Here is a 56,728-nt window from a genome sequence, read left to right as displayed (position 1 = left end):
CCACGGCGATCGTCATCACCGGCGCGGTGGCGACGCTCTACGTCGGCATCGGCGGCATGCGCTCCGTGATCACCACCAATGTGCTGCACGCCGTCGTCAAGTACGTCGGCATCCTGGTCGCAGCGGCCTTCGCCGTCTCGCAAATCGGCGGCCTCGGGTCCTTGCAGGCACAGGTTCCGGCCCGGATGTTTGCCGTCGACACCGTCGGCTGGTCCCAGATCCTGGCTTGGCTCGTGGCCGGGATCGGCGCGGTCTTCTCGACACAATACGTGATCCAGGCGATCAACACCGTGGAGGACGGTCGCACCGCCCAGGCCGCGAGCTTCTGGTGCGCAATCCTTCTCGTTCCGTTCGGCCTGCTGGCTGCCCTCGTCGGCGTGTGCGCGGGCGCCTTGATGCCGAACGTGCCGCCGATCGGGGTGCTGCCGGCGCTGATCGGCCGGATGGACGACGTCCTTGCCGCGGTCGTGGTCGCGGGCCTCGCCGGTTCGCTGTTCGGCACGATCTCGGCGCTCAGCATCGGTGCGGCGACGCTCCTCTACAAGGATTTCTACATACCCCTTCGCGGCGATGTGGAAGGACGCGGCTCGCTCGCCTTCGTGCGTGCGGCGACGATCGCGGTGGGGCTGCTGCCGATTCCGCTCGCGATCTACGCGCCGGATATCCTGAAGGTTACCTTCCTCGCCAAGTCCCTGCGCACCACTCTCGCGGTCCTGGTCCTGTTCGCCTTCTACGCGCCACACGTGGCGCGGCCGCGGGCCGCATTCGTCAGCATCGTCGCGTCCCTCGTGCTGACGATCGGCTGGTTCCTGGCGGGCGACCCATTCGGGATCGACAATGCCTACGTGGCTCTGGTCATCCCACTGGTCGTGATGGGGACGGATCACCTGCTGAAGCGGTCAGGCGCGGACATCCCGGCCTCTGTTCCGGTATCCCTGCGACAGAAGTAGCAGCGAGGCTGGGCATGGCGACGGCTGGCTGCGTTCGGCACCGGGTGCTAGGCTGTTCTCATGTCTGATGCTCTCGAAATCACGTACGGAGATTTCGGCCGCGTTGCCCTGCTCGACATGGATCGCGGGTTGGTTCGCCACGCCCATCCGCACTGCCACGTGCTGCTGAAGGTCGAGGGTGACGACACGCAGTTCCTGGTCGGCGACCGGGTGGTCAACCTGACCGACAGCCAGGCGGTCCTCGTCAACGCGTGGGAGACCCACGCCTACGTCCACGATCCGCGCCGCGAGCCGTCGATGATCCTCGCGCTGTACATCGAGCCGGCATGGCTCGGCGCCTTCCGGCACAATTGGTCGGCGAGCGCCGCACCGGGCTTCTTCGACGAGCCCGCCGGGCTGATCACCGCGGTGATCCGCGGTCTCGTGCGGGATCTCGCCGCCGAGATGGTCTACACCCCCGGTTCACCGCGCATCCGGGGCGAGCTGCTGCCGGGACTGATGATCGCCCTGATCGAGCGGTTCACGAAGTGGCGCGAGATCGGAACCTCCCTGCGCGAAGCAGGGCGGCGCCCGCGGGGAGACTGGCGTGTGCAGCGGGCCATGGCCCGGATGCGCGGCGAGGACGGGCTCGGCCTCAGCGCCGAAGCCCTGGCCCGCGAAGCCGGCCTGTCGCGCGCCCATTTCTACCGCCTGTTCGAGCAGACGACCGGCGCCTCGCCGCACGTCTTCCTCAACTCGATCCGGATCGAGCGCGCCGTCGAGGCGATCGTCGCGGGCGACGAGAGCCTTTCGGATCTCGGCACGAAGCTCGGCTTCGCGGCACCCGCGCATTTCTCGCGCTTCTTCCGCGACCACGTCAGCGTGCCCCCGAGCGTCTTCCGCGGCATCGTCCGCCGCTCGGCCGGCTTCGCGGCCTGATCCCACCCGCCGCAACTCACGCGCTGCTCCCTGCCTGCACGACCGCCGCCCATTGCCGGACGGGGTGCGACGCTCGCCTGTCCCGTGCGCCGGAGAAGCAAGGGTCGCACCCCTGCACCAGCAAGCCCGCCCGGACGTCACGATGCCGGTCCGCGGATATTGAGACGTTTCGGTAAGTTGTGAGACGGGGGCGTCTCACGTCCCGCGGCGGGGTCGATGCAGTTTGCACTCACGAGGCCTCCCTAGAGCCTCGAACGAGGAAGCGAGCATTGGGCATCGAGCACAGCCGTTTCGTCGGGCAGTCGGTCGAGCGCGTCGAGGACGCCGCTCTGCTGTCCGGACGCGGACGCTACATCGACGATCTCGGGCACAAGCCCGGTACGCTGCACGCGGCGATCCTGCGCTCCCCTCACGCGCACGCCGACATCCTCGGCCTCGACGCCGACGCGGCCCGCGCGCTCCCGGGCGTGGTCGCGGTGCTCACCGGACACGATCTCGCCGACGTCGCCGGTCCCCTCGTCCCGGCGCTCCGCGCCGCCGTGGACGCACGAGCGATCGCTGTCGACCGGGTGCGCTACGTCGGCGAGCCGGTCGCCGTGGTCGTGGCGCAGGATCGTTACGTCGCCGAGGACGGCTGCGACCTGATCGAGGTCGAGTACCGCGCCCGCCCGGCGATGGTCGATCCGCTGGCAGCGCTGGCCGAGGACGCGCCCGTCCTGCACGAGGGCGTCGGGCAGAACCTCGTCAGCGACCGCGCCTTCCGGTACGGCGACCCGGACGCCGCCTTCGCGCAGGCCCGCCACACCCTCTCGGTGACGGTCCGCTATCCCCGGAACACCGGTTCGCCGATGGAGACCTACGGGGTCGTCGCCGAGTACGACCCGAGCGACGATTCCTACGATCTCCTCGCGAACTTCCAGGGCCCCTTCAGCATCCATGCCGTGGTGGCCCGCGCCCTCAAGGTGCCGGGCAACCGCCTGCGGCTGCGCACGCCGCCGGATTCCGGCGGCAGCTTCGGCGTGAAGCAGGGCGTCGCCCCCTACGCGGTCTTGATCTGCGCCGCCGCCCGCAAGGTCGGGCGCCCGGTCAAGTGGATCGAGGACCGGATGGAGCACCTCGCCGCCTCGGTCTCGGCGACGAACCGCGTCACCACCCTGACGGCCGCCTTCGACGGCGAGGGCCGCATCGCTGCCCTCGACTGGGACCAGGTCGAGGATTGCGGCGCCACCCTGCGCGCACCGGAGCCGGCGACCCTGTACCGGATGCACGGCAACATGACCGGCGCCTACGCGATCCGGCACGTGCGCATCCGCAACCGGGTGGTGGTCACCAACAAGACGCCGACCGGCCTCGTGCGCGGCTTCGGCGGCCCGCAGGTCTACTACCCTCTCGAGCGCCTCGTGCAGCGCATCGCCGCGACGCTCGGGCTCGACCCGCTCGACGTGATCCGCCGGAACCTGATCCCGGCGGACGCCTTCCCGTACCGCACCGCGACCGGGGCACTGTACGACTCGGGCGACTACCAGCGCGCCCTCGACGAGGCCGTTCGCGATGGCGGTCTCGACGCTCTGCGCCGCCGTCGCGAGGCGGCGCGGGCGGAGGGCCGGCTCTACGGCATCGGCTTCACGGCCGCGGTCGAGCCCAGCGTCTCGAACATGGGCTACATCACCACGGTGCTGACGGCCGCCGAGCGCGCCAAGGCCGGCCCGAAGAACGGCGCGCAGGCCACTGCCACCGTCACTCTCGATCCGGTCGGCTCGGTGACCGTGCAGGTCGCCTCGGTGCCGCAGGGCCAGGGCCATCGCACCGTTCTCGCCCAGGTCGTGGCCGACGTCTTCGGCATCCCGCTCGATCAGGTCCGGGTGACCACGGATCTCGACACCGCCAAGGACGCGTGGTCGATCGCCTCGGGCAATTATTCGAGCCGCTTCGCCGCCGCGGTCGCCGGGGTGGCCTACCAGGCCGCCACGCGCCTGCGCGACCGGCTCGCCCAGGTGGCGGCGGCCCAGCTCAACGTGCGGGCCGACGACCTCGTCTTCGCGGGCGGCCGCGTAGCGTCGCGGACGAACCCGGACGCCGCGCTGCCCTTCGCGCGCGTCGCCGCGACGAGCCACTGGTCGCCGGGCCTCGTGCCCGACGAGGTCGGCTCCGTCATCCGCGAGACGGCGTTCTGGACGCCGCCGGAGCTGGCAGCACCCGACGAGGGCGATGCCGTCAACTCCTCGCTGTGTCACGGCTTCATCTTCGATTTCTGCGGCGTGGAGGTGGATCGGGCGACGGGCAAGCTCGTCATCGACCGCTACGTCTCGATGCACGATTGCGGCCGGATCCTCCACCCCGGCATGGTCGAGGGCCAGGTGCGCGGCGGCTTCGCCCAGGCGCTCGGCGCCGCCGTGTACGAGGAGCTCGCCTACGGCGAGGACGGCGCCTTCCTGTCAGGCACCTTCGCCGATTACCTCTTGCCGACCGCAACCGAGATCCCCGACCTCGTCGTCCTGCATCTCGAGAGTCCCTCTCCTTTCACACCCCTCGGAGCGAAGGGCGTGGGCGAGGGCAACTGCATGTCGACGCCGGTCTGCCTCGCCAATGCGGTGGCGGACGCGCTCGGGATCGACGCCATCGACCTGCCGCTGACGCCCGCCAAGCTCGCCGCGCTCAGCGAGCGCAGCGACGAGCCGGCTCCCCCGCAGGGCCGCACCGTGCAGGCGCAGGCCCGCCCGGGCGACCGGACCATGCGCGGCGAGGGTGAAGCCCGGGTGGCGGCGGCCCCGGAGGCGGTCTGGGCGATGCTGCTCGACCCCGCCGTGCTGACCTCGGTGATCCCGGGCGCGCATGGCGTGCGCAAGCTGTCGGAGACGCATTTCCGAGCCGACGTGACCCTCGGCGTCGGCCCCGTGAAGGGCCGCTACAAGGCCGACATCACGCTCTCGGATCTCGATCCGCCCCGGGCCGCGACGTTGTCGGGCACCGTGACGGGGGCGCTCGGCAACGGCGGCGGCAGCGGGCGGATTACCCTGGCGCCGGACGCCCGGGGCGGGACGTGCATCGGCTACGCCTACGAGGCCTCCGTCGGCGGCAAGGTCGCGGCGGTGGGTGGCCGTCTCCTCGACGGGGCGGCCCGGGTGATCATCGGCGGCTTCTTCTCCGCCCTCGCGCGCCGTGCCGGCGGCGAGTCCCGGCCCGGCCTGCTGCGCCGGCTCCTCGCGCGCCTGGGGGTCTCCGCATGAAGCCCGCCCGCTTCGACTACCTGCGCGCCGCGAGCCTCGACGAGGTTCTGGAGGCGCTGACCCGCCATCGCGACGAGGCCCGCATCGTCGCGGGCGGCCAGTCGCTCGTGCCGATGCTGAACATGCGGCTAACGAAGCCCGCGCTGATCGTCGACCTCATGCGGATCGAGACGCTGCGGTCGCCCCGCCGCGAGAACGGCGCCCTCGTCATCCCGGCGGGCGTGCGGCAGACGCTCCTGCTCGACCGGCCGGGCCTCGCTGACGAGGTGCCGCTCCTGGCCGCAGCCCTCCCCTTCGTCGGCCACGTCCAGACCCGGGCCCGGGGCACCCTGTGCGGCTCCGTCGCCCATGCCGACCCCAGCGCCGAGATCCCGCTCTGCCTCGTCGCCCTCGAGGGCGAGGTGCATCTGCGCTCCGCCAAGCGGGCGCGGCGGGTGCGGGCCGACGACTTCTTCGTCGGGATGATGGTGACCGACCGGGCCGACGACGAGCTCGTCGAGGCGATCGCCCTGCCGGTGCGCAGGCCGGGCTCCGGCTACGCCTTCGCGGAGATGGCCCGGCGCCACGGCGATTTCGCCATCGTGGCCTGCGCGGCCGTGGTCGACGGGCAGCGGATGCGCCTCGCGGTGGGCGGCGTCGCCGACCGGCCGACCGCCCGCGACTGGCCGCTCCTAGACGGCGCCGCCCTCGACGACGCCCTCAACGCCCTCGCCTGGGACCTCGGCGCAGGGGACGACGTCCACGCCACTGCCCGATACCGCCGCAACCTCGTGCGCCGCCTCGGCCGCCAGGTCCTCGAACAGGCCGCAGAGGAGGCCCGCCGATGCCACGGCTAGACGCGACGCGACGCCACGAGGTCGCCTTCACGCTGAACGGCGCCCCCGCCCGGGTCGAGGTCGAACCGCGGACGCTGCTCACCGACGCGCTCCGCCACGGCCTCGGAATGACCGGCACCCATGTCGGCTGCGAGCACGGTGTCTGCGGCGCCTGCACGATCACCATCGACGGGTTGCCCGCCCGCGCCTGCTTGACGCTCGCCGTCGCCGTGGAGGGCAGCGACGTGCGCACCGTCGAAGGGCTGGCGCCGGAACCCGGCCGGCTCGGCGTGCTCCAGGCGGCCTTCCGGCGCCACCACGCCCTGCAATGCGGCTTCTGCACCGCCGGCATCCTGATGTCGCTCGACGCCTACCTGCGGCACCGCCCGCACGCGACGCAGGGAGAGCTCACCGAGGTGATCGGCGGGCATCTCTGCCGCTGCACCGGCTACGCCCCGATCATCGCGGCCGCCGTCGAGGCCGCCGCCCTGCTGCGCGGCGAACCGACCGAGGAGACCCCATCCGATGCTTGACCTTGGCACTAGCTTCCTGGCGAGCGTGTCCCGCGACCCGCGGGGCATCGCCATCGTCGACGGGGAGATCCGCCTCACCTACGCGGAGTGGTATGGGCTGATCTCCTCCGTGGTCGCGGGCCTCGACGCGCTCGGCCTTAAGCCCGGCGACCACCTCGTCACGGTGCTGCAGAACCGCCTGGAAGCGGCGACGCTCCACTGGGCCTGCCAGTTCGCCGGCCTCGTGCTCACGCCGGTCAACTGGCGGGCGAATCCCGACGAGATCGACTTCGTGGTCGAGAACGCGGAGGCGAAGGCGGTCGCCTACGAGGGCGTCTCGGCCGCGAGCGTGCGGGCGAGTGCCGCCGCCCGCCTCTGCCCGCGCATCGTCGTCGGTGTGGAGCCCGAGCCCAGCGAGACGCGCTTTGCCGACCTCGCCGCCGTGCCGGCCGAGCCGGTCGCGCCACGGGCCGATGCCGAGGCGGTCTCGCTGATGCTCTACACGTCGGGCACCACGGCGAAACCCAAGGGCGTGCCGCGCCGCCACCGCACGGAGCGCGCCGCCGCCCTCGCCCACGTGGCCCAGAACCTCTATGGCCGCGGCGAGCGGACCCTCGGCGTCATGCCGCTCTACCACACGATGGGGGTGCGCTCGCTGCTCGCCATGTCGCTCATCGGTGGCACCTTCGTGTGCCTGCCGCGCTTCGACGTGGCGGGCGCGCTGCGTCTGATCGCGGCCGAGCGGGTGACGAACCTCTACCTCGTGCCGACGCTCTACCACGACCTCGTCCACCATCCGGACTTCGCCGCGACCGACACGTCGTCGGTGCGCAAGCTCGGCTTCGCGGGCGCGCCGATGACGGACGGCCTCCTCGGCCGGCTGACCGAGGCGTTCCGGCCGGACCTCTTCGTCAACCATTACGGCTCGTCGGAGGTCTACACCTTCACGATCAACCAGGACGCCGCGGTGAAGCCCGGCTCGGCGGGGCGGGCCGGCCTCAACACCCTGGTGCGGATCGTCCCGCTCGCGGCCACCGATCCGCACGCGGCCGCCGCCCCAGGCGAGGAGGGCGAGATCGCCGTGATCGCGCGCGGCGACGAGGCCTTCGAGGGCTACTGGCGCCGCCCGGAGGCCGACGCGAAGGCGTTCCGCGACGGCTGGTACTTCACGGGCGACACCGGCTTCATGGACGGCGATGGCGACGTGTTCGTGACCGGCCGGGTCGACGACATGATCATCACGGGCGGGGAGAACGTCTCTCCGGTCGAGATCGAGAGCTGCCTGTCGCTGCACCCGGCCGTCTCGGAGATCGCCGTGGTCGGCCTGCCCGACGAGCGCTGGGGGAAGGTGGTCACCGCCTTCGTCAAGCGCCGTGCGTCCGTCGACGAAGCCGCTCTCGACGCGCATTGCCGCGCGGCCGGGCTGCCGAGCCACAAGCTCCCACGCGCCTACGTGTTCGTCGCCGCGATCCCGAAATCCCCGGTCGGCAAGCTCCTGCGCCGCCAGCTCGTCGCGGGCGCGTACGAGGCAGAGGCGGCGAGCGACCCCTCCGCCGCCGCCTGAGGCAATTCCCTCCCCCCCAAAGGCCTTGTCTCCAAGGTCAACGAGAGAGTGACCCTATGACCAGCGACCCCCGGCTTTCCAACCTCGACGGCTTCCGCGTCGAAATCGACCCCGCCCGCGAGCGCGCCGACGTCATCCTGGCCCGCCCGCCCATGAACGTGATCGAGATGCCCCAACGTGACCAGATCCGGAAGGTGTTCGAGGCCCTCGACGAAGACGACCGCGTCCGCGTGATCGTGCTGCGCGCCGAGGGCGAACACTTCTCCTCCGGCGGCTACATCAAGGGCTTCCTCGACGCCTCGCCTGAGCATGTCTCCAAGCTCGCCTGGAACATGGCGGCGCCGGCCCGCTGTGCCAAGCCCGTGATCGCGGCCAACCGCGGCTATACGTTCGGCGTTGGCTTCGAGATCTCGCTCGCCTGCGACTTCCGCATCGTCTCGGAGACCTGCCGGTACGCGTTGCCCGAGCAGAAGCTCGGCCAGATCCCAGGCTCCGGGGGCTCAGCCCGCCTGCAGAAGATCGTCGGCATCACCCGCACCAAGGATATCGTGATGCGCTCGAAGCGCATTCCCGGCCGGCAGGCGCTGGAATGGGGGATCGCCACCGAGTGCGTGCCGGACGGCGAACTCGAAGCCGCCGTCGACGCGCTGGTGGAGGAGCTGCGCGGCTTCTCGCCCATCGCCCAGCGCACGGCCAAGAAGCTCCTCAACGACACCGAGGACTCGACCCTCTCGATCGCCATCGAACTCGAGGGCCACTGCTACAGCCGCCTGCGCCAGTCCGACGACTTCCGCGAGGGCGTCGAGGCCTTCCACGCCAAGCGCAAGCCGAGCTTCCGCGGCTCGTAGCGCTGCCCCGCCCGAGCCGGCGCCAAGAACCAGCGCCAAGAACCAGCGCCAAGAGCCGGCCGGGCGGCCCCGAAATCGACCCTCATGACCATCGGAAGGCCCGGCCGCACCGGCCGGGCCAACGATGCCGCGTGCCCAAAGGAGGAAACCCGATGTCCGCCGCCACCACGATTCCCGTGTCCGAGGCCTTGCCCAAGCCGACGACCCGCCAGACCGCCACCGCCGCCATGGCCTCGCTGTTCGGATGGGGCCTCGACCTGTTCGACCTTTTCATCCTGCTCTACGTTGCTCCCGTCATCGGGACGCTGTTCTTCCCCGCCGACAAGCCGATGCTGTCGCTTGCGGGCGCCTACGCATCCTTCGCCGTCACGCTGCTGATCCGTCCCCTTGGCTCGGCCCTGTTCGGGTCCTACGCCGATCGCCTCGGCCGGCGGCGCGCGCTGATGATCGCCGTGGTCGGGGTCGGCGTCTCGACCGCGGCCTTCGGGCTCCTGCCCACGGTCGGCCAGATCGGCTGGGCCGCTACGGCGATCTTCCTCGCATTCCGCCTGATCCAAGGCATCTTCGTCGGCGGCGTGGTCGCGGCCTCGCACACGATCGGCACCGAATCCGTCCCCGAGCGGTGGCGCGGCCTGATGTCGGGCGCAGTCGGCGGCGGCGGCGCGGCGATCGGCGGGTTACTGGCCTCGCTGGTCTTCTACGTGATCTCCCTGCTGGCACCCGGCGAGGCCTTCGCCTCCTGGGGCTGGCGGGCGATGTTCTTCTCGGGGCTCCTGACCTCGGCCGTCGGCCTGGTCCTGTTCCGCAACCTTGAGGAATCGCCGATCTTCCGACAGCTCCAGGCGGAGAAGTCGGCGCGTCGCGCCGGGGCACCCGTGGTCGCCTCGCCGGTGCGTGCCCTGTTCTCGGCCGAGTACATCAGGGCCTTCCTGGTCTCGACCCTGATCTCGTTCGGCGGTGGCGCAGCCTACTATCTCACCTCCGGCTACCTGCCGACCTACCTCAAGCTCGTGAATGGCGTTCCGAATGCGACCGCGTCGATGATGCTCATCGCCGCCAACGTCGCCGCCGCATTCGGCGCCTGCGCGCTCGGCGAACTAAGCCAGCGCATCGGACGCCGATCGAGCTTCCTGCTCATGGGCGCAGTGCGACTGGTGGCCTTCCCGGCGCTCTTCCTCGCCATGGCCCAGACCACCGACACTGTGCTCCTCACAGTCTACGTCATGCTCCTGTCCCTCATCGCCAACGCGAGCTACGGCCCGCTGCTGATCTTTCTCAACGAGAAGTTCCCGACCGCTTTGCGCGCCACCGGCACCGGCCTGACCTGGAACGTCGGTTTCGCGCTGGGCGGCATGCTGCCGACGCTGGTGTCGCTGGCGGTCGACGGTCCCGGCCAGATCCCGATGATGCTCGCGATCTTCACGACCGCCGTCACCGCTGTCTACCTCGTTGGCGCCTTCATGACGGAGGAGACGCGGGGCAACCTCGAGCGCATCTGAGCGCTCCCTTCTCTGCAGACTTGTACCTGCCGCTGATTCCGGGACCGGCCAGGGCATACCTGGCCGGTCACTCCCGTTCCCGAAGGTATGTGCGATGGACGCCCACGCGCTCTGGGCCTTTGCCCTTGCTCTCTATGGCCGTCCGGGGGCCGCGCCGGCCTGCCTCGCCCTCCAGGACGAAGCGGCGGCGGACGTGACACTCGTGCTCTACCTGATCTGGTGCGCGGAGACTGGCCGGCCTCTCAATGCAGAAGCGGTCCGGTCGGCCGACGCCGCCGTCGCGCCGTGGCGCGCAGCCGTGGTCGCACCGCTCAGAGCCGTGCGCAGGGCCATGAAGGCGCCCCTCCTGCCCGGCCTCGCGACAGAGTCGCTACGGGACAGGATCAAGGCCTCGGAAATCGAGGCGGAGCGCCTCGCCCTGGTAATACTCGCGGGGGGCGCACCCGCTCCGGAGCCGTCCGCTCCCGAGCCCCTCGCAGCGGCAAACCGATACCTCGACCTTTACGCCGTTCATCTCGGCCGGCCCCTGCCGCGAGTCCCCCGCGAGGCGCTGCTCCGGGCTTTGGCAGAAGCATGACCTCAAGAACTGGCGTCGCGCCAGCGCCGGACCCGCCCGGATTCGATCTCGAAGAGGTCGAGTACCCGGCCGAGCGTGTGGTCGATCATCTCGGCGAGGCTCTCGGGCCGCGCGTAGAAGGCAGGGACCGGAGGCGCGATGATCGCCCCCATCTCCGACAGGGCCGTCATGGTGCGCAGGTGGCCAGTATGCAGGGGGGTCTCTCGCACCATGAGGACGAGACGGCGCCGCTCCTTCAGCACCACGTCCGCGGCCCGGGTCAGCAGGCCAGAGGTCACGCCGGTGGCGATCTCAGCCATACTGCGCATCGAGCATGGCGCCACGACCATGCCGCGGGTGCGGAAGGAACCGGAGGAGATCGCCGCGCCAATATCGGCCTGCGCGTACGTCCGGGCGGCCAGTACGCGCACCTCTGAGACCTTGAGGTCGGTCTCGTGGGCGAGCGTCACCTCGGCCGAGCGCGACATCACGAGATGTGCCGGAATGTCGAGGTCGCGCAGGATCTCCAGCAGGCGGATCCCATAGATCACGCCCGAGGCCCCTGAGATGCCGACCACCAGGGGCAGGTTCGTCACGGCACTGTACCCTCGACGAGGCCCGGCGCCTGATAGATGTGTTTCAGTTCCGTGAAGTCATGGACTGCGTCGTAGCCGTGCAAGCGCCCCAGGCCGCTCTGCCGGTAACCGCCGGTTTCGGCTTCGGCGAACAGCTTGTTGTGGTCGTTGATCCAGACCGTGCCGTTGCGCAGCGCCCGGGCCACTCGCAGCGCCCGCGCCCCGTCGCGGGTCCAGACGCTGGCGGAGAGACCGAACACGGTATCGTTCGCCCGCGCCACCGCCTCGGCCTCGGTGTCGAAGGCTTCGAGCACTACGAAGGGCCCGAAGATCTCCTCCTGCACGAAGTCCGCATGCGGATCGTCGTGGGCGACGAGGGCCGGCGTGAGGAAGGCGCCACGCGCCCGCGCCCCGTCGGGAATCGTGGCCCGCAGCAGCACCCGGTCGGCCGCTGCGCAGGCTGCCTCCATCCGGGCCGCGACCGCGTCGCGGCTCGCCCGGTCGATCAGCGGGCCCATCTGCGTGCCAGCCTCGAGGCCCGGTCCGACCCGCAGGTCGGCCAGGGCAGCGGTCAGAGCGTCGCGCATCGCGGGCAGCCCCGCACGGTGGACGAGGACGCGCCGCGCAGCGGTACATTGCTGGCCCGAGATGACCGTCGCGGCGGCGGCAAGCTTGTGCGCGACGTCGCCGATCTCCGCGTCGGGGAAAACGAGGCAGGCGGATTTTCCCCCGAGTTCCAGCGAGAGCTTCTTCATGCTGTCGGCGGCGGCCCGCATGATCGCCTTGCCGGTCGCCGTCGAACCGGTGAAGCTCAGGACGTCGACGTCGTGCGACACCGACAGGTGCTGGGCACCTGCGTGCCCGGTCTCGACCACAACGTTGACGACGCCCGGCGGCAGCCCGGGGGCGGTCAAGAGCGGCGCCATCAGGGCCGCGTTGAACACTGCCGTCTGCGCGGCGGGCTTGACGACGGTGGTGCAGCCCGCGGCCAGCGCCGGAGCGAGCGAGCGGACGAGCAGCACCGCGGGCGCGTTCCACGGCACGATGATGCCGGCGACGCCGGCCGGCTCGCGCTGTATGGTCGAGAGCACGCCGGGCTCGGGTTCCAGCACGTGGCCCGGTATGTGGCGGGCGAGGCCCGCGTAGTAGAGGATCTCGGAAATCGCGCCCGCGAGTTCCCCGCGCGCCTGCGCGAGCGGCTTGCCGTTGTCGCGGGTCAGGAGTTCGGCGAGGGGCTCCTTGCCGGTTTCGAGCGCGGCCGCCCAGTGCAGCAGCACCGTTTGCCGCAACCGAGGCGACGACGCCCAGATGCCCCGGTCGAAGGCCCGTCGCGCGGCGGCGACGGCTGCCTCGGCCTCCCGGGCGCCACCCTGCGCGAGGTAGCCGACCCGCTCGCCGCTCGCCGGATCAAGGCTGTCCGCCTCCGGCCGGCCGTAGGCCTCCCCGTCGATCCAGTGGCGTGCCACCGCGTCCATGCCTGCTTCCCCGCTCTCTGATGTGCGTCCCAGGCCTGGGCACCGGGTTGGGGCGGAATGGTAGGGTTGAGGGTGTTTTCCTGTCGAATAAGGATGGATGATGCGGGCGATCAGCGGGACGTCGGTTCGCCGGTCAGGGACCCGTGACGATATGGGCCTGGAGCGCGGCCGCTGCTGCCGACAGCTCCTCGCCAAGGATCTCGACGAAGCGCATCGCCGCGGGGGTGAGCGGGTATTTTGGGTGATGGATGATGACGAGCTGGCGGGTGATCCGCGGCGCCACGATGCGGTAGGCCTTGAGCGAGCCCTCAACGAGCTGCCGGCTCACCGCGATGCTGGGAAGGACCGTGAAGCGGTTCGAGCGCGCGACGAAATCCGCGATCGCGGAGGGCAGGTCGAGTTCGATCTGGGGGCTCAAGGTGATGTCCTCCGCGCCGACCCGCCGGTCGAGTTCCAGGCGTAGACCGTGGCGGGCCGAGGGCAGGACGAGGTCGAGTCCGACGAGATCGCGCGTGCGCACCGGCATGGGGATCGGCAGCGGCGTCGCGCTCCCGCCCACCACCACCATCTCTTCATCGAGAAGTGGCTCCATCATCAGGCCGAGGCGGCGGTTGGGCTTGTTGATTACCGCCAGGTCGAGGCTGCCGTCGCCAACGCCGTCGATGAAGGTCGAGGAATAGCCGTCCGCCAGAGACAGTTCCACCTGCGGGTAGGTGGCGGCGAAGCGCGCCAGCACGCTCGGCACCACGCTCATCGAGAGCGACGACAGGATGCCTGCGGTCACCCGCCCCGACACGCTCTGGGAGAGCTGCGCCATCGTGGCCCGGGCCTCGGCAACGTCGCGTAGGATCGGCTGCACGAGCCGGTGCAGCAGCCGGCCTGCGGCGGTCGGCACCATTGCCTTAGGTTGCCGCTCGAAGAGCCGCTGATCCAGTTCGCGCTCGAGCTTGGCGATCTGCATGCTGAGTGCTGGCTGCACCACGTTCATCCGCTGCGCCGCGCGCGTCACGCTGCCTTCCTCGAACAGAGCGACGAAGTAGGAGATCTGGCGCAAATCCACGTGCGGATTCCTGGCTTCCGGCGGTGCTCCAGTACGGCGGTCGGCCGTCGAAAACACGCCGTATCACAGGAGCATAAGCCTGCTGCCACGGCAATTCAGACCGCCTGATCGGCCCCATCAGCAATCCTTATTTCAGTCCGTCGCCGCAGCAGCCTAACGAGACGGGACGACGGCGCCCCGCGCGGGCCGCGACCGGGAGGACAACATGAGCGTGCCGGCCCCAACCCGATCCCTGCGCGACTGGCTCGCTCGCCTCGGGCAGAGCGGGCGCCTCAGCGTGACACGGCCGGGCATCGGGCTTCGCCACGAGGCCGCGGCGGTGGCGAACCGGCTTGACGGGCGCAGCGCCACTCTGTTTCCCCGCCCCGACGGTCAGGACGGCACCATCGTCTCGGGCCTCGTCTCCAGCCGGGCCTGGATGGCCGAAGCGCTCGGGACGACGGAGGACCGCCTCGTCGCGCATGTCCAGCAGGCCTGTGCGGCGCCGCTGCCCTGGCGCGAGCGTGAGACCGGGCCCGCCCAGAGCATCGTCCACCGCACCGACATCGATCTCCTGCGGCTGTTGCCCGTGCCGACGCTCAACGAGCACGATGGAGGTCCCTACATCTCGGCGGGGCTGATGATCTCGCGCGATCCCGAGACCGGCGCGCAGAACGTCGCCATCCTGCGCTGCCAGATCAACGGGCCCGACCGCATCGGCGTTCTCGTGCTGCCGCGCCACACCGATCATTTCTACCGCCGCGCCGAAGCCGCCGGCCGCGGCCTGGAGGTCGCGCTCGTCGTGGGCGTCGATCCCGCCTGCCTGCTCGCCTCCCAGGCGATCGTGCCGCTCGGCCAGGACGAACTTGAGATCGCCGGTGCGCTCACGGGCGTTCCCCTCGACGTGGTGAAGTGCCTCACGAACGACGTGCGCGTGCCGGCAGAAGCCGAGATCGTGATCGAGGGGAGAATCCTGCCGGAGCTGCGCGAGCCGGAGGGGCCGTTCGGCGAGTTCCCGCAATATTACGGCGAGCGGGCCGAGCGCCACGTCATGCAGGTCGACGCCGTTACCCACCGCGAGCGGCCGCTCTTCCACATGATCGTCGGAGGCGGACTCGAGCACCTGCTGCTTGGGGCAATCCCCCGCGAAGCCACGATCCTGGCAACCCTCAAGCGTAGTTTCCCAGGGGTCGAGGACGTCCATCTCTCCCTCGGCGGGGTTGGCCGCTACCATCTCTACGTGAAACTGCGCAAGACGCAGGAGGGCGAGGCCAAGAACGTCCTGCTTGGCGCCTTCGCGGCCCATTACGACATCAAGCACGCGGTCGTCGTCGATATGGACGTGGACATCCACGATCCGAAGGAGGTCGAGTGGGCGGTCGCTACCCGCTTCCAGGCCGACCGCGACCTCGTGGTGGTCGCGCATTCGCAGGGCTCGAAGCTCGACCCATCCGCGCGCGAGGGCGTGGGCGCCAAGATGGGCCTCGACGCCACCGCAACGCTGGACGCGCCGCCGATGAAGTTCACCCGCATCTGCGTGCCAGGCCAGGCCGAGATCGACCTCGCGGCCGTGGTCGTGCCGGATGCGGACTGGCGCGCGGTACTCGGGGGCTGATGCGCATGAGCGAACTGCCCCATGAGGTCGATGTGCTCGTTGTCGGCGGCGGCTCGGCCGGCTGCGTCCTCGCCAAACGTCTCTCGGCCGATCCGAACCGGCGGGTGCTTCTCGTCGAGGCCGGCTGCGACACGCCCCCAGGACAGGTGCCGGCCGAGATCCTCGACAGCTACCCGATGCCGCTGTTCTTCGGCGACACCTACATCTGGCCCGGCCTCGACGCGGCCGTCACCCGCGGGGCCGATGGGCGGATCCGGCGCCGGGCCTACGAGCAGGGCCGCGTGATGGGCGGCTCGTCGAGCATCAACGTGCAGGCGGCCAACCGCGGTCTCCCGCGCGACTACGACGCCTGGGCGGCGGCCGGGGCGAGGGGCTGGGGCTGGGACGACGTCCTGCCCTACTTCCGCAAGCTCGAGACCGACCTCGACTGCGACGGCCCGCTGCACGGGCGCGACGGCCCCTTGCCGATCCGACGCATCCTCGAACCGGCCTGGCCGCCGTTTGCACACGCGGTTGCGACGGCTCTCGACGCGACCGGCCTGCCGCGGCGCCTCGATCAGAACGGCGAATTCGAGGACGGGATCTTCCCGCCGGCCTTCTCCAACCGGGATGACGCCAGGGTTTCCTCTGCCGCGGCCTATCTCGACGCGCCCACGCGGGCGCGCGGGAACCTCGTCATCGCCGCGCACACGCAGGTCACCGACCTGGTGTTCGACGGACGGCGCGCCGTCGGCGCGCAGCTGCGCCAAGCGGACGGACGCGAGCAGCGCGTGGCGGCGCGGGAGGTGGTGGTCTGCGCAGGCGCGTTGCAATCGCCGGTCCTGCTCCTGCGGGCCGGGATCGGACCCGCAGAACACCTGCGTACCTGCGGCGTGACCGTCCTCGCGGACCGGCCCGGGGTCGGCGAGAACCTGCGCGACCACCCAGCGCTGACCATCGCGCAGTACCTGCCCCGTCGGCTTCGCCTGCCGCTGAGCTACAGACGGGCGAGCTTCGTCGCCCTGCGCTCCTCCTCCGGCCTGCCGGGCGGTACACCCTCCGACATGTACCTCACCGCCTCCGCCCGCGGCGGCTGGCACGCGCTCGGGGCGAGCCTCGCCCTCTATTTCCTATGGGTGAACCAGCCGCACTCGATCGGGCGGCTGCGCCTCAACCCGGCCGATCCGGCGGGCCGTCCGGACGTCGACCTCGGCCTCCTGTCGGACCCGCGCGATCTCGAACGGCTGGCGACGGGCCTGCGCGACCTCGTTGCGCTCGTGGTCTCGCCGCAGCTCAACCCGGATCCCGCGGCGATCTTCCCGGCGAGCTTCACGCCTGCGATCAAGCGGCTCAGCCGGGTTACGCCTCGCAACCGGCGCGTCACTGCCCTGCTGGCCCGGCTCCTCGACGGTCCTGCCCCCTTGCGCCGGCTGATGCTACGCGCCGTGTCCGGCGGGGTCGATCTCGGCCGGATCGCTGCCGACGACGCAGCCCTGCGGGACTTCGTGCGCGAGACGGTCTTCGGCGTGTGGCATGCGAGCGGCACCTGCCGCATGGGCGATTCCACCGACAGGGGTGCAGTGGTCGATCCGACCGGGCGGGTGATCGGCGTCGAAGGGCTCTCCGTCGCGGACGCCTCGGTAATGCCGAGCTTGCCGAGTGCCAATACCAACGTGCCGACCATCATGATCGGCGAGAAGATCGCCGATCACCTCGTCGCGCAGCTGGGAGCCGGGGCCTGAGGCCGCCGGCACCCGGGGCGTCAGGCGAGGCGAGCCCGCGTACGCCGCTCGGCCTCCTTGATGCTTGTCGCCGACAGATCCGGATCCGCCGACCGGATGTCGGCCCGCATGTGGTCGTGCGATGCGCCGTTGAACAGCGTCCCGACGAGGGATCGGTCGAGGTCGCTGGTGCCGAACAGTGCGTCGCAGATCGGGAATGTGAGGTTGAAGTTGCGGGTCTGCATGAACCCGAGCACGTGATGAATGTAGTGCATTCGCCGCACGGTGTTCACCAGGGGGATGTGCCGCAGGTAAGGATGCCGCGTGTCATCGAGGTGTGAGAGCGTGTGCAGGCCCTCGTAGAGCAGGTAGTAGGCGGCCATCGTGAGCACGACGATGTACCCGGCATTCGACGAGATCAGCCAGCCGGCCAGAAGCGCCGGCGGCAGGGCGGCGAGCACGAAGCCGATCGGGGCGAAGGGCGGAAACAGCAGAGCCCGCCATTCCTTGTGGCCACTGTAGCCAAGGTCATGGTGCGTGAAGAACTGATGGTGCACTGTGCAGTGGCGCTTATAGATCATTGTGAGCCCGGGCACCGGGCGGTGCAGCACGTAGCGGTGCGCGGCCCACTCGCACCAATTGCCGAGAAGCACGATCGGCACGACCAGCAGCCACTCCCATGCCGAGGAGACCTCGATTCGGTTCCAACAGTACAGGACCGTACCGCCGGTGATCAGCAGCGTGAAGCCGAGATGGATCGCGCCGTGGTACCAGGGCGGGGTTTCGGCCACGAAGCGTTCGCGAAAAGTGCTCTGGCGCTCCTGCTCGCGCCGGTCGCGCTCCGGGCTTTGGAAGACGGGTGTCATTGGTTTCCTCCTCGTCTCGCTTTCCCTCTCGAACGGGGAACCTGCTTGCGAGACGTGGAGTGTGGCGCAGCTCGCGCGCAGAACCCTGATCACCCCGGAGGCTGACTTATCAATCCGGATGTTTTTCGCGCGCCCAACCGGAAATGTAGGCGTGCGCATGGGTTAATCTCCCCAATCGGAACTATGGTGATGCCGGCCCTGGCCGGCAGGGAAGGTGATCGCGGATCGTGACCCAGGCTCTCGGAATCCTGCGCGGCGCGTTCGGCCGGGTGGCGCTTCTCGACATGGACACCTCCCTCGTTGATCACGCGCACCATCATTGCCACGTGATCCTGAAGGCGAGCGGCCCCGACCAGGATTTTATCGTCGCGGGCCGGGCGCTGCCCGTGCGCGACGACACCGCGATCTTGATCAACAGTTGGGAGCCGCACCGCTACCTGCACCGGGGTGGGCTGCAGCGGACGGCCTTCCTCGCCCTTTACATCGAGCCCGCTTGGCTCGCTGGGATTGATCGCGCGTTCCGGCCCTGCGGCGCCGGCCGCTTCTTCGAAGTGTCCTGCGTGCCACTCGACCGCACCCTGTGGAGAGCGCGCGAGGACCTTGTACGGCGCATAGGTTGCCACGATACTGACGCAGTAACGCTCGAAGACCGGATCCGTGCCCTGATCATCGCCTTGGCGCATCGCTATGGAGACCGGCAGCCCCCGCGTGTGGCACTGTTGACCGATCACCGCATCCGGCGGGCCCTTCAACTTATGGGGGAATCGGGTGCCGTACCCCGCGATCTCGACACCGTCGCGAGGTCGGCCGGTCTATCGCGGCCGCACTTCAACACACTTTTCCGCCGCTGCACGGGGCTGAGCCCGGCCGTCTACGCCAACGCCGTGCGCGTCGAAGCTGCTGTCGCGGCTATCCTAGACCCCGCCACAACCCTTGCCGTGGTCTCTGACGATCTAGGCTTCAGCGCACCAGCCAACTTTACCCGCTTCTTTCAGCAACATACCGGTACAATACCCAGTCAGTTTAGGCGCGTCGTCGCTGAGCTTCCGTAAGTGATATCGAGTTAGAATCGCGATTGAGTAGCGAATAATCTGATCGGGAGCTGGGAGGCGGCCGCTCGATAAAGGGTCGTTAACGGGGCGATCAGCGCTCATTATTAATCGTAGATATCAGGATAAAGGGGTTGTTGTACTACATGGGGTGGAAATTCGCGATTCCTAGGGCTGAGACTCAATCAGCACCAGAACGCAGTGACGGCGGCGAGGGCGAGAGCCGATGCGAAGTTGCGGGCGAGTTTGTCGTAGCGCGTGGCGATGCGGCGGAAGTCCTTGAGGCGGCAGAAGACCGCCTCGACCCGCCAGCGATCCCGATACCGTCGCTTGTCGAGGCGGATCTTGCGCTTGCGGGCGCGGGTGCCGGGAATGACCACGCTGATGCCCTGCTCGCGCAGGTCCTGGCGCAGCCAGTCGGCATCGTAGCCCTTGACGGCGATGAGCCGCCGCACGCGACCGGGTGCCCGGGCCAGTACGGCGGGCGCGGTCTTGACGTCACTGGCGTTGCCGGGGGTGAGGTGGATGACGCCCGGGCGGCCGATCACATCGGTGAGGACGTGGATCTTGATGGTCGGACCCGCCCGCGAAGGGCCGATCGCCTGCTCGCGGCCCCCCCTTTATGGATGGCCCGCCCCTCGCCGCGCTGCGCTGCTAAGCTTGCAGAGTAGCCGAGATGAGGGACGGAGCAGAGCAATGACGATCGCGGTACTCGGGATCGACCTGGGCAAGAACAGCTGCAGCCTCGTCGGGCTGGATGCGGGCGGCAAGGTCGTGCTGCGTCGGCGCATGCGGCGCAGACCGTTGTCGCCTTCCGGACCAAGCTGGCGCCCTGCGTGGTCGCCATGGAAGCCTGCTGCGGCGCCCACCACATGGGTCGTGCCCTGGCCGCTCAGGGACACACCATCCGGCTGATGTCGCCCGAGTACGTCAGGCCCTACGTCAAGGCTCAGAAGAACGACGATCGCGATGCCGAGGCGATCGCTGAAGCGGCGACCCGCCCGACCATGCGCTTCGTGGCCCTCAAGGCGGAAGCGCAGCTCGACATGCAGACCCTGCACCGGGTGCGTGACCAGCGCTTCGGCGAGCGCACGGCGCTGATGAACCAGCTCCGCGCCATCCTGCTGGAGCGCGGCCACGTCGTGCCGCAGGGGCGGGCCAAGCTCGCCGGCTTCCTGACCCGCCTGTTGGAGGGCGAGGAGGGCACGGATCTCACGCCCCCCATGCAGACCCTCGTGGCGGACGTGCGCGAGCGCTGGGAGTTCCTCGATCGGCGCATCGCCGCCCTCGACGCCGAGTTCGCCGAGCAGGCGCGCACGGACGAGTGCGCCCGCCGGCTGACGACCATTCCGGGCATTGGCGCGCTCAACGCGACCGCCCTGGTGGCGGCGATCGGCGACGTCGCCACCTTCGCACGCGGACGCGATTTGGCGGCTTGGCTCGGCCTCGTGCCACGTCAGGTGACGACTGGTGGCCGGCCGAAGCTAGTCGGGATCACCAAGCGCGGCAGCAAGTACCTGCGCAAGATGCTCATCCAAGGGGCTCGGGCAGCCCTGCCGACGCTTCGGTAGGGCGACACGCGCCTGGGGCAGTGGCTGCGGGGTCTCTCGGCGCGGGCTCACGCCAACACGGTAGTCGTGGCGCTGGCCGCCAAGATGGCACGCATCGTCTGGGCGCTGCTGCGCCACGAGCGGGTCTACGAGGCGGCTGCAATCGCGGCCTGAACTGGGTTCGGCTGGCGAGGCTCTCGTCGGCTCACGATGTCTGCGGGTGGTGAGAGGAAGATGGCCTGACAGTCGACCGGTGTCCTAGAAACCTCTGGCGTAAAATGGCGCTCGACGCCGCCCCCTTTATGAGGACCGGGACGCGCGGATCTCCATCTTGGCCGACGGGCAACCGGAAGGCCGGATACGTTTATGCAGACTGATCAGACCAGCGGATCCGAGCCACTTGCGGACGGGGCGGGCCATACGTTTCCGCCGTGGGCGGCGCGCTGGGCTTTGACGTTGGTCGCGTCGAGGGCAGCCGCTTCGCCGGACCATCCGGCCTTGGCCAGGGCCTCCAGCATGCCGGTCCAGAAGCGGCGGCGCGACCACCTGTTGAAGCGGTTATAGACGGTGGTGGACGGCCCGTAGTCGCCAGGACAGTCCTTCCAGCGGCAGCCGGACTTGATGACGTGCAGGATGCCCGACAGGATCGTGCGGTCGTCCTTGCGACGAGCGCCGGGCTGGTTGGTGGGCATGAACGGCGCGATCGCCTGCCATTGCTCGTCCGACAGCCAGAACAGCTCTGCCATAGCCTCCTCCATCTGGGAGGCGCGTAGAATCATATGTCGCACATAACTGCAATACCTTGAACGGGTTTACACCCTAAGGCTGCCAACAGCCTCTGACGCGAGTATCGCTTCGCTGAAAATTTGTTATCAATACTTATAATATAAGTCACATATCTGACCAGGCCATTTGCTATATGCCTTTGCGACATTTTTGAACCCGAATATCCGGAAGCTGCTCGCAACCGGACGTTTCTTATACGCATCATGAAGGGCCGCTTCGGGTCATTTTGAACCCTGGAAGCAAAACCGCTCGTTGATACGCCGCGGTCAATCTGACCGCGGCGTCCAACTCATATCTCGGTCTGCTCAGACAGGATCAACGCGTCATCGACTTCGATGCCGAGGTAGCGCACCGTGCTCTCTAGCTTGGTGTGGCCAAGCAGCAGTTGGCAAGCACGGATGTTGCCGGTGCGTTTGTAGACCAGTGCGACCTTCGTTCGCCGTAGGCTGTGCGTACCGTAGGCTGCGGGGTCGAGGCCGATCAAGGCGACCCACTGGTCAACCAGTCGACCGTAGTGTCGCGTCGTGAGGTGCTGGCTGCGCCGAGAGCGGCTCGGGAACAGCCAGTCGCCCGCCCGTAAGCTGCGCGAAGTCAGCCAATCCGCAAGTGCCTCGCGTGTCGGCTCGGTGATCTCGAAGGGCACCGGCCTTCCGGTCTTCTGCTGGCACACCGTCGCGCGGAGGCGGACTGCATCGCCGAGGTGAACGTCGCTTACGCGTAGGCGGAAAAGATCGCATACACGCAGCTTGCTATCGACGGCAAGGTTGAAGAGGGCGAGGTCTCGCGTGCGGTTGGCGAGCTGCAGGCGGGTTCGCAAGGCCCAGATGTGCTTAGGCTTCAGGGGTGGTTTCGGTCCGACAATACGGCCACGGTTCCGAGGAACACGCGTGGTAGACGGAATGGTTGAGGTTTCCTGCATGACAAGCTCCTTGGTTGAGGAGCAAGTCAGGAGACGTCTGCCGATGCCGCTGAGTCTAACTCTGTTGGCGGTTTGGTTCTGAGAAAGCCGACAAGAGAGTCGTGGAAGCTGATCCGGCACCTCAGACCCGATAGTGCGCCAATGAAGGCGGCTGCACTCTTGCCGCCTTCGACCCCCGGCCAGGCCCCCTCCCCTTCCGCTCCCTGGGTACGCCCGCAACCATGTGCAGGTACGTGACCATGCGCCGGTGGACCAGATCTATGCCTCCACGGACATGCAGACGGTTGCCGACTGAAATCTTGACAGTGCCCTCAGCCAGCATGCCGCCTGTTCAGTATGCGCCAATTCCGGACCTTCTACGATAACCGCTCAAATGGCCGCTCTTCGCTCTAAAGCGGTCGCTGCGCGGAATTGTCGAGCCGGGAGGCTACATGATCCTGAGACCGAAGCCGCCCGCGTCTAGGCTCGCCTCCGGAAGGTCGAGAACCAGTTCGACCGCTTCCGCGCCCAGGAATTCTGGGACCGCGTCATGCAGGAGATAGCCGACCTCCTCGTCGAGCGGGGCCTCCTGACGCCGACCGAGATCCTGCCGGAGCTCCGGGCCGTGACGCTACGCGGCGCTACCCTGCACAAGGAGCCCCTCACGCCGGGTACGTTTAAGAAGAAGATGGACGTACGCGTCTTTCACGGCCGGTATTTCGTATCGCGGGACGAGGGGCGGTATGCCCGCAAAGCCGGCTGAAGCCGGGATCGTCGACTGGCTGAAGGGCCGGCCGAGCGCCTGCCCGCTTCCAACGATGGCCGCCCCTGCAGGCCCTGCCGCTTGTCCCGCGCGATGCCCGATCTCACCTTCGGTGCATGCACAACGAGTACGACGTCATCATCGTGGGGGGAGGCGCTGCCGGAATCGGAGCGGCGCGCCGGCTTACGGCCAACGGCAAAGCGGTGCTGCTGCTTGAGGCGTCAGCGCGCCTTGGCGGCCGCGCCTTCACGCAGGATCTCGCCGGGTATCCGCTCGACCTCGGCTGCGAGTGGCTCCATTCGGGCGACCGCAACGCCTGGGTCAGCATCGCCGAGGCGTCCGGCTTCCCGGTCGACCGAAGCGATCCGCCGTGGGGGAAGGCGCATCCCGGCATCGCCTGGGACGAGGACGAGGAGGAGGCGGCCCGGAAGGCGTTCGGCGAATGGGAGGAGCGGCTCCGGGCGGTCGCGCAGGGCAGCGACCAGGCGAGCGATGCCCTGGAGCCCGGGGGTGAGTGGAACGCCTACGTGCGGGCCATCGCCGGCTTCATGAGCGGGGTCGCGCCCGAACGCATCTCCGCCACCGACTACATGGCCTACGACGATGCCTCCACGGGTCGGAACTGGAACCTGCCGCTCGGCTACGGCACCCTGGTCGCGGCCAGCCTGCCGCCTGCGGCGGCGCTGCGCCTGGCCACTCCCGTCGAGCGGATCGACCTGACGGCCGACGGCGTCGCCGTCTCGACGCGGGCCGGCACCGTTCGCGCCCGAGCCGCCATCCTCACGGTCTCGACCGGGGTCCTGGCCGGCGACGCCATTCGCCTTCCCGCCGGGGTCGACCCCTGGCGCGAGGCGGCCGCCTCACTGCCGCTCGGGCGGAACGAGAAGGTCTTCTTGGAGATCGGGCGCGACGCCGCATTCGAGCCGGCCGCACATGCCTACGGCAACCTGCGCGACCCGAGGTCTGCCTCCTACTCGATCCGACCCAACGGCTGGCCGATCATCGAGGCGTTCCTCGGGGGTGACGGTGCTCGCATTCTGGAGGAGGAGGGCCCGGCCGCCGGCTTCGCGTACGTGTCGGCTCAGTTGGTCGCCCTGTTCGGCAGCGACGTGTCGGCGGCCATCCGGCCGCTGGCGGCGACGTCGTGGAGCCGGATGCAGGCCATCGGCGGCGCGTATAGCAGCGCCTTGCCGGGCCGATCCGATGCGCGGGCACGTTTGGCCCGGCCTTTCGAGGACTGCCTCTTCTTCGCCGGCGAGGCGACGCACCCTTTCGACTTCACAACGGCGCACGGCGCCCACGACAGCGGGCAAAGGGCCGCCAACGAGGCCATGGCGGCGCTTGCGGATAGGCACCGGCTCGGACGGCGGCACAAGCTCGCCGCAGCCGGAGCATGAGGCGTCAGATTGCGACCTAAGCCACGGTGGCGCAGCGCGTCGACCGGCACGGCTTGGGTCGATTCCGACTCACGCCATCTCGATATGGGTAACTAGGCGACGCTTCGAACAGAGGGGTCGCGCCCCTCGAACGCGTCCGACGGAGCACGTAGTGTCCGCCCACGTTCGAGCATGTTGAGGACGTCCTCCGCGTCCGCGGTCCGGTCACGCCGTCCCCGTCCGGCGAGCAGTCGCAGGCCTCGCGAAAGGGTACGTGCTTCCCAGTTCGCGCGCCGCTTGCCCGATGCGCCTCCGGCAAGTTCGGCCAAGTCGCCCGCGAGCGCCTGGCGCAAGCGCCGCTTCCTCCGCTCGATGTCCAGCGGCATGACGAGGTGGAGGGCAGGGCGGCCACCCCGATGCCGACGAGCATGGCAAGGCCCTGATGCGCCAGAGTGTCAAACGGCATCGGAACGGGGGTCTTCCGCACTTTTGATGCTGGTAAGTCACGTCTGGCCAAGCTCTATCGGTCTCGGTTCACGCGGCATGCAACACTCGCTGGCGAAGTAGGTCGAACTTGGCGCGACCATACATGCTGCGCTTGATCAGCTTGAGGCGGTTGACCTGCCCTTCGACGTGGCCGTTGCTCCAGGGTTCAGCGATTGCCGCGCGTACGGCATCCTCATCCTGCCGAAGCCCGGTGACGAAGCCACCGAGCTCGGTGGCGGCGGCACCCTCCAGCCAAGGTGTCAGTCCGGCGGGATCGTTCTGGTGCAGGAGATCGGCGAAGGCGTGCACATCCTCGGCGGCCCGCTTCAAGCGCGGAGCCGCCTTGCAGAGTGCCTCGGTGAAGGAGCGATCCTCGGGCGACAGCACGGCTGGATCGCTCGCCAGCCACCGAGTGATGCGGCGTGTCGAGGGGATCCGGGCGGATGGCGGTCGAGCCGGGGCCCCCAAGCGCTGCCGTGCGGCCCAGCGCCGGACGATGTCGTAGCCGCCCGTGAAGCCCTGTGCGCACAACTCGCGATGAAGACCGGTGGCGCTGCGCTGGCCGTTCTGCCAGCACGTCTTGGCGAAGGGGATGTAACAGTCGAGCCGGCTCGGGCCTGGGGCACGGCGATAGGGCACGAACTGGCCAGCCCGGATCCAGCGACGCACGGCGTTGCGGGATGCACCGAGACGGCGAGCAATCTCTTTGGTTGGCTGACCTTCCCCGTGGAGCCGCAGGGCTGCCTCGCAGCGGTCGCGTCGCCGGCTGCTCATCTGCGGGACGGGCCCGATCTCCGCTGGATCAAGCGGGAGAGAAGGGCTGGGCACGCAGTGGCGCGCCACGGTCCTGATCTCGGACTGGTGCCGTTCGACGATGCCGCGCAGCGCCTCGGAAGCATTGACGAGCAGGTGTCGGGTAGCCGGGGCTCGTTGCCGAACCCCAGCCCCCTCAGAACCGGACGGGACGATCTCTCGTCATCCGGCTCAAGCCTCGGCCGCCTGGCCCATCGTCCGCGCGTGGTGAGCCTTGTGGCACCACCGATGCACCAGCTTCAGGTTGGTGATCCGGTCCGTCCCGCCGCAATGGCGCGGTGTGTCGTGGTGGACCTCGACGAAGGTGATGTCCTCGTCGGGATCGAACATCACGCCGCACAGTGCACATCGATAGTCCTGCTGCCGTAGCAGCGTCGCTCGCTTGCGAGACCGCATAGTCTCGTCCAGTCGCCGGCGCCGCCGGGCCTGCCAGTACGTTCGGTCGTCGGGGTTCAGCGGGCTGCGCTTGCCCTGGATCTTCGCATGCCGGACGATCCCCACCTCGTCGTGCCGCACGACCTTGGCCTTGCCGTCCACGAAGTTCCACGCCGGGTCGAAGTACCTCGACCGGACCCATCTCGCCGTCTTGGTCGGATGGCGCCGCTTTGCCCACCGCCACAGCTTGGCGAAGACGTGATGATCCGCCGTGTGGAACGCGTGTTTCGACGCGCCGTGCCGGTAGTAGGCCGTCCAGCCCCGGATCACCGGGTTCAGGGCGGCGATCACCTGGCTCGGGCTGGCCTGACGATGGTCGCGCAGGTAGTCCCCGATGGCGCGCAGGTGCCGCACCACCTTGGCCTTCTGCGGCCGCGTCAGAACCTTGCCCCGGATACGTCGGACGGTGAAGCCCAGGAAGTCCACACCGTCGTCGATGTGAACGATCCGGGTCTTCGCCTCGCTCAGTTGCAGCCCGCGTGCACCCAGGAACCGGGCGAGCGCGGGAACGACGTGGGTCTGCAGGACCTCCTGTGTCGGTGCCGTCACCACCAGGTCGTCGGCGTAGCGGATCAGGCTGACGCCGCGGTTCTCACCGCGGCGCAGGCTCGGGCGGACGTACCGGCCCCGAGCATCCTCGGCTCCGAAGAGCCGCTCCATGCCGTCGAGCGCGACGTTGGCCAGCAACGGCGACAGGGGACCGCCTTGCGGCGTCCCGGCCGTCGTCGCCGACCACCTGCCGAGATCCACCGCGCCGGCTTTGAGCCAGCGCCGGATCGTGGTGGTGAACACCGGCAGCCTCGCCAGCAACGGATCGTGTCCGATGGCGTCGAAGCAGCCGGCGATGTCCGCATCGAGCAGCCAGCCACTCGCACCGGCCGGAGCCAGCGTCGCGTGCAGGGCCACGATCGCGTCCATCGTGCACCGTCCGGGTCGGAACCCGTAGCTGTTCGCCTCGAAGCGCGTCTCCCATTCGGGTTCCAGCGCCAGTTTGACGAGCATCTGCATGGCCCGGTCCCGGACCGTCGGGATGCCCAGGGGGCGCTGCCGCCCGTCCGGCTTGGGGATGTACACCCGCCGGACCGGCTGCGGCCGGTAGTCCCTCAGGCCGAGGCCGTGATCGGCCAACCTCATCCGGCTCTCGGGCGTCCTGCACACCACGCCGTCGATGCCGGGCGTTTCGCGGCCCGCGTTCTGCTGGGTCACCCGGCGGACCGCGAGCCGTTTTGCGGATGTGGAGCGAACCAGGAGTTTCTGCAGGTTCTTGACCTGTCGACCTTTCCCGGCCGCCGCGGCACGGAAGATGCGGCCCTGCAATCGCTTCACGGCGTCCTCCGTCGCGGCCCAATCGATCTCGGGCCACGTCGTCTGTCCGCGTTCACCGGTCAGTTCGGCTGTCACCGTCCAACGTCCCTGGCAAGTCCAAGCGATCCAAAGCGTCTCGACCGTTGAGACCGTGGCGGAAGTCAGCACCCTTTCGGGTCGGGTATTTCCTCGTCGCCGAGGCCCTGTCCGCCCCGTTACAGGGCGGCCTTCGCTTGCTCCGCCGTTCCTCTACCCCCTCCGCCATGCCCTTCCTTGCGGTCGGGAGACCGTCGCCTTGCGGCGGCGGGACGGGTGGGGCTTACCCTGTTGCCCGATGGGGAGAAGCGGATGGGGAGGCTGCGCCCTATGGTCCGGCGGGTCATGTTGCCACCGTCGTCGATGCTGACACTCGACGATCCGACCCGCGTGCCGTTTTGGCGCCGGCCTGACAGCACCTTTGGCCGGTTGCGGATGACGGACCTTGACTGCGGGCGTTCACACACGTTCAGCCTTCCATCCTCTGCTGGGCCGCCTCCGGATTGGTGCTTCCAGATTAGGGCCGTTGTCCCCGGAGCTTCGCACGTCGGATTGCTCCTTCGCACGTCCGGGTAGCAGCACTCGGGTGGACGAGGTTCCCTTGCAGGACACTCCTCCATCGGACCTTGCGGGCTGCCGGAACGGTGTGGGTTCCAGCAGCCCTCAGGTCGCACGCCAGCGATCCGCAACCTGCGTCGCCGCGGGGGCACCCGTGCGCGCAGCCTCAGCGTAAGGTCCGGCCCGATCGCGGCTGACGACGGCCACACTCGGATGGGAGGCGAGCCAGTCCCGCACCGGTGCCGCGGAGCGACCGGGCAACAAGTCGATGACACAGCCTCGTTCCAGGTCGCAGACGATGGTGCCGTAGGAGTGGCCGCGCCGCCACGCCCAATCATCGATGCCGACCACGCGCGGGGGCGGCGACGAGATGATCCTGCGCCGACGGATCAGGCGCAGCACCGTATCGCCGCTGATCGGCATTGCCAATCGTCGCGACAAGCGAGCGCCGGGTTCGCCGCCGAGCACCATGCCGATGTCGGTCTGCGCCTCAGCCAACCGCTCGCTTCGGCGCGCTTTGCGTGAACCCAGCCCCACGACAGGTTCGGCGAAGATCCGCCCCGGGCAGTGGCCGCAACGGAAGCGGCGTACGCGCAGGTGCCACGTCACGGCTCGATCTTGCCACGGCAGGTCCTTGAGGGTTCGCCAATATGTGCTGTGCACCCGCCTCGAGGATTGTCCGCAGCTCGGACAGGTCGCCTGGTGAGCGGTGGTGTGGGCGGTGATGAGCAACCCGCCCATGCTCAGTGCCAGATCATCGACGTAAAGACCGTCCGGGACCGACGGCATCGACGGGTTCGAGATCGGCATCGTGCTGCCCTACGGCTGCCATGCGGATCAACGCCCGATCACACTCTTCAGCACCGAAAGTGCGGATGAACCCTTATTCCACGCCTAATCACACCAGAGGCGGGCCGAGGGGCGTCAGATGCGTCGGCTGGCTCATCATGAGGAAGAAGTTGTTGAACTCGACGGTGCTCACCGCCGTCAGCCTGAAGGTGAGCCCGGCCGCCGTGACGCAGAGGACCGGCACGAGGGCGAGGAGGAGAACCGTCAGACCGGCCGGGTGCGGCAGCACGAACGCGCGGAACGCCAGGGCGAGGCCGATGCCCGCAAGCACGCCGAGCACGATACGTCGGATCATCGCGGCCCCGAGCTCGTTCGCCGAGAGCAAGGTCACGAACACGCAGGTGCCCAGCAGCATGAGCGAGCCGGCGGCCCAGCCGGTCGCGAGCCACGCGAGGCCCATCGGCAAGACGCAAAGTGCCGTCCGGGTCGCGGCACGCGCCGCCCCCTGCCAATCCAAGGGCGTTTCGAGGCGGGCGGGTCCATTCCCCACGACCGGCGCCCGCTCAAGGTCCCGGAGATCCGCAAGGGCCGCGGTCAGGGCGGCTCGGGTGTCGGCCACGGCTGGTCGGCCATCGGCGGACGCGAGAGGGACCGACCCGGGAAAGTCCTTATACCGGAATCGGAGGGCGGCTTGACCCAGGAGGGCTTTCAGTTCCGGCGGCGCCTGCGCCTGTACCGGATCGTCGGACCGCGCGAGCGCCCGGGTACGCGAGGGCACGAGGAGGAGCGAGGCCAGGAGGTTGCGCAGGCGTCGCTTGCGCCAGCGTGCGCCCGGAGCGCCGTCGAGGACTTCGTCGGCCTCCGCGTCGAGGTCGCCGAGCCGGGCTACGACGGCCAGCAGCGCGCCCTGGTCCGCTGCGCCCAGGGAACCCGTGAGCAGAGCTGAGCAGCGCTCCAGAAGCTCGGCGCCCGACTGCCGTGCGCGGTCGAGGAGCGAGCGCCGCCCCGAGGGCGGCATCAGCAGGCCGGTCACGGCGGTGGCCGCGAGGACGCCGCGATGACCGTGCAGGCGATGCGACCGAAGGCGATGTGCTGAACCGAGGCCGGATGGTCGAAGTCGATCAGGGCGACGATGGCGCAGGTATAGCCGGCCAGCACCGCCCCGTAGCTGCGGAAGTGCCGGACGAGGGCGGACATGCCCGCGCAGCACGCCAGCCAAGCCGTCAAGCCGACGAGCGCCGCCGCCGGGTGGGTCGCGAAGGCGGCGAGCAGGCCGATGCCCACCAGCGCGCCCGCGGTCGTGCCGACGAGGCGCCAGAGGCACTTCTCGAAGAGCAGCCCTCGGGTCGGCTGCCAGACCGTGAGCACGGTCACGCCGGCCCAGTGCCCGTTCGGCAGGTCGAGCGCAGCCGCAAGGACGATGGCGAGCCACGCCGCGGCCGCCGTGGCGAGGCCGAACCGCAGGCGCGGCGGGTCGCGCTCCAGGAAACTCCGGAGGCCGGTCGGGAGCATGGTCGGTGTTTACCCTGGGTCCCGGGGCCGGGGCGAAATCGCCGATGTCTTCCGTAGCCACTCGCGTCCGGTCGACCTATGAGCCGGACGAGGGGCGGCCCATGCGGATCCCGCCGGGCCTGTCCCCTCGGCGCCTCCCGCTCAGGCGGTGACGACGATCTTGCCGACCTGCTCGTTGCTCTCCATGTATCGGTGTGCCTCGACGATCTGGTCGAGCGTGAAGGTCTTGGCGACCACCGGCTTCAGCGCGCCCGAGGCAAGCCCCTTCACGATGTAGTCCTTGGCCCTCTCCAAGCGCGCCGGGTCCTTGGTGATCTCGAAGAGCTGGTAGCCGCGCACCGTCAGGTCCTTGCCGAGCAGCGGCATGACCGGGACCGCCAACGGCGTCGTGTCGAGGGCGCCGTACTGGAAGAAGATGCCGAGGTAGCCGAGCGCGTCGAGGATCTTGGCGACCTCCGGTCCGCCGACCGGGTCGAAGGCGACGTTGGCGCCCTTGCCCTCGGTGATGCGGTTCACCTCGGCGACGAGGTCCTGCTCCTCGGTGGCGATGACGTGGGCCGCCCCGTGCTTCAGGAGTTCGTCACGCTTGGCGCTCCGACGGGTCAGGGCGACCGGGGTGGCCCCGAGGGCGTTGACGATCTGGATGGCGGCCAAGCCCACGCTGCTGGAGGCGGCGCGGATCAGCACGGTCTGGCCGGCCTGGACGTTCGCGATGTCGACGAGCGCGCCGTAGGCGGTCACGAACATCATCCAGGTGGCCGCAGCCTCCTCCCAGGACAGGTTCTCCGGGTGCTTCACCACGCCGAAGGCCGGGGCGTTCACGAGCTCGCCGTGCAGACCGTAGTCACCGAGCATGAAGCAGGGCACGACGCTGACCGCATCGCCGACCGCGAAGCCGGCGACGTCGGGCCCGACGGCCTCGACGGTGCCGGCGGCCTCGTAGCCTAGGATGGCCGGGAAGGTCGGCCGGGTGACGTACTGGCCGGTGCGGAACATGACCTCGGCCCGGTTCAGGCCCATGGCCTTCACCCGGATCTGGACCTCGCCGGCCTTGGGCGCGGGGACCGCGACGTCCTCGACCTTGAGGACCTCGGGACCGCCGGTCTCGTGGAAGCGTACGATGCGGCTCATGGTCGTTCTCCTCGATTGCGTGCGCCCGGGAAGGGCGCGGAAACCTCCCGCCGGGGATGCCCGGCGGGAGGACGTCTGGACGGGAGCCCTCAGGCGGCAGCCTTGATCCACGCGGGGGCGGCGCTCGTGCCCCAGCCCAGGAAGAAGCCGAAGTGGATGTTGATCTCGCCCAGCGGCTCAAGGAACCGGGCGTTGCTCAGGGGGCCCGACTCGACGGGCTGGAACCCGCCCTTGGCCACGAGGTCGGACACCGTCTTCTTGGCGGCCTCGTCGTCGCCCGCGACGAAGACCTGCACCGGGTCGCGGCCCTCGCGCGCCTCCGCCGGCAGCAACTGCGCGAAGATCGTGTTGAACGCCTTCACCACCTTCGCCTCGGGCGCGAGCTTCTGGAGTTCCTCGGCGGCCGAGGTGGTGTGCCCGACGCGCAGGTCCTTGTAGTCCTCCGTGATGGGGTTCGAGATGTCGACGAGCACCTTGCCGGCGAAGCCGCCGGCCTCGCGGACCGCCTCGCCCGCCTGCGGGTAGTTCACCGCGAAGATCACCACGTCGGCGAGCTTGGCGGCCGCGGCGATGCCGCCGCCCTCGGCGCCCGCCCCGATCTCCTCGGCGAGCTTCGCCGCCTTGGCCGGGTCGCGCGACCCGGTGACGACCCGCTCGCCCTTCGAGGCCAGCAGCCGGGCGATGCCGGCACCCATGTTCCCGGTTCCGATGACTGCGACGGTCATGACTGCTCTCCTCGTTCGCGAGCCGGCGCCGCCGGCCTCGACGGGAGGTAAGGACTTCGTCCTGTCCGTGATAAATCGTCGTTTGATCGCGACACTCGCAACCATTGGTCAGGAATATGGACCGTCTCGCCAGCATGGAGGTGTTCGCCAAGGTCGCCGACCTCGGCTCGTTCGCGGCGGCCGCGGACGCCGCGGACATCTCCGCGGCGATGGTCGGCAAGCACATCCGGCAATTGGAGGAGCACCTGGGTGTGCGCCTGCTGAACCGGACAACCCGCAGGCAGAGCCTGACCGACGCCGGGCGCGACTTCCTCGACCGCACGCGCATCGTGCTGGCGGAACTGGAGGCGGCCGAAGCCATCGCGGCCGACAGCCGGGCGAGGCCACGGGGCGAGTTGCGGATCAACGCGCCGGTCTCGTTCGGCACCTACAGCCTGTCGCCGCTGCTTCCCGCGTACATGGCTGAGAACCCTGAGGTCACGGTACGGCTCACCCTCAGCGACCGTGTGGTGGACCTGATCGACGAGGGCTACGACTGCGTATTCCGCGCAGGCCCGCTGCACGACAGCAGCCTGATCGCGCGGGGCCTGCGTCCCCTGAACCTGATCCCGTGCGCGTCTTCGGCTTACCTGGAGCGGCACGGGCGGCCTCGGCACCCGAGCGACCTCGCCCGGCATGCATGCCTCGGCTTCTCCGGCTCGGCGCTGGAGGAACGCTGGACGTTCCACGGCGACGAGGGCGAGGTCGTCGTGCCCATCGGGTCGCGGTTCTCCGCCAACAGCGGCCACGCCCTGCGGCAGGCAGCCTTGGCCGGGATGGGCGTGATCCACCATGCCGAGGAGCTCCTCGCGGACGACCTCGCATCCGGCCGGCTGGTCCGCGTCCTGGCGGAATGGCGCTCGGAACGGCCCCTCCATATCCTGTACGCGCCGGACCGCCGCATCACGCCGAAGCTCCGCTCGTTCCTCGACTTCACGACGGCCCGGTTCAGCCGTGAACGCGGGTCCTGAGGCGGGGGCAGCCGTCACGGTGCGTCCCCGCCCGGAGGCTCAAGCCGCCACGTCCTCGCCGTTCGACCAGGCGCCGAGCCGGCGGAGCTTCCGTTCGCGCCCGTTCAGCCACCAGCCGAGTTGGGGCACCCAGCTCTCGTACGGCGCATCCTGCGGGGCGGCCCCGAGCGCCTGCTCGGCGTCGAGCGCGAAGTTCGGGTTGCGCAGCGCCTCGCGGCCGATGGCGACGAGGTCGGCGTGCCCCTCGGCCACGACCTGCTCGGCCTGGAACGGGTCGACGATCAGGCCGACCGCCATGGTCTTGAGGCCAGTGTCACGCCTGACCCGCTCGGCGTAGGGCACCTGGTGGCCGTAGCCGCTCGGGTGCTCGTAGGTGGTGCCGACGCCTCCCGAGGAGACGTCGACCACGTCGACGCCGACCGCCTTCAGGGCCTCGGCGAAGGCGACCGTGTCCTCGATGGTCACGCCGGTCTTCAAGCCGTCGACCGCCGAGACCCGCACGAACAACGGCTTGTCGACCGGCCAGATCGCGCGCAGTTCCCGGGCGATCTCCAGCGGCAGCCGGAAGCGGTTCTCGCGGCTCCCGCCGTAGGCATCCGTGCGGTGGTTGGTCAGCGGCGAGAGGAAGGAGTTTAGCAGGTAGCCGTGGGCGCAGTGCAGCTCCACGACCTCGAAGCCGGCCTTCAGGGCGCGCCGGGCGGCGGCGGCGAAGTCCGCCTTCACCTTATCGACGCCGGCGGCGTCGAGCGCCTCCGGGACCAGCCAGCCCTGGTCGACGGCCTGGGCGCTTGCGGACACGATGGCCCAGGGCCGGTCGCCGCGGGCGATGTCGGCCTCGTTCAGGGGACCGTCGCCGTGGTAGGGGCGCTGCATGCTGGCCTTCGGACCCGCGTGGGCGAGTTGGATGCCGGGTACCGCACCCTGCGCCTTCATGAAGGCCGCGATGCCGGCGAGCCCCTCGACCTGCTCGTCCCGCCAGAGGCCCACGTCACCGTGGGTGATGCGCGCCTCCGGCGAGACGGCGGTCGCCTCGACGATGACGAGGCCGAAGCCGCCGAGCGCGAGCTTTCCGTAGTGCACGGTATGGTAGGTCGTCACGAACCCGTCTTCGGCCTGGTACTGGCACATGGGCGGGACGGCGAGGCGGTTGCGCAGGTTCACGTCGCGCAGGGTCACGGGCTCGAAAAGCTTGGCCATCGGGCAAGGGTCTCCGTTGCGCCGGACCGGTGGTCACGACGCTGACATCGTCTCGGAATCGATTATTGTAACGGGCGTTACTGACGTTATATCTGTAACGGGCGTTACACGCCGTCAACCCGCAGCGGGCCCGTCTGAGGGCTCATGTGCGCCAGCACACCAAGGATGCGATGACCGCGATCACGTCGCACAGGAGCAAGGGACGGCCGCGCACCTTCGACCGGGCCCAGGCCCTGCACAGCGCACTGGAGGTGTTCTGGAAGCGTGGCTACGAGCCGGCGACCATGGGCGAGCTCTGCTCCGCCATGGGGATCAATCCGCCGAGCCTCTATGCGGCCTTCGGCAACAAGGCCTCCCTCTTCATGGAGGCGGTCGAGCATTACGAGACTACCTATTGGGCGGCCCCCTGGAGGCTCCTCGGCGAGGAGCCGAACCTTCGCGTCGCGGTGGGGAGGTTCATGACCGAGGCGGCCGCCGTGTTGACCTCCCTCGATGCGCCCTGCGGCTGCATGGTCGTCCTGGGCACGGCGAACGTCTCGCCCGAGGCACAGGACGTCCACGACGCCTTGAGGGCGTTGCGGGAGGTCAGCCGAACCAACTTCCGCAAGCGCTTCGAGCGGGCCCTCGACGCCGGCGACCTGCCGCTCGGGACCGACGTCGCGACGCTGGCCTCGACCTTCAACACGCTGCTGCAGGGCCTGTCGGTCCAGGCGCGGGACGGTGCCGCGCGGGCGGAGCTTGAGCGCATCGCCGAGGCGTCCCTCGCGCTGTTGCCGCATGACGGATCGGGCGCCCCTGCCGATGGGCGCGGGCGACCATGACGGTCAAGCATCGCGACCTCGCCGGGATCGACCTCACCTGCTCGTGGCCCTCGACGCGCTCCTGACCGAGCGCAGCGTCACCCGTGCGGCGGGCCACCTGAACGTCGGCCAGTCGGCCATGAGCAGCAGCCTCGGCCGACTGAGGAAGCTGCTCGGCGACGAGTTGCTGACGCGGGCCCCGGACGGCATGCGGCTGACCCCGCGGGCGGTCGCCCTGGTCGAGCCCGTCCGGTCGGCGGTCCGCCAGTTCCAGTGCATCGTCCTCCGCGAGGATTCCTTCGATCCTGCCACGGTCGAGCGCGGTTTCACCCTCGCGGTGCCGGGCAGCGTCGAGGCGTATCTCATACCCCGGTTGCTGGCCCTCCTGGGACGCGAAGCGCCCGGCATCAGCCTCAGGCTGCGCGCCCTCGACTACGGCAGCGTGCTGGGGGAGCTCAATGCGGACCAAGTCGACCTGGCGGTCGGGGTCCTGACGGAGGGCCAGGCGCATCACAAGGTCCGCGCCCTCTACCGCTTCGGCTACCTGTGCCTGTTCAACCCGGAGCTGCTCGGGGTCGCGCCGCCGCTCTCGCTCGACGATTACCTGCGCTTCCCGCACATCATGACGAGCATAACCGGCGCGGATCACGGGGTGGTCGACATAAATCGACGGACAAAGGTGAAGGCATCGCCATCCTCCTTCACCCCTCAGCGTCCCGACCCTCCAGCCGTCCCAAACCGCTCGGGCACGGCTCTAATCCTGCACTCCTAAATGGTTCGTCCGGCGAATTTCTGAGGCGGTGCGGCCAGTCTTACGACGTAGCAGAGTGCGGAGAGTGGCTGCATTATCATAGCCGGTGCGGGCTGCGATCTCATCCATTCCCAATTTGGTCGTCCTCAGGAGATAAGCCGCTCGTTCAACGCGCAGGCTCTGGAAATAAGACAATGGAGAGCGGCCCAGCACCATATTGATTCTGCGGGACAGAGTTCGTTCACTTGTCCCGACAAAGGCCGCGGCCTGCTCCAAGGAAAAGCCCGTATCGAGGTTTTCACGCGCCCACTTCTCGAAGAGCATCACCAGGTGGTCGGCGTGGCGCAAATGATCCGGGATGGCATAGGTAGCTTGAGGCGAGCGAGGATCGAGCATTAGGTAGCGAGCGACGGTGTCGGCCAGTTCGGGGCTCCGCTGACGAACGAACCAGAGCGCCAAATCGAAATGTGCGAGCACCGCGCCTGCGGTAACGACCCTGTCGTTACCCACCAGCGCACGGCTGTCATCGAGTGCAACGCTGGGATACCGGGCTCTAAAGAAAGGTGCGAGCCACCAACTGGTGGCGGCCTCTTGTTTGTCTAACAATCCCGTCTCGGCGAGGACGAATGTCCCCGTACAAGCAGCAGCGATAGTCGCACCATTTGCCTGCCAGGTTCGCAATAGTTCGACAGCTCGCTTTACATCGGGATGAGCAAGGGCGTCGGCAATGCCTTCCTCCGTCTTCGCTCCCAATGCCGGCACGAAGACAAAGCCGGGAGTCGGGAGGGCGTCGGCCCGAACGGTAGGGATTGCGAGGCCGTGCGCTGTACGTGTTGCGCGACGAATGCTGGAAACCGACGAGTTCAAACTTTCACGCAAGGCGGGGGGCGCCAAGTCGCGCGCCGTCGCTAAGGTGTCCTGAAACGCCGCAAGCCCAGTATCGAACACCCCATCAAGCGCTAAAATTGTCGTGGCTGTGCTCATGGCGAGAATGGTATCATGTTTGTCAATTCTGCCAAGCGCTAACGCTCCGCTGCGATGATAGTCTAGCGACGCGGCCGACGATGGCGCGATCAAATAGGGAACAAAATGAGGACCATTAAAGTGTTCCTGCTCACGGCGGCCCTCGTTGTCGCCACCGGCGCGACAAGCGCAATGGCGGATACGACAGGCAGCTCGAAGTCAACCCAACCACACCCAAAGATGGAGACGATGAAGATGACACATATGGGCTTATTCGTGCGGCTCGACGCCAAGCCTGGCAAAGAAGCGGCTTTGGAAAAGTTTCTGAAGGACGCGCTGCCGTTGGCACAAGCCGAAACAGGTACTCCGGTCTGGTATGCTGTAAAGTTCGGACCAAGCAGTTTCGCGATCTTTGACGCCTTTCAGAATGATGGCGACAGAACCGCACATCTCAACGGTCCGATCGCGGCAGCACTCATGCAGAACGCCGATGAGCTTCTGGCCACGCCGCCGGTCATCGAGCGCTGGGATGTTCTCGCGGTCAAGTAAGCTAGACAGAGCGGTATGTGGCATCGCTGCGACCGCTCTGCCGCCATCGTCGTGGTGAGTTTCTTCTTCAACGTAAGCGATGTCGCGCTAGAGCCGTGCCCGAGCGGTTTGGGGCGGCTGGAGGGTCGGGACGTTGAGGGGTGAAGGAGGATGGCGATGCCTTCACCTTTGTCCGTCGATTTACGCGAGCGTGTCGTGTCGGCCGTAGCCGCGGGCGCGTCCTGTCATCAGGCTGCAGCCCGGTTTGGGGTCAGCGTGTCCAGCGCCAGCCGCTGGTCGGATCGGTTTCGCCAGGAGGGACAGCTTGCGCCCAAGCCGTCGGGCGGCGATCATGCCTCGCACCGGATCGAGGCGCAGGCCGACCTGATCCTGACGATCTACGAGGCGCGGTCGGCGATCTTTCTGCGCGAACTGCGTGACGCTTTGGCCGAGCGCGGCCTGCAGACCAGCACGAGCAGCCTATCCCGCTTCTTCGCCCGGCGTGGCATCACCCGTAAAAAGGGGCGATCCACGCCGCCGAGCAGGCGCGCGAGGACGTAAGGGCAGCCCGCGAGGCTTGGTTCGAGAACCAGGACGCCCTCGATCCCGACAGGCTGGTTTTCCTCGACGAGACTGCCGCGGCCACCAACATGGCACGCCGCTACGGTCGGGCTCCGCGAGGCGAGCGCTGCCGGCTGGCTGTCCCGCACGGGCACTACAAGACCACCACGATCACCGCCGCCCTGCGCAGCGATGGCCTGTGCGCCACTTCCCCGTTCGACGGCGCCACCAACGGCGCACGCTTCCGGGCCTACGTCGCCGACACGCTTGTGCCCGCGCTCAAGCCCGGTGACACCGTCATCCTCGACAACCTGCAGGCCCACAAGGTGGCAGGTGTGCGTGAGACCATCGAGGCCGCCGGGGCGAGGCTGCTCTACCTCCCGCCCTACAGCCCGGACTTCAATCCCATCGAGCAGATCTTCGCCAAGCTGAAGGCTCTGCTCCGGACAGCGGCGGCCCGCACCGTCCCTGATCTGTGGCACGCCATCCGGCAGGCTTTGGCTCGCTTCACGGCAGATGAGTGCCGCAACTCCCTTGCTGCCGCCGGCTACGATACCGACTTGGCCGTCGCTACGTGACCGGGCACGGCTCTAGTTGTCCACAGCCATCCACAGATAAGCGATACGAAGGGGCCGCCAGCCGGTATGCCGAGCTCGGCCGTTTGTAGGAACCGATCATTCGTGTTCCTCTTTCGTTCCGTTAGATTCGGAGCGAGCGCATGCAGGTCCTCAGCGTCACGATCGGTCTGCCGATCCCCATCCCTATCCTCGCCCAGGCGGTCCGTGCCGGCTTCCCGAGCCCGGCCGACGACTTCATCGAGGACGAGATCGACCTGCATCGGCTGCTGATCGCCAACCGCCCGGCGACCTTCCTGGTGCGGGTGGCCGGCGACAGCATGCTGCTGGCGAAGTTGCACGACGGTGACATCGCCGTGGTCGATCGCTCGCTCAAGCCGCGCAACGGCGACGTGGTGGTGGTCGACGTCGACGGCAAGCGCTCGTTCAAGGTCTGGCGACGCCAGGGGCCGCGCGTGACCCTGCACTTCGCCAACCCGCGCTTCCCCGAGTTCCAGCTGTCCCCCGACGCGACCATCGAGGTCTGGGGCGTCGTCTCCGGCTCGGTGAACCCGAGGCGCCGGAGCGAATGAGCGACCGGGCCTACGCGCTCTCGGACGGCAACAGCTTCTACTGCAGCTGCGAGCGGGTGTTCGATGTCCGGCTCGCGCGGGTGCCCGTGATCGTGCTGTCGAACAACGACGGCTGCGCGATCGCCCGGACCCCGGAGGCCAAGGCCCTCAGGATCGGCATGGGCGACCCGTGGTTCAAGATCCGGGACATGTGCCGGCAGAAGGGCGTGCGGGTCTACTCCTCGAACTATGTCCTCTACGGCGACATGTCTGCCCGGGTGAACGCGGTCTACCGGGACTTCTCCCCGCGCATCGAGGTCTACTCGATCGACGAGAGCTTCCTGGACATCTCGGACGTGCGGGCGGCCGACCGGGTGACGCTCGCCCGTGACATGCGCGAGACGGTGCGGGCCTGGACGGGGATCCCCACCTGCGTCGGAATCGGCGCCAAGAAGACGCTGGCGAAGCTCGCCAACCACGTCGCCAAGAAGCACCACGAGCTCGACGGGGTCTGCGACCTGACCGACCCGGCCGCCTACGACCACTGGATGGCCCGGATCCCGCCGGAGGACATCTGGGGCGTCGGCCCGGCGAACGCCCGCAAGCTCGGGGCGCTCGGCTGCGAGAGCGCCGCCGACGTGCGGGACCTCGACACCCGTGCGGTGCGCAAGGCCATGACGGTGGTCGGCGAGCGCCTTAGGCGGGAGCTGCGCGGCGAGGCCTGCCTCGACCTGGAGGAGGTCGCGGCGACCCGGAAGGGCTGCGCCGTCACCCGGAGCTTCTCTGACCGCGTCGAGGATCGCGCGACGATGGAGCAGGCGGCGGCCGTCCACGCGACCCGGCTCGGGGAGAAGCTCCGGCGGGAGGGGCTCGGGACCGACCACGTCACGGTCTTCTTCCACACCTCCGAGCACGACCGGACCCGGCCGCAGCGGTCGGTCTCGACCGTGGTGACGCTGCCCGAGGCATCGAACGACACCCTGGTGCTGGTGAAGGCCGCCCTGCATGGCGTCCGGAGGACCTGGCGGGAAGGCTTCCGCTATTCCAAGGCCGGCGTGGTCACGACCGATCTCCTGCCTCTCCACGCCTCGCAGCGGGCGATGCCCGGGCTTGGCCAGCTCGACCGCGAGCAAGGCGCCGCGCTGATGGCTGCGCTCGACGCCTGCAACCGCCGCTTCGGGCGCGGGGCGGTCGTCCCGGCCGCCGCCGGGTTCGCGCCGGCGCGGGGGTGGTCGACCAAGTTCGAGATGCGCTCGCCGCGATATACGATCCGGCTTGAGGAGATCCCGGTCGTGGCGGCTTGAGCGATCCGGGGCGATCCTCCGGGTTCGGAGCATTGCGGGAACCCGCCGCAGATGCATCCAGGAGGCCACAGTCGGATCGAGGGGTATGACCGTATCCGAAGGGCCCCCTGCGCCTTTGCGATGCCAGTGCCGAAGTCGGGGAAGGCCGCCCGTCTACAGCAGCTTATCCACGGTGATCGGTAGGTTGCGGACGCGCTTGCCGGTGGCGTGGAACACCGCGTTGGAAATGGCTGCCGCCGTGCCGACGATGCCGATCTCGCCGAGACCCTTCACTCCCAGCGCGTTGGCCTTGTCCTCCTCGTGCACGAAGATCACGTCGATGTCGTAGACGTCGGCGTTCACCGGCACGTGGTACTCGCCGAGATTGTGGTTCACGAACCGCCCGATCCGGTGGTCCATCATCGACTCCTCCTCCAGCGCCGAGCCGATACCCATGACCACGCCGCCCAGGATCTGGCTGCGTGCCGTCTTCAGGTTGAGGATCTTGCCCGCCGCGATCGCCGAAACGACCCGGGTCACGCGCACCTGCCCTAGATCCTCGTCGACCTTCACCTCAACGAACACCGCGGAGTGCGTGTAGGATTCGTATGCGTCGTTGAAGTCCTTGTCGGGGCCGGCCGTCTCGGTCGCCTCAACCTTCTGGACGCCTGCGGCCTTGAGGGTCTCCACGATTGAAACGCTGCGCGAGGGATCCCCGGCGACCTCCATGCGGCCGTTCGTGAAGGCGACGCGGTCGAACTCGACGTTGGCGAGCGGCGAATTCTCCATCTGCCGGGCCATCCTGAAGACCTGCTCGCCGACGTTGCGGCAGGCCTTCATCACGGCCGTGCCGGACGAGGCCGCCGTCCACGAGCCACCGGCGACGGGCGCTTCGGGAAGGTGCGTGTCGCCGAGCTTCGTCGTCACGTCCTCCATGGTCAGGCCGAGCGTGTCGGCGGCGATCTGGGTCAGGATGGTGTAGGTGCCGGTGCCGAGATCGCCCGTCGAGTTGCCGACTTCGAGCTTGCCCTCCGCCGTCAGGATGGCGTGGGCGCTCGATTGCATCATCATCGATTCCCATACGCCGGTCGCCATGCCCCAGCCGACGAGCTCCCGGCCGTCACGCATTGAGCGAGGCGTGGGGTCGCGCCTCTCCCAGCCGAAGCGCTCGGCGCCATGCGCGAAACAACTCTTGAGTTCCTTCGAGCCGAAGGGCTTACCGCCGGCGGTCGCGTCCGTGTCCGAAAAGTTGCGCAACCGAAGCGTGACCGGATCGATGCCGGTCTCGTAGGCGAGTTCGTCCATCGCGATCTCGATGGCGAAGACGCCGGTCGTGGCGCCCGGCGCGCGCATGTCGCTCGGCGTGGCGGTGTCGAGTTGCGCGAGCTTGTAGGTCAGGGCGACGTTGTCACATTTGTAAAGGACGCCCGACCAGTTGACGACGACCTCCTGGTAGTCCTCGTAACGCGAGGTTCCTGACAGCGCGTCGTGCCGGAGGGATCGCAGGGTGCCGTCCTTGTCAGCGCCGAGCGATATAGTCTGGAGCACGTCGGGACGGTAGCTGAGGCTCCACATCTGATCGCGGGTGAGCACCACGCGCACCGACCGTTCGAGGTCCTGCGCGGCGAGCATCGCCAGGAAGAGCTGGTATTGCGGGCGCAGCCCCAAGCCAAAGGCGCCGCCGAGATACGGGTTCAGCACCCGCACGTCGTCCTTCTTCAAGCCGAACACGGCGGTGATGTAGTCGTGGCTGTTCGAGACGCCCTGGATCTTGTCGTAGACCGTGTACTTGCCGTCGCCCTCGTAGACGACGGTGGAGGCGTGCGGCTCCATCGGGTTGTGATGCTCGATTGCGAGCCGGTAATCCTGCCGCAGCTTGATCGCCGACCCCTCGTAGGCTCCGTCGGCATCGCCCCACGGCTTCGGCGGCGGCTTGATCCCGCTGCGCTTCACCGGCGGCACGTAGCCGAACTCGCGCATTTGTGCCGGGTCGGTAATGGCCGCCTGCGCCTCATAGGACACCGAGACGAGGGTCGCGGCATAGCGAGCCGTCTCGAAATCCTCCGCCACGACGAGCGCCACCGGCTGGCCGCTAAAGTGGATCTTGCTGTCGTAGAGCGCGCGGAAGGGCGAGCCGGGAGGCGCCACCGCGTCCTGATAGTTCTTGTCGCGCCAGGCGGTGCGCTCGCGGTTCTCGTGCGTGATCACCTTGATCACGCCGGGCACAGCCTCGGCCGCCGAGGTGTCGATCGACGTGATCTTCCCGCAGGCGATGGCGCTCGACACGACGTAGCCGTGCGCGAGGTTTGGGGCGGCGAACTCACCCGCGTACTTGGCCAGCCCGGTGACCTTGGCAGGGCCGTCGACACGGGAGCGGGCGCTGCCGACGTAGGTGTCGCGGCCCGTGGAGCTGAACGTCTGGGTCATGCGGATGGACCTCACTGGATGCGCTTGTCGGAGAGCGATTGCGGCGTGCCGGCGGCGGCCTGTTCGAGACCCCGAACGATGGCCCGTCGCGCAAGCTCGACCTTGAAGCCGTTCTCGGACTGGGGCTCGGCCTCCGCGACGACGAGGTCGGCGGCGGCCTGAAAGCTTTCACGGGTCGCCGGCTTGCCCTGCAGAAACGCCTCGGCCTCCCGGTTGCGCCAAGGTTTGTGCGCGACGCCGCCGAGCGCAAGACGCGCGGTCTTCACGCTATCGCCGTCGAGTTCGAGCACGGCGGCAACCGAGACCAGCGCGAACGCGTAGGAGAGCCGGTCGCGCAGCTTGAGATAGGTGTAGTTCGTCGCGAACCCGTTCTCCGGCAGGTCGACGGACACGACGATCTCGCCGGGTCGGAGCGTGTTGTCCTTTGCCGGGTCGTCGCCGGGGAGGCGATGATAGTCCGCGAACGCGATGCTACGTTCGCCCTCGGGCCCGCTCACCCGCACGGTAGCCTCCAACGCCGCGAGCGCGACGCACATGTCGGAGGGGTGCGTCGCGATGCAGTGCTCGCTTGTCCCGAAGATCGCGTGGATGCGGTTGACGCCGCCGACCGCGGGACAGCCGGAGCCGGGCTCGCGCTTGTTGCAGGTCGTGGCCGTGTCGTAAAAATAGTAGCAGCGCGTGCGCTGGTTGAGGTTGCCGCCGGTGGAGGCCGCGTTGCGCAGCTGGGCCGAGGCCCCGGCCAGGATCGCGTTGGCCAAGACGGGATAGCGCTCCCGAACCCGCGGGTCGTAGGCCGCCGCGGCGTTCGTCACCAGCGCGCCGATGCGCAGCCCGCCTTCGTGCTCATCGATGGCAGTCAACGGCAGGCGGGTGATGTCGATGAGCCGCTCGGGCCGCTCGACATCGTACTTCATCAGGTCGACGAGGTTGGTGCCACCGGCGATGAAGCGCGCCTTGGGATCCGCTTGGAACGCCTGGATCGCCTCGGCTACGGTGCCTGCGCGGACGTAGTCGAAACGGTTCATCGGCCGGCCTCCTGCATGACGTCCTGGATCGCGTCGACGATGTTGGTGTAGGCGCCGCAGCGGCAGATGTTGCCGCTCATCGCCTCACGGATCTCGTCCCGGCTCTTGGCATGGCCCTCGTTCATCATGCCGACCGACGAGCACAGCTGCCCCGGCGTGCAGTAGCCGCACTGAAAGGCGTCGCGCTCGATGAAAGCCTCCTGAATCGGATGCAGCGTGTTCGTCCCGGCATGGTGGGCGATGCCAGCAAGTCCCTCGACCGTAGTGACGTCCGCGCCGTCCTTCATCACCGCGAGGACGAGACAGGAATTCACCCGCGTCCCGTTCACGAGGACGGTGCAGGCTCCGCACTGGCCGTGGTCGCAGCCCTTCTTCGTGCCCGTGAGGTCGAGACGCTCGCGCAGCAGGTCGAGCAGCGTCGTCCAGGGTGCGACGGCGATCTCCCGTGTCTCGCCGTTGATCGTCAGGGTGATGTCGAAGGTGGTGGCAGGGCGGGCAGAACCGCTCGCTGTGGCCATGGGAGGCATCCTATGCTGGAGCTGGCCCGACGGACCAGGTCGACCGGGTGATGTGGCGGCCGATGATGGAGCGTCAAGAGTAGCGGCACCGCGATGGATAGTCGGCCGATTTCGGACCCAGGCTCGGCTCGGACCTCACTCGACAACCGTTCCAAACAGAGGCTGTTCCCGCTGCCCCGAAAAAAATGCCCAAATAAACCGAGGGTGAAGCGATGATATATTTTTGGTGCAGTGCAGTCATACGGGCATAATTTATATGGAACCGTCGTCATACGACGCGAAAATTGCCGTTTATTCGGTCAATTTGAACCATGCCGCATCGTGTGTCGACCTCGCTGTGCGAGCGCGGTGCTCCCATCAAGGTTCTTCGGCCGGGGGCGATGTCATGCTCGCCCGAAAAGGATCGCGCTGGCGAACAGGGCTGCATTGGAGAAGTCTGCTCGCTTCAGGGTGGGCCGTAGCGCCCGTCAGCGTGCATCGACGATTGCGGCCCACGTTCGAATCCTCACCGCCGAAGCCGGTGTAAGGATCGCGTCCTGGGCGGTCCCCTGTGCCGCTGAATGACCTTTACGGGCCCAAGCGCGTTCACTGCCGTGACCCCACCCGCGCAGGAGCGCCGATGTCGAGCTTGACCGAGCGCAAGGCACGCCTGATCGTCCACGGCGACAAGCCCTACAACGCCGAACCGCCCCTCGACCGATTGCGGGCCTCCTACCGGACACCGGCGGAGGACTTCTACGTCCGCACGCACGGCGACCTGCCGGACCTCGACGAGGCGACCTGGCGCCTTAGCGTCGATGGCGGAACCGGCCCCGCGCTTGAGTTGTCGCTATCCGATCTGCGGACCCGCTTTCCGGTAGCCATGGTCACGGCCACGATGCAGTGCGCCGGCAATCGCCGCGCCGACATGCGGGCGGTCGCCCCGGTCTCTGGCGACCCGTGGGATGCAGGAGCCATCGGCACGGCCGAATGGACCGGGGTGCGCCTTGGGGACGTCCTGCGCGAGGCGGGGGTCGCCGAGCGCGTGGGCCTCCATGTCGCCTTCGAGAGCCACGACACGGTGGACGGACACCCCTACGGCGCCTCCATCCCACTCGCCAAGGCCATGGCGCCCGAGACCCAGCTGGCCTACGCCATGAACGGCGAAGCCTTGCTCCCGGAGCACGGCTTCCCGGTCCGCGCGGTGGTGCCGGGCTTCGCCGGCGTGCGCAGCCCCAAGTGGCTCCGGCGACTGACCGTCCAGGACCACCCCTCGGACAACCCGATCCAGGCCGGCGATTACAAGCTGTACCCGGCGGACGTGACCGCCGAGACCGCCGATCCCGCCAATGGGCACACCATCGATACGATGCCGCTGAACGCGGCGATCTGCGAGCCGGCACGCGGGGCCATTCTCAAGCCGGGGGGCAACAGGATCCGAGGCTACGCGGTAAGCGGCGACCGAACCGTCGTACGCGTCGACGTCTCGGGGAACGGCGGCCGGTCCTGGGTGCAGGCCGAGCTCGAACGCGACGTGGCAGCTCCGTTCGCCTGGACGTTCTGGAGCACGAGCCTCGACCTGCCTCCGGGCGAGCATGAGCTCGCGGTGCGCGCCTGGGACGAGGCCGGTCAGACACAGCCGGCGCTGCCGGACGAGACCTGGAACCACAAGGGCTACCTATGCGCCTGCTGGCATCGTGTGAGGGTGAACGTCACCTAGGGACGGGACGGCCTGGCATGTCGGCTACTGCCACCCTCATGGACGGCGTCATGCCTGGCGATCATCCCGATTCTGTCGCGCATGGCGCCGGCAACGTCCCACGGTGGCGAGAGTTTCACGTGAGTCGAGGCGCCGGGCGCGCCTCCGCCGCCCCCGAGCCCCAAGGAACGTCATGTCCCGCGAGACCAGCATCCAGGCGACCGAGAAGTTCGGCGAACTCGTCAACAGCGGCCAATTCGACGCCTTCCCCGAGGTCGTCGCCCCGGACTGCCACGACCACGACCCGGCGCCGGGCCAGCACATGGGTCCCGAGGGATACAAGGCCTTCTTCACCGAACTCCGCACCGCGTTCCCCGACATGCAGGTCGAGGTGAAGAAGCTCGTCGCCGACGGGGACAGCGTCGCCTTCGCCTATACGCTCACCGGCACGCACCAGGGTGACTTCAACGGCCACAAGCCGACCGGGAAGGCCATCAAGGTCCGCGGCATGCAGATCGGCCGCTTCGTCGACGGCAAGATGGTCGAGCGGCGGGGCTCGTCCGACGAGCTCGGCATCCTGAAGCAGATCGGCGCCATCGAGGGTTGATGGAGGCATCCGCGAAGGCGTCCCGGCCGCGGGACGTCCTCAAGACATGACCCGGGGCGACCCATGGGCCGCCCCGGCTCTCAACAGTCAATCGCCGGCTTCCCGACTCCTCAGGCGCTCCGGGCCTGGTCGGGATGGCGGCCCTCCGCGAACTCCTCGACGATCTTGGCGCAGAAGGCCGGCAGGTCCTTCGGGGTACGGCTGGTAACGAGCCCCTTGTCGCAGACGACCTCCTCGTCGACCCAGGTGCCACCGGCGTTCTCGATGTCCCGCCGAACGGTGGGGTAGGAGGTCAGCGTCCGTCCCTTCACGACGTCGGCCTCGATCAGGGTCCACGGCCCGTGGCAGATGACCCCGACCGGCTTGCCCGCGGCAAAGAAGTCCCGGACGAACGCCACGACATCCTTGCTCGCCCGGAGCTTGTCGGCGCCGACGCAGCCGCCGGGCACGACGAGGCCGTCGTAGTCCGCAGCCGATGCCCCCTCGATGGTCCTGTCCACCTTGTAGCGGTTGGCGGGATCAAGGTCGTTGTTGACTGTCTCGGCCTCGCCGGCCTCCAGACCGATGACCGTCACGGTCGCCCCGGCCTGCTTCACCGCCTCATGCGGCTTGGCGAACTCCGGATCCTCGGTGCCGCGCGGTGCGATCAGGATCGCGATCTTCTTGCCCTGCAAGCTCATGTCATCGTCCTTCTGGATGTCGGGATCTAACGGAGGCACCGTCGCGCCGTTCCTCACGACGGGATGCGGTCGATGCCGGAGGTATCCCGGCCGCGACGCCGTTTTCGCGGTGGCGGACGGCGCTCAGCGCCCGGTAGACTCGGAGACGCGCCCGCATCACCGAACCGAGCGGCCGGTGGGCCGCCAGACTGTGCGCTGGGCGGAAAGTCATCTCCCGGGATACGAACGAGTTCCTTTGCGGCCCGAGGGGGCGCCCATCCGCCGAACGGTCGCCACGACGCATGTTCTAGGCGCTTTTACCTCTCGGCAGGCAGCGTGGGTCGTTCGGACGATCCGCCGATCCGCGAATCCCCGCCCAGCGGCGGGATCGTCCGCTGCCGGGTCGGGATGCGAGACGGCGGGACGATCATCTGCCCTGACCAAGCGGGCATCACGGGCCTACAACATGGGAAGGTGGCGTGGTCGGGGACCCCGCGGAAACGCTGCGTCGATCCGCATGAACTCGTCTTCCGTCAGCCGCAGCGGGCCAGCGCTGGCGTTGTCGGCGGCATGCTCGGGACTGGACGCCTTGGGGATCGTGAAGGTGGACGGCCTCCGCGCCAGGAACCGGAGCGCGACCTGACGGGCGGTGGCGCCGTGGTTCGCCGCGATCTCATCCAGGACGCGGCCGCCCGATGTTCGTGGGCCAGGGAAGCTGCCATGGCCGAATGGGCTGTAGGCGACGACGGCGATGCCGTGATCCTCGCACCAGGGCTGGACGGCGTGCTCGATCGCGCGCTCCTCCAGGTGATAGAGCACTTGGTTGCAGGCGATGCGGCCATCGCCCCCGGCCTTCCAGGCGGCTTCGAGGTTGGGCACATCGAAGTTGCTCACCCCCCAGGATAGGATCTTGCCCTGTTCGCGGAGCCGCTCGAAGCCGGCGAAGGTGTCCTCAAGGGGATGCGAGCCGGGCCAGTGCAGCAGGTAACAGTCCAGCCTGTCGGTGCGCAGGCGCGCGAGCGAGCGCTCGCAGGCCGCCACCGTCCCGGCAAGGGAGGCGTTGCTGGGGAGAACCTTGGAGACGAGGAACACGTCGTCGCGCCGCCCGGCGATTGCCTCGCCGACCACGGTCTCGGCGTCACCGTACATCTCGGCGGTATCGATATGCGTCATGCCGAGGTCGAGGCCGCGGCGCAGCGCTGCGACCGCGGTGGGCCGGTGCGCGTCGTCAATGTACCAGGTTCCCTGGCCAATCACCGCAACCTCGCGCGGCACGGGACCAAACGGGCGCTGCTCCATGGATTTCCCTCCATCCGTGGACGGCACGTGCGCCTTAGGCGCGAAAACCGCGCGCACGCAGCCGTCCGTCTTGTGATTGAACATGTCGTAGCCGCGCGGTCCGTCCTCAAGGGAGAAGCGGTGGTTGGCGAGACAGGCCGGGTTGAGCTCGCCCTTCTGGGCGTGCGTCAGTAGCCGGTCCATGTAGGCCTGTCCGTGTTGTTGGGCGGTGCGCACCGTCATACCGCACCGTTTGGTCGCGCATTCCGTCGTCGCTGTATTCCGCCTAAAGAACTGGATGCTGCGATCTTGCGCTTAGGCGTGCCTTCCAAAGCCCACTGATGTGTCACAACATGAGAATGTCGTGGCCGCCGGCTTGATCGATATCTGCTTCGGAGACGCTCACGAGGGCCATCTAGTGACTGGAATGGGCGCAAAGCTGCCAGGGTAGGAATCAAGCCAACGTCCGCTTACGGGATCCACATAAACGCGCGTGAGCGACCGGGTTGGGTCCAGGCTGTGTGAGAAGTCGGTTTTGGTGGCTGGGTAGCTGGGTGAGCCCTTGCAGCGAACTCGCGCGCAGGGGTGGGCTACGCCCGTATCGCCGTGATCAGCGCTCCAACCCCGACGATCTGGATCATCCGCTTCATGTTGTAGGCTAGAACCTGCAGGCTCATCTCGGTTCTGACGTTCGCGAGTGTCCGCGTCAGGAAGTGCGTCGCCCCCATCCAGGCCTTCATCGTGCCGAACGGATGCTCCACGGTCTGGCGACGGATCAGCATCGCGTCCGGCATCCGGTCGAGCCGCTCCTGCATCGCATCGAGTACGCCCTCATGCACCCAGCGCTTGATCCGACGCGCCTTCGTCGGCGTGCAGCGGGGTTTGAGCTCACAACTTGAGCAAGCCTTGGGATTACTGTAGGGATCCATCGCGTCACCTCCGGACTGGCGATCGGATCGAGCGGCCCCCTTGGTCAGATGCTGGCCGGCGGGGCAGGTGTAGTGATCTTTCTCAGCGTCGTAGATGAAGTCTTGTCCGGTGAAGAGACCTCGCTTGGCGTGATTTGATGTCAGTGTCTTGGGCCAGCACGGCAGGAGGCCCGTGCCTTCACACGCCAGAACTTGATCGCCGTTGAGGTAGCCTCGGTCAGCCAGCACCGTGAGCGTGGCGCATCCCGTAGCCTCTTTGGCCAGGAGCCCCATCGGAACGAGCTGGGCGCGGTCGTTGCCGATGTTAGTCACGGCGTGGGCGACGATCAGATGATGCTCGGCATCGACCGCCGCCTGAACGTTGTAGCCGACGATACCAGTTCCCTTGCCGCTGGTGGCCATCGAGCGAGCATCGAGGTCAGTCAACGAGACTTGCTGGTCGGGGGCCTCCTCGACCTGCTGGCGCATCGCCTGCAGGTCCTTCATCTGCTCGCGCAAAGCTGCGATCTTCTCGGCGAGCCGCGTCGTTCGTGCTTCGGCGACGTCACTCGGCTGGCGGTCGGCCCGGTCCAGGGCCGCGAGATAGCGCGCGACGCTCACCTCAACCTGCACCAGGCGCGCCTCGACCTTGGCGACGGTGAAGTTTTTGTCGCGATTGTTGACCGCCTTGAACTTGCTGCCGTCGATCGCGACCACCGCCTTGCTGAACAGGTTCAGCCGACGGCAGAGGACGACGAACTGTGCGCAGGTGGCCTGGATCGCAGGTCCATTGTTCTTGCGGAAGTCGGCCAGGGTCTTGAAGTCGGGCATCAGCTGACCGGTCAGCCACATCAACTCGATGTTGCGCTGGGTCTCGCGTTCGAGACGGCGGCTCGACGGGACGCGGTTGAGGTAGCCGTAGAGGTAGATCTTGAGAAGTGTCGCCGGGTCGTAGGCTGGACGGCCGGTCGCCTCGGGCACGGCTCTGGCAAAACCGAGGGTGGCGAGATCGAGTTCGTCGACAAAGACCTCGACGAGGCGGACCGGGTTATCCGCTGTCACGTAATCATCGAGGCAATCAGGCAGGAGCGTGCTCTGACGACGATCCTCACCGGCGATGAAGCGGGACATCCCGACCTCCTCAGATCGGTGACAAGCTTAGCAGATCAAGGCGTTTTCACACAGCCTCGGTCAGAAGCGGCCGCCGCATAACTGATTAGACTTGGATTTAAATCCAGTTTTGCGGCTGGTTTTCCTTTGTTGCGCGATGACGGGGTCCGCCAGCAGAGGGTCGATGGGTTTTCGCATCTCGATTGGGGTTTCGCCAATTATGTCCCAAAGCGTAATTTGGACTGGACGAATTTGAGATTGGCAAATTTCGGACATTGTCATGCTCTAAATCTAGATAATCGGGATCTATGATTTGCACATCATCGCCCGACTGCTGATGATGATGGAAGAATTATTCCCGCACTAACCCTTGGGCGCAACTGCTTGTTTCACAACACGCGATGTGGAGACTTGAAGGTCTTGCAGGGGGGTCGGTATGAGTAGAGCCGCGGCAGGAAGGCCCTTCTCGCCCTCGCCGCGAGGGCGTTTTGCAGCTCATTGGCGTTTTCCGCCAATCGAACTTGTAAGAGCCTGGATGCCCCTCCGCTACTCGTTTTGAGCTCCATTTGCTTTCTGTGGATAAATCCTAAACGCAGATGGTGCATATGGGCAGCTGGCGATCTCGGGGAGTTTGGCGATCGAGTAGGGCAGCCGATGCCGGCGGAGGCGCTGCCTCCTCCCAAGGCCACCCTCCCGCCCTGGCTCGGCCGGTCACCATCCCGATCCATGGCGCTCGCGGCCCTTCGCTTCGTTCACGCGGGGGACCGTGCCAGCCCGGGCGTGTCCCGATCAGGGGCACGGTCGCCCTCGCGCGCGCGGGCAACGGTTCGCACGCATCCGAGACCTCAGGGGCGGTGCGGGCGACCCCTCGGGATAGCGTCACCGTAGCGCAGTCCCCGCGGAGGGTTGCCAGGCGGCGGGCCATTTGGAGTTCGCCTGCGACGCGGGTAGCCTGTGTGAATTCGCGGTGTGGTGCCCGCGGATTGCCCTTCTTTCCTCTGCGCGGTTCATGCCCTTCGTTCGCCCCTCCTTCCTTGCCTTCCTCGACGATCCGGACCACCGGGCGCGCCTCGCCGCGCTGCCCGCACGCCCCGTCGCGGTCGCGGACTACGAGGAGATGGTCGCCCACATCCGCCTGCTGCACCCGCGCGGGGGCGACGGCGTGTTCGTCCTGGCGACGAAGAGGGCCGGCTTCTACAGGCAGACGTCCTACGGCTGCCGCGATTACCTCGGCCTCGAAGAGCTCTCGGCGGCGCAGTTCGTGTCGGTGAACCGCTTCATGCGGCGGCGAGCGGGCGAGATGCTGGCCTCGGTCGGCCACGTCTGGCTGGAGTTCGATCCCTACGCCGAGGACGCCCTAGGCCGGGCGCTGCCCTACCGTGACCTGCCGATCGAGGACCTGCGCGTCCTCCTTGCCGCGGCGATCGCGGCGGCGGGTCTGCCGGCTCCCTCGTATTGGACCGCCTCGGGCCGCGGCCTTCATGCCGTGTGGCTGTGCGAGGCCCTGCCTGGGCGCGCCGGCCCGAAGCTGCGCCGCATCCTCGACGCTCTCTACGGCCCGACGCTGAACGCCGACGGCTCGGTGCCCGCCCGCCGCCGCGCCGACCCCGATCGCGACGCGCAGGAGGCCAAGCTCGCCCCGCTGTGGCGGACCTTCCGCGACGCCGGCCTCGATCGTGGGACGCAGGACGCGACCCGGGTTCTCCGGATCTGGGGCACCGTGAACCCGAAGTCGGGCACCTTGTGCCGCCGGCTGTGGCCGTCCTCGATTGAGGACATCCAGCGCTGCCGGATCGACGCGCTCGCCGACGCAGTCCTGCCGCTCACCGGGGCCGCATTCCGTGCGAGGATGGCTGAGAAGGCCTTGATGCCGGCCCCTGCGAATTCGAACAAGGCGCCCGCGGCCCGTGCCTATGCCGGCAAGACCGCCTCGTGGGAGCGGAGGCTCCAAGAGCTGCTCCGCCTGCGTGAGCACCGCGGCCGGATCGCCGTCGGTCAGAGGCATGCGTGGGTCTTCCTGACCGCTAACGCCTACGCCCAGGCGAAAGGCGGCGATCTGGCCACGTGGGCGGCGCTTCTCGCTCCGCTGGCTGGCCTGCCGCTCGCCGAGGCTGCCGACTGCCTCGGGACGCTCGGCCGTCGCCAGAAGCGCCACGAGGCGGGCGAGGTGGTGGAGCACGGCGACCGTGCCTGGAACCCGCTGTACCACTACAGCGGCGCGAAGATGGCCGACCTGCTCGGCGTGACCACCGAGGAGGCGGACGCGGCCGGCCTACGGTTCATCCGCCCCGGCAAGGCCGTCGCCTTGACCGCGATCGAGCGCAAGGCGGCCAAGAGGGTTCGCGACGGCGCGGTGCCGCGCTCGGACCGGGCCGACGCCAAGCTGCAAGCGGGGCGCCACGGCCTCGCGCTGCGGGCCGAGGGGAAGACCCTCGCCGAGGCGGTGGCGGCGATCCAGGCATCGCACGGTCGCGGTCGGACGTGGGCGTGCGAGGCGATGAAGGCCGCGAGCGAGGCTCCCGCCGAGGCCGTCGTCGAGACCCCGTCTCCCGCCGTCGAACCCCGGATGTCCGATGTTCAGCCGGTTCGGTTTTCGGGACGCTATATCGGGGGCGAAGCCCCGCCCCCGGCTCAGACCCCGGATCGGGCCGTGGATCAGACCCCTACCCCGCCGGCCGAGGACCGCGTGATCCCGTTCCCTACGCCCCGCATCCGTCGGAACTCAGCGATCAGCACCAGCATCGAGTTCTCCCCGGGGGTCGGGGTGACGATCCTTGAGGACAAGTTCTGGGGGCGTCTGGTCATACCCTTCGGCGGTTGCGATGACGTGAAGGTGCCCGACTGCTACTCCCCTCCGGTCAAGCGGCGCCGTCCTCCTGCCTACTCGCCGGCCGCCGCCTTCCTTTCCGCCTCGACCTCGGAAAACCAGTATCGCCGCATGAAGCAGGGCTGGTGACCCAATCGCCCTTGTGACGCGCGGGCGGGTGTCCTAGAATATCCTTACCGCGCGAAGGGCGAGGGACACGTGCACCACACGTTGTAGGCCCCTGGGGGAGACCCCGGGGGCTTCCGTTTTTCAGGGGTGCCGTAGGGCTGACCGGGACACGCCCGCGGTGGCAGCGTCCCCGCCATGGCACGCAGACGGCAATCCTCCGGCAGCTTCAACCTGAGCGGCTTCGACGCGGTCGACGTCGGCGTCGACCTCGGCGCGGCGATCGACGTGTAGCGCGACAAGTACGTCTCGGCCGTCGGGTGGGCGAAGTACCGGCGGGCCGCCGGGTGGGCCGTCGACGAGACCGCGAAGGCAGCCGTCCTTGGGATCCGCGCGGGCTTCCACAAGACCCTCAAGCGCCAGACCCCGTGGACGAAGAGCGCGGTCGCCTACAAGCGATTGAGCCCCTCGGACCTCGCCGGGATGGAGCGGGGCGAGCGCCACATCCAGGACGTCTACGCCCAGGTATTCGTCAAGTCGAAGCAGAGCGTCTACCTCAAGGTACCTCTTCGGCCTGCAGCCCACCGTCCGCTTGCCCGGCGACGTCGGCCTCAGCCAGCGCCACATCCTCATCCCGTGGTGGGACAACATCACCCTGACGCAGTGCGTCCGGCCGACGTCCAATGGCGGCGTGCCCCGCTCCTTCGTGTCCCGGCTGGTGCGCGAGGCTCGCCTGGACCGGGCCCCGAAGCGGTCCGGCACGCAGAGCCGGTGGGGCGTCTACTACGGGAAGATCAAGCTCCACGGGGTCCCGAGGCTCGCCTTCGTCGCCCGGCCGCCCCGGGTGCCCGTGACCGAGCGGGACGTCCTCGACGGGCGGAAGGGCGCGTCCGCCCTTGACCAGGTCCTGGTGACGAAGGGGGCGAGGTCCGGCGCGTCGGCCGGAAGCTCAAGGACACCGACCACCCGCGGATACTGTTCCTCGCGGTCGACCGGGCGACGTACCGCCTGAGCCTGCAGCAGCCCTGGGACGAGGCCTGCCGCGCCGCCGCCGCCCGGATCCCGACCATCATGGAGGCCCAGCTCGCGGACAACATCTTCCACAAGATGACCCGCAACATGGTCTAGCCGCCATGCGGGACCGGCGACCCCACGACATGGGGAACCCCGGGTAGCCGAATAGCGAGGCCTGGGGGACGCTTCGGGGGAACCCAGGAGCATGTCTCGTGCAGCCGCCCCCGAACCGCAGGCACAGCCGCAGCGTGGCAACCCAGACGGGATCCGTGCCCGAGCCACCGACCACGCAGTCCGCCGGTACGCCGAGTGGGCCCTCGGCGTCTGGATCGAGGGGATGGACGACGGGGCCGCGATCGCCGCCCTTCGCGCGCGGGGGATCAACGTCGGCGCCATCCGCCGGAAGCTCTCGATCCTCGGCGGCCTGGGGGTCGCCAACGACGCGACGGCCGTGACCGCCGACGGGCTCAAGCTCGTCATCTCCGACAGGGCCGTCGTGACCGTCCTGGCCAAGAAGCTGCGCCAGGACCTGACCTCGCTGAACGAGGCCTCGGCCGCCCCGGCCCCGCGCAAGCGCACCATCCTCGATCGGGACTACGCCGGCCATGACTGACAAGCCCTTCACCTTCGAGGGCTGCGACAGCCCCGCCGCCTGCCGCGAGGCGATGCGACCGCTCCTCGGCGCCGGCATGACCTGGTCCGAGGTCCACTGCGGCCGCTGCCGGTGCCAGGGTATCGTGCGCCACGCCGACCTCGCCGAGCCCGAGGTGGTGCCGGATGAGGCTGTGATCGCGGCCCTGCCAAGGCGCCCAAGGCCGAGCCTGCCCCAGTCGGGATCACCGAGGACGAGGGAGGTAAGGCATGAGCCGCGGCCTCCCGTTCCAGGGGTACCACCAGCAGCGCGAGGCCGAATGGGTCGGGGCCCTCGTCCTGCTGGGCGTCGCCGCGATGCTGCTTCTGCCCGACCTTCGACGCCCTCGAGGCCATCGCCCCCGAGGGCACCTGGGGGGCGACGCTCCTCGGGGTCGCGGTGATCCGCATGCTCGGCCTTTGGGCCAACGGCGACAAGCACCACTCACCCACGATCCGCCTCGTGACCGCGGCCGTCGGCGCGACCGTCTGGACCGGGCTCGCGTGGCTCCTGGCGCACGACGGCTACCCCGGCTGGAACACCGGCGTAGGGGCGTACGGCGTCCTCGCGCTCGTCGACGCCTACTGCGCCTTCCGGGCCGTCTGGGACCAGGGGACCAACGACGCACGGGCCGCCATCCTCCGGAGAGCTTCCCGTTGATCGACTGGCTCGCCGCCCTGACCAGCCTGCCCGCGGACGCCCTCAAGGCCATCGGCACCATCGCCGTCGGCGGCGTGCTCGCCGGCGCCACCTACGTGGTCGCCCGGATCAAGGAGGGGCGTCGGCCGCCCGAGCAGGCCGTCAGCCTGCCGCGCGTCGCCCTCGATCCCGCCGACCGCGACCTCGCCTTCACGATCGTCTGGACCGGGACCGACCTGACGCGGGCCCTGCACGAGCACGGCGAGATCCTCCGCGCCTCGCTGCCGCCGGGCGGCGGTGCGGCCGCCGCCCATGAACGGGCGCCCCGCACCACCCGTACCCGGAGGCCTCAGCCGTGAGGAAGCCCAAGCCCGTCCCGAACGCCAAGGCCGTCGTCCGGCACTCCTGGTCGTTCCAGCTCAACGCGGTAGTGACCGTCGCCTCCACGCCGGCCCCGCCCTGCATCGAAACGATACCGAAGCCCCACTCGCTTGCATGAGGCGAAAAACGTGAGCAATTCCAACGGCGGGCCGAAGATGCCGTCCCCCGAGGCCGAGGCGATCGCCTCTCTTGGGCAGGCGATGTACGGCTCAAGGTGGCAGGCCGAGCTCGCGGCCGACATTGGGGAGAACGTCCGCACGGTCCGGTTCTGGCTCGCCGGCGAGCGCACCCCGCCGGCGATCGCCCTGAAGCGCACCAGGCTCGCGGCGCA

The 56,728-nt window shown here is 68.5% G+C and carries 47 protein-coding genes and 6 pseudogenes (1 of these 53 running past the window's edge); 30 read left to right on the top strand and 23 right to left on the bottom strand.

The annotated features are described in order from the left end of the window. From HPY23_RS28990 to HPY23_RS28950, 9 genes are all read left to right on the top strand, one after another. Window positions 1–950 carry the 3' portion of a sodium:solute symporter family protein gene (locus HPY23_RS28990; protein WP_200601939.1) on the top strand. 457 nt of this gene lie to the left of the window's left edge, so only the last 950 of its 1,407 coding nucleotides appear in the window; the start codon falls outside the window, past its left edge; the stop codon is at window positions 948–950. Window positions 951–1,010: 60 nt separating this feature from the next. Beyond that, window positions 1,011–1,868: an AraC family transcriptional regulator gene (locus tag HPY23_RS28985; RefSeq protein ID WP_048427910.1), complete on the top strand. Its 858-nt coding sequence runs from the start codon at window positions 1,011–1,013 to the stop codon at window positions 1,866–1,868. A 269-nt stretch (window positions 1,869–2,137) separates the two neighbouring features. Beyond that, window positions 2,138–5,095 (top strand): xanthine dehydrogenase family protein molybdopterin-binding subunit, encoded by a 2,958-nt coding sequence (locus HPY23_RS28980; RefSeq protein ID WP_200601938.1) that lies wholly within the window; start codon window positions 2,138–2,140, stop codon window positions 5,093–5,095. Beyond that, entirely contained in the window at window positions 5,092–5,931 is an 840-nt protein-coding gene (locus tag HPY23_RS28975; RefSeq protein ID WP_048427912.1) for an FAD binding domain-containing protein, read from the top strand. The genes HPY23_RS28980 and HPY23_RS28975 overlap by 4 nt, the downstream gene beginning before the upstream one ends. Further along, a complete protein-coding gene (locus tag HPY23_RS28970) occupies window positions 5,919–6,443 on the top strand; it encodes a (2Fe-2S)-binding protein (RefSeq protein ID WP_048427913.1) in 525 nt (174 codons plus the stop codon). The genes HPY23_RS28975 and HPY23_RS28970 overlap by 13 nt, the downstream gene beginning before the upstream one ends. Beyond that, on the top strand, window positions 6,436–7,986 hold the full coding sequence (locus HPY23_RS28965) for an AMP-binding protein (protein WP_048427914.1): 1,551 nt from the start codon (window positions 6,436–6,438) through the stop codon (window positions 7,984–7,986). The genes HPY23_RS28970 and HPY23_RS28965 overlap by 8 nt, the downstream gene beginning before the upstream one ends. Before the next feature lie 56 nt (window positions 7,987–8,042). Further along, window positions 8,043–8,834, top strand: coding sequence for an enoyl-CoA hydratase/isomerase family protein (locus tag HPY23_RS28960; protein WP_048427915.1), 792 nt, complete (start codon window positions 8,043–8,045; stop codon window positions 8,832–8,834). A 152-nt stretch (window positions 8,835–8,986) separates the two neighbouring features. After that, on the top strand, window positions 8,987–10,333 hold the full coding sequence (locus tag HPY23_RS28955) for an MFS transporter (protein WP_200601937.1): 1,347 nt from the start codon (window positions 8,987–8,989) through the stop codon (window positions 10,331–10,333). A gap of 94 nt (window positions 10,334–10,427) precedes the next feature. Continuing rightward, a complete protein-coding gene (locus tag HPY23_RS28950; protein WP_200601936.1) occupies window positions 10,428–10,910 on the top strand; it encodes a TIGR02444 family protein in 483 nt (160 codons plus the stop codon). A gap of 2 nt (window positions 10,911–10,912) precedes the next feature. Here HPY23_RS28950 and HPY23_RS28945 read toward each other — a convergent pair whose 3' ends face one another. From HPY23_RS28945 to HPY23_RS28935, 3 genes are all read right to left on the bottom strand, one after another. Beyond that, window positions 10,913–11,485, bottom strand: coding sequence for a UbiX family flavin prenyltransferase (locus tag HPY23_RS28945; protein ID WP_048436754.1), 573 nt, complete (start codon window positions 11,483–11,485; stop codon window positions 10,913–10,915). Continuing rightward, window positions 11,482–12,939 (bottom strand): aldehyde dehydrogenase family protein, encoded by a 1,458-nt coding sequence (locus HPY23_RS28940; protein ID WP_200601935.1) that lies wholly within the window; start codon window positions 12,937–12,939, stop codon window positions 11,482–11,484. The genes HPY23_RS28945 and HPY23_RS28940 overlap by 4 nt, the downstream gene beginning before the upstream one ends. A 133-nt stretch (window positions 12,940–13,072) precedes the next feature. After that, on the bottom strand, window positions 13,073–14,056 hold the full coding sequence (locus tag HPY23_RS28935) for a LysR family transcriptional regulator (RefSeq protein WP_289052755.1): 984 nt from the start codon (window positions 14,054–14,056) through the stop codon (window positions 13,073–13,075). A gap of 148 nt (window positions 14,057–14,204) precedes the next feature. Here HPY23_RS28935 and HPY23_RS28930 point away from each other — a divergent pair, with 148 nt between their 5' ends. Both HPY23_RS28930 and HPY23_RS28925 read left to right on the top strand, forming a co-directional pair. Continuing rightward, the gene (locus HPY23_RS28930) at window positions 14,205–15,593 is read left to right on the top strand and encodes a UbiD family decarboxylase (RefSeq protein ID WP_200601934.1); all 1,389 of its coding nucleotides are present in this window, start codon (window positions 14,205–14,207) and stop codon (window positions 15,591–15,593) included. 5 nt (window positions 15,594–15,598) lie between these two features. After that, entirely contained in the window at window positions 15,599–17,314 is a 1,716-nt protein-coding gene (locus HPY23_RS28925; protein ID WP_200601933.1) for a GMC family oxidoreductase, read from the top strand. 20 nt (window positions 17,315–17,334) lie between these two features. Here the strand turns inward: HPY23_RS28925 and HPY23_RS28920 are convergent, their stop codons facing one another. Beyond that, a complete protein-coding gene (locus HPY23_RS28920; RefSeq protein WP_200601932.1) occupies window positions 17,335–18,159 on the bottom strand; it encodes a sterol desaturase family protein in 825 nt (274 codons plus the stop codon). Between the two features lie 227 nt (window positions 18,160–18,386). Here HPY23_RS28920 and HPY23_RS33915 point away from each other — a divergent pair, with 227 nt between their 5' ends. Beyond that, on the top strand, window positions 18,387–19,211 hold the full coding sequence (locus tag HPY23_RS33915) for a helix-turn-helix domain-containing protein (RefSeq protein ID WP_200601929.1): 825 nt from the start codon (window positions 18,387–18,389) through the stop codon (window positions 19,209–19,211). 182 nt (window positions 19,212–19,393) lie between these two features. Here HPY23_RS33915 and HPY23_RS28910 read toward each other — a convergent pair. After that, window positions 19,394–19,825, bottom strand: a pseudogene (locus HPY23_RS28910) (IS5 family transposase); the annotation flags it as partial. Between the two features lie 79 nt (window positions 19,826–19,904). Here HPY23_RS28910 and HPY23_RS28905 point away from each other — a divergent pair. Then, window positions 19,905–20,932, top strand: a pseudogene (locus HPY23_RS28905) (IS110 family RNA-guided transposase). A gap of 251 nt (window positions 20,933–21,183) precedes the next feature. On the opposite strand, the pseudogene HPY23_RS28900 reads toward HPY23_RS28905, so the two are convergent. Further along, window positions 21,184–21,504: pseudogene (locus HPY23_RS28900) on the bottom strand (transposase); the annotation flags it as partial. A gap of 329 nt (window positions 21,505–21,833) precedes the next feature. Further along, window positions 21,834–22,463 carry a tyrosine-type recombinase/integrase gene (locus tag HPY23_RS28895; RefSeq protein ID WP_200601928.1) on the bottom strand — a complete coding sequence of 210 codons (630 nt, stop codon included), beginning with the start codon at window positions 22,461–22,463 and terminating at the stop codon, window positions 21,834–21,836. 529 nt (window positions 22,464–22,992) lie between these two features. Here HPY23_RS28895 and HPY23_RS28890 point away from each other — a divergent pair. Then, window positions 22,993–23,205, top strand: a complete 213-nt coding sequence (locus HPY23_RS28890; protein WP_132251318.1) for a hypothetical protein — start codon at window positions 22,993–22,995, stop codon at window positions 23,203–23,205. A gap of 116 nt (window positions 23,206–23,321) precedes the next feature. Then, the gene (locus HPY23_RS28885) at window positions 23,322–24,602 is read left to right on the top strand and encodes a flavin monoamine oxidase family protein (protein WP_200601924.1); all 1,281 of its coding nucleotides are present in this window, start codon (window positions 23,322–23,324) and stop codon (window positions 24,600–24,602) included. Window positions 24,603–25,115: 513 nt separating this feature from the next. Here HPY23_RS28885 and HPY23_RS28880 read toward each other — a convergent pair. The 7 genes and pseudogenes from HPY23_RS28880 to HPY23_RS28850 form a co-directional block, all read right to left on the bottom strand. Next, window positions 25,116–25,988: pseudogene (locus HPY23_RS28880) on the bottom strand (helix-turn-helix domain-containing protein); the annotation flags it as partial. 63 nt (window positions 25,989–26,051) lie between these two features. Next, on the bottom strand, window positions 26,052–27,716 hold the full coding sequence (gene ltrA, locus HPY23_RS28875; protein ID WP_200601921.1) for a group II intron reverse transcriptase/maturase: 1,665 nt from the start codon (window positions 27,714–27,716) through the stop codon (window positions 26,052–26,054). Window positions 27,717–28,331: 615 nt separating this feature from the next. Beyond that, window positions 28,332–29,003: pseudogene (locus HPY23_RS28870) on the bottom strand (ISL3 family transposase); the annotation flags it as partial. Window positions 29,004–29,112: 109 nt separating this feature from the next. Beyond that, window positions 29,113–30,036: an FUSC family protein gene (locus HPY23_RS28865; RefSeq protein ID WP_200601920.1), complete on the bottom strand. Its 924-nt coding sequence runs from the start codon at window positions 30,034–30,036 to the stop codon at window positions 29,113–29,115. Further along, a complete protein-coding gene (locus HPY23_RS33690; protein ID WP_200601919.1) occupies window positions 30,033–30,515 on the bottom strand; it encodes an FUSC family protein in 483 nt (160 codons plus the stop codon). Before HPY23_RS33690 ends, HPY23_RS28865 begins: the two co-directional genes overlap by 4 nt. 141 nt (window positions 30,516–30,656) lie before the next feature. Beyond that, window positions 30,657–31,646 carry a zinc-dependent alcohol dehydrogenase family protein gene (locus tag HPY23_RS28855; RefSeq protein ID WP_200601918.1) on the bottom strand — a complete coding sequence of 330 codons (990 nt, stop codon included), beginning with the start codon at window positions 31,644–31,646 and terminating at the stop codon, window positions 30,657–30,659. A gap of 89 nt (window positions 31,647–31,735) precedes the next feature. Further along, window positions 31,736–32,371, bottom strand: coding sequence for an NADPH-dependent F420 reductase (locus HPY23_RS28850; RefSeq protein WP_200601917.1), 636 nt, complete (start codon window positions 32,369–32,371; stop codon window positions 31,736–31,738). A 116-nt stretch (window positions 32,372–32,487) separates the two neighbouring features. Between HPY23_RS28850 and HPY23_RS28845 the strand changes: the two genes are divergently transcribed. Next, window positions 32,488–33,381 (top strand): LysR family transcriptional regulator, encoded by an 894-nt coding sequence (locus HPY23_RS28845; RefSeq protein WP_200601915.1) that lies wholly within the window; start codon window positions 32,488–32,490, stop codon window positions 33,379–33,381. A gap of 39 nt (window positions 33,382–33,420) precedes the next feature. Here HPY23_RS28845 and HPY23_RS28840 read toward each other — a convergent pair whose 3' ends face one another. Beyond that, window positions 33,421–34,578 (bottom strand): NADH:flavin oxidoreductase/NADH oxidase, encoded by a 1,158-nt coding sequence (locus HPY23_RS28840; RefSeq protein ID WP_200601914.1) that lies wholly within the window; start codon window positions 34,576–34,578, stop codon window positions 33,421–33,423. Window positions 34,579–34,748: 170 nt separating this feature from the next. Between HPY23_RS28840 and HPY23_RS28835 the strand changes: the two genes are divergently transcribed. Together HPY23_RS28835 and HPY23_RS28830 are read left to right on the top strand one after the other, a co-directional pair. Then, entirely contained in the window at window positions 34,749–35,399 is a 651-nt protein-coding gene (locus HPY23_RS28835; RefSeq protein ID WP_200601913.1) for a TetR/AcrR family transcriptional regulator, read from the top strand. Window positions 35,400–35,442: 43 nt separating this feature from the next. Next, window positions 35,443–36,150: a LysR family transcriptional regulator gene (locus HPY23_RS28830; RefSeq protein WP_329618749.1), complete on the top strand. Its 708-nt coding sequence runs from the start codon at window positions 35,443–35,445 to the stop codon at window positions 36,148–36,150. Here HPY23_RS28830 and HPY23_RS28825 read toward each other — a convergent pair. Further along, window positions 36,133–37,113: a GlxA family transcriptional regulator gene (locus HPY23_RS28825; RefSeq protein ID WP_003601689.1), complete on the bottom strand. Its 981-nt coding sequence runs from the start codon at window positions 37,111–37,113 to the stop codon at window positions 36,133–36,135. The genes HPY23_RS28830 and HPY23_RS28825 overlap by 18 nt on opposite strands. 120 nt (window positions 37,114–37,233) lie before the next feature. On the opposite strand from HPY23_RS28825, the gene HPY23_RS28820 reads away from it, so the two are divergent. The 4 genes from HPY23_RS28820 (at window position 37,234) to HPY23_RS28805 (ending at window position 40,611) form a co-directional block, all read left to right on the top strand. Continuing rightward, window positions 37,234–37,641, top strand: a complete 408-nt coding sequence (locus HPY23_RS28820) for a putative quinol monooxygenase (RefSeq protein ID WP_243695625.1) — start codon at window positions 37,234–37,236, stop codon at window positions 37,639–37,641. Between the two features lie 156 nt (window positions 37,642–37,797). Beyond that, a protein-coding gene (locus HPY23_RS28815; protein WP_200601912.1) for an IS630 family transposase occupies window positions 37,798–38,759 on the top strand; the annotation gives its coding sequence in 2 pieces (ribosomal slippage) (window positions 37,798–38,149 and window positions 38,149–38,759; 963 coding nt in all). A 140-nt stretch (window positions 38,760–38,899) separates the two neighbouring features. Then, window positions 38,900–39,328, top strand: coding sequence for a LexA family protein (locus HPY23_RS28810; RefSeq protein ID WP_200601911.1), 429 nt, complete (start codon window positions 38,900–38,902; stop codon window positions 39,326–39,328). After that, window positions 39,325–40,611: a Y-family DNA polymerase gene (locus tag HPY23_RS28805; protein WP_200601910.1), complete on the top strand. Its 1,287-nt coding sequence runs from the start codon at window positions 39,325–39,327 to the stop codon at window positions 40,609–40,611. Before HPY23_RS28810 ends, HPY23_RS28805 begins: the two co-directional genes overlap by 4 nt. Before the next feature lie 153 nt (window positions 40,612–40,764). Here HPY23_RS28805 and HPY23_RS28800 read toward each other — a convergent pair whose 3' ends face one another. From HPY23_RS28800 to HPY23_RS28790, 3 genes are read right to left on the bottom strand one after another with little or no spacing between them, the layout of a single operon-like run. Then, complete coding sequence (locus HPY23_RS28800; protein WP_200601909.1) at window positions 40,765–43,017, bottom strand: xanthine dehydrogenase family protein molybdopterin-binding subunit; 2,253 nt, start codon at window positions 43,015–43,017, stop codon at window positions 40,765–40,767. An 11-nt stretch (window positions 43,018–43,028) separates the two neighbouring features. Further along, complete coding sequence (locus HPY23_RS28795) at window positions 43,029–44,042, bottom strand: FAD binding domain-containing protein (RefSeq protein WP_003605534.1); 1,014 nt, start codon at window positions 44,040–44,042, stop codon at window positions 43,029–43,031. Beyond that, the gene (locus HPY23_RS28790; RefSeq protein WP_003605536.1) at window positions 44,039–44,560 is read right to left on the bottom strand and encodes a (2Fe-2S)-binding protein; all 522 of its coding nucleotides are present in this window, start codon (window positions 44,558–44,560) and stop codon (window positions 44,039–44,041) included. Before HPY23_RS28790 ends, HPY23_RS28795 begins: the two co-directional genes overlap by 4 nt. A 619-nt stretch (window positions 44,561–45,179) precedes the next feature. On the opposite strand from HPY23_RS28790, the gene HPY23_RS28785 reads away from it, so the two are divergent. Both HPY23_RS28785 and HPY23_RS28780 read left to right on the top strand, forming a co-directional pair. Beyond that, complete coding sequence (locus HPY23_RS28785) at window positions 45,180–46,259, top strand: molybdopterin-dependent oxidoreductase (RefSeq protein WP_200601908.1); 1,080 nt, start codon at window positions 45,180–45,182, stop codon at window positions 46,257–46,259. A gap of 172 nt (window positions 46,260–46,431) precedes the next feature. Then, the gene (locus HPY23_RS28780; RefSeq protein WP_200601907.1) at window positions 46,432–46,845 is read left to right on the top strand and encodes an ester cyclase; all 414 of its coding nucleotides are present in this window, start codon (window positions 46,432–46,434) and stop codon (window positions 46,843–46,845) included. Between the two features lie 110 nt (window positions 46,846–46,955). Here HPY23_RS28780 and HPY23_RS28775 read toward each other — a convergent pair whose 3' ends face one another. From HPY23_RS28775 to HPY23_RS28765, 4 genes and pseudogenes are all read right to left on the bottom strand, one after another. Further along, a complete protein-coding gene (locus tag HPY23_RS28775) occupies window positions 46,956–47,525 on the bottom strand; it encodes a type 1 glutamine amidotransferase domain-containing protein (protein ID WP_012322180.1) in 570 nt (189 codons plus the stop codon). 53 nt (window positions 47,526–47,578) lie between these two features. Next, window positions 47,579–47,739 (bottom strand): annotated as a pseudogene (locus tag HPY23_RS33340) (catalase); the annotation flags it as partial. A 224-nt stretch (window positions 47,740–47,963) separates the two neighbouring features. After that, on the bottom strand, window positions 47,964–48,803 hold the full coding sequence (locus HPY23_RS28770) for an aldo/keto reductase (protein ID WP_200601974.1): 840 nt from the start codon (window positions 48,801–48,803) through the stop codon (window positions 47,964–47,966). 569 nt (window positions 48,804–49,372) lie between these two features. After that, window positions 49,373–50,821 carry an IS1182 family transposase gene (locus HPY23_RS28765; RefSeq protein WP_200601906.1) on the bottom strand — a complete coding sequence of 483 codons (1,449 nt, stop codon included), beginning with the start codon at window positions 50,819–50,821 and terminating at the stop codon, window positions 49,373–49,375. Between the two features lie 988 nt (window positions 50,822–51,809). On the opposite strand from HPY23_RS28765, the gene HPY23_RS28760 reads away from it, so the two are divergent. The 6 genes from HPY23_RS28760 to HPY23_RS28735 form a co-directional block, all read left to right on the top strand. Continuing rightward, on the top strand, window positions 51,810–53,756 hold the full coding sequence (locus HPY23_RS28760; protein WP_200646501.1) for a hypothetical protein: 1,947 nt from the start codon (window positions 51,810–51,812) through the stop codon (window positions 53,754–53,756). A gap of 568 nt (window positions 53,757–54,324) precedes the next feature. After that, on the top strand, window positions 54,325–54,744 hold the full coding sequence (locus tag HPY23_RS28755; RefSeq protein ID WP_200601904.1) for a hypothetical protein: 420 nt from the start codon (window positions 54,325–54,327) through the stop codon (window positions 54,742–54,744). A 339-nt stretch (window positions 54,745–55,083) separates the two neighbouring features. Then, a complete protein-coding gene (locus tag HPY23_RS28750; protein WP_200601903.1) occupies window positions 55,084–55,359 on the top strand; it encodes a hypothetical protein in 276 nt (91 codons plus the stop codon). Window positions 55,360–55,785: 426 nt separating this feature from the next. Then, entirely contained in the window at window positions 55,786–56,037 is a 252-nt protein-coding gene (locus tag HPY23_RS28745; RefSeq protein ID WP_200601902.1) for a hypothetical protein, read from the top strand. Continuing rightward, window positions 56,034–56,375 carry a hypothetical protein gene (locus HPY23_RS28740; protein ID WP_200601901.1) on the top strand — a complete coding sequence of 114 codons (342 nt, stop codon included), beginning with the start codon at window positions 56,034–56,036 and terminating at the stop codon, window positions 56,373–56,375. The genes HPY23_RS28745 and HPY23_RS28740 overlap by 4 nt, the downstream gene beginning before the upstream one ends. Window positions 56,376–56,525: 150 nt before the next feature. After that, window positions 56,526–56,728, top strand: a 203-nt coding sequence (locus tag HPY23_RS28735) for a helix-turn-helix domain-containing protein (RefSeq protein WP_478219422.1), incomplete at its 3' end; no start/stop codon positions are given.

Source organism: Methylobacterium ajmalii (assembly GCF_016613415.1).
In the GTDB taxonomy this organism is placed as follows: domain Bacteria; phylum Pseudomonadota; class Alphaproteobacteria; order Rhizobiales; family Beijerinckiaceae; genus Methylobacterium; species Methylobacterium ajmalii.
The sequence above is the reverse complement of the archived record's forward strand: the minus strand, read 5'-3'. Positions and strand labels throughout refer to the sequence as shown.

What these genes read in the sequence shown, in the direction of transcription:
- HPY23_RS28985 (WP_048427910.1), top strand. Translation starts at nt 1,011, where the DNA reads ATGTCTGATGCTCTCGAAATCACGTACGGAGATTTCGGCCGCGTTGCC.
- HPY23_RS28975 (WP_048427912.1), top strand. Translation starts at nt 5,092, where the DNA reads ATGAAGCCCGCCCGCTTCGACTACCTGCGCGCCGCGAGCCTCGACGAG.
- HPY23_RS28970 (WP_048427913.1), top strand. Translation starts at nt 5,919, where the DNA reads ATGCCACGGCTAGACGCGACGCGACGCCACGAGGTCGCCTTCACGCTG.
- HPY23_RS28965 (WP_048427914.1), top strand. Translation starts at nt 6,436, where the DNA reads ATGCTTGACCTTGGCACTAGCTTCCTGGCGAGCGTGTCCCGCGACCCG.
- HPY23_RS28960 (WP_048427915.1), top strand. Translation starts at nt 8,043, where the DNA reads ATGACCAGCGACCCCCGGCTTTCCAACCTCGACGGCTTCCGCGTCGAA.
- HPY23_RS28955 (WP_200601937.1), top strand. Translation starts at nt 8,987, where the DNA reads ATGTCCGCCGCCACCACGATTCCCGTGTCCGAGGCCTTGCCCAAGCCG.
- HPY23_RS28950 (WP_200601936.1), top strand. Translation starts at nt 10,428, where the DNA reads ATGGACGCCCACGCGCTCTGGGCCTTTGCCCTTGCTCTCTATGGCCGT.
- HPY23_RS28940 (WP_200601935.1), bottom strand. Translation starts at nt 12,939, where the DNA reads ATGGACGCGGTGGCACGCCACTGGATCGACGGGGAGGCCTACGGCCGG.
- HPY23_RS28930 (WP_200601934.1), top strand. Translation starts at nt 14,205, where the DNA reads ATGAGCGTGCCGGCCCCAACCCGATCCCTGCGCGACTGGCTCGCTCGC.
- HPY23_RS28925 (WP_200601933.1), top strand. Translation starts at nt 15,599, where the DNA reads ATGAGCGAACTGCCCCATGAGGTCGATGTGCTCGTTGTCGGCGGCGGC.
- HPY23_RS28920 (WP_200601932.1), bottom strand. Translation starts at nt 18,159, where the DNA reads ATGACACCCGTCTTCCAAAGCCCGGAGCGCGACCGGCGCGAGCAGGAG.
- HPY23_RS28895 (WP_200601928.1), bottom strand. Translation starts at nt 22,463, where the DNA reads ATGCAGGAAACCTCAACCATTCCGTCTACCACGCGTGTTCCTCGGAAC.
- HPY23_RS28890 (WP_132251318.1), top strand. Translation starts at nt 22,993, where the DNA reads ATGCAGGAGATAGCCGACCTCCTCGTCGAGCGGGGCCTCCTGACGCCG.
- HPY23_RS28885 (WP_200601924.1), top strand. Translation starts at nt 23,322, where the DNA reads ATGCACAACGAGTACGACGTCATCATCGTGGGGGGAGGCGCTGCCGGA.
- HPY23_RS33690 (WP_200601919.1), bottom strand. Translation starts at nt 30,515, where the DNA reads ATGCTCCCGACCGGCCTCCGGAGTTTCCTGGAGCGCGACCCGCCGCGC.
- HPY23_RS28855 (WP_200601918.1), bottom strand. Translation starts at nt 31,646, where the DNA reads ATGAGCCGCATCGTACGCTTCCACGAGACCGGCGGTCCCGAGGTCCTC.
- HPY23_RS28850 (WP_200601917.1), bottom strand. Translation starts at nt 32,371, where the DNA reads ATGACCGTCGCAGTCATCGGAACCGGGAACATGGGTGCCGGCATCGCC.
- HPY23_RS28845 (WP_200601915.1), top strand. Translation starts at nt 32,488, where the DNA reads ATGGACCGTCTCGCCAGCATGGAGGTGTTCGCCAAGGTCGCCGACCTC.
- HPY23_RS28840 (WP_200601914.1), bottom strand. Translation starts at nt 34,578, where the DNA reads ATGGCCAAGCTTTTCGAGCCCGTGACCCTGCGCGACGTGAACCTGCGC.
- HPY23_RS28835 (WP_200601913.1), top strand. Translation starts at nt 34,749, where the DNA reads ATGACCGCGATCACGTCGCACAGGAGCAAGGGACGGCCGCGCACCTTC.
- HPY23_RS28825 (WP_003601689.1), bottom strand. Translation starts at nt 37,113, where the DNA reads ATGAGCACAGCCACGACAATTTTAGCGCTTGATGGGGTGTTCGATACT.
- HPY23_RS28810 (WP_200601911.1), top strand. Translation starts at nt 38,900, where the DNA reads ATGCAGGTCCTCAGCGTCACGATCGGTCTGCCGATCCCCATCCCTATC.
- HPY23_RS28805 (WP_200601910.1), top strand. Translation starts at nt 39,325, where the DNA reads ATGAGCGACCGGGCCTACGCGCTCTCGGACGGCAACAGCTTCTACTGC.
- HPY23_RS28800 (WP_200601909.1), bottom strand. Translation starts at nt 43,017, where the DNA reads ATGACCCAGACGTTCAGCTCCACGGGCCGCGACACCTACGTCGGCAGC.
- HPY23_RS28795 (WP_003605534.1), bottom strand. Translation starts at nt 44,042, where the DNA reads ATGAACCGTTTCGACTACGTCCGCGCAGGCACCGTAGCCGAGGCGATC.
- HPY23_RS28790 (WP_003605536.1), bottom strand. Translation starts at nt 44,560, where the DNA reads ATGGCCACAGCGAGCGGTTCTGCCCGCCCTGCCACCACCTTCGACATC.
- HPY23_RS28785 (WP_200601908.1), top strand. Translation starts at nt 45,180, where the DNA reads ATGTCGAGCTTGACCGAGCGCAAGGCACGCCTGATCGTCCACGGCGAC.
- HPY23_RS28780 (WP_200601907.1), top strand. Translation starts at nt 46,432, where the DNA reads ATGTCCCGCGAGACCAGCATCCAGGCGACCGAGAAGTTCGGCGAACTC.
- HPY23_RS28775 (WP_012322180.1), bottom strand. Translation starts at nt 47,525, where the DNA reads ATGAGCTTGCAGGGCAAGAAGATCGCGATCCTGATCGCACCGCGCGGC.
- HPY23_RS28770 (WP_200601974.1), bottom strand. Translation starts at nt 48,803, where the DNA reads ATGGAGCAGCGCCCGTTTGGTCCCGTGCCGCGCGAGGTTGCGGTGATT.
- HPY23_RS28765 (WP_200601906.1), bottom strand. Translation starts at nt 50,821, where the DNA reads ATGTCCCGCTTCATCGCCGGTGAGGATCGTCGTCAGAGCACGCTCCTG.
- HPY23_RS28760 (WP_200646501.1), top strand. Translation starts at nt 51,810, where the DNA reads ATGCCCTTCGTTCGCCCCTCCTTCCTTGCCTTCCTCGACGATCCGGAC.
- HPY23_RS28750 (WP_200601903.1), top strand. Translation starts at nt 55,084, where the DNA reads ATGGACGACGGGGCCGCGATCGCCGCCCTTCGCGCGCGGGGGATCAAC.
- HPY23_RS28745 (WP_200601902.1), top strand. Translation starts at nt 55,786, where the DNA reads ATGCTCGGCCTTTGGGCCAACGGCGACAAGCACCACTCACCCACGATC.